Origin of the sequence: Methylococcus sp. S1M (assembly GCF_051295855.1) — a bacterium.
Taxonomy (GTDB): domain Bacteria; phylum Pseudomonadota; class Gammaproteobacteria; order Methylococcales; family Methylococcaceae; genus Methylococcus; species Methylococcus capsulatus.
On the sequence record NZ_JBPDXO010000007.1, the window covers coordinates 1 to 54,929 of the forward strand.

Here is a 54,929-nt window from a genome sequence, read left to right on the forward strand (position 1 = left end):
GGGCTACCTCAGCCCGATGCAGTTCGAGCAACGCTGGTACGAGGCACAGCGCAAAAATGCCGCGTGAACCGGGGGTTGAGAACTCCACGAAACAGGGGCAAGGTCGATCCTTGTGGCGGTGAACGGAGACCGTTCCCAGCTCTTCCCGGCTCAGTGCGCAAACTCCGCGGGCGAGGCGCGCACGGCGCGGTTGTAGGCCCAGCTCCGGATGTGGTCGACCTGTTCCTTCATGGTCTTGGACAGCGGCACGATCTTGCCGGCGGCCCGCAGCAGGTCTTCCACCGTCACTTCACGGTTGTCGAGGTGGGCGGTGGTCAGGGCCGAAACCACACACTGTTCCACCTCTGCGCCGACCCAACCCTTGGTGATCTTGATGAGGCGGGTGAGGTCGAACGGGGTGGTGTCGATGCCGCGGCGCTCCAGGTGGATGCGGAAGATTTCGACCCGCTCGTCGTCCAGCGGCAGGTCGACGAAGAAGATCTCGTCGAAACGGCCCTTTCGGGTCATTTCCGCTGGCAGCAGGTCGATGCGGTTGGCGGTGGCCGCGACGAACAGGCCGCTGGTCTTTTCCTGCATCCAGGTCAGGAAGAAGGCGAAGATGCGCCCTTGTTCGCCGGCGGACTCGGTGGAGTTGACGCCCATCTCGATTTCGTCGAACCACACCACGGCCGGTGCGATCTGTTCCAGCATGCGGCAGGCTGAGACGAAAGCGCCTTCCGCGCTGCCGTGACGGCCGGAGAAGATTTCGGTCATATCGATGCGGTAGAGCGGCAGGCCGAAGGCGGAGGCGATGGCCTTGACCGAAAGGCTCTTGCCGCAGCCGGAGACGCCCATGATGAGTACGCCCTTGGGCACGATCTCGGCGCTGATGCTGTCACGGAGCTGGAACAGTTCGCGCCGCTCCATCAGCCATTTCTTCATGATCTCCAGGCCGCCGACGCTGGCGATCTGGGTGCCATCGGCGACGTACTGGATCATGCCGGTGCGGTTCACCAGCAGGCGCTTTTCCTCGTACAGTGCGGGCAGGGAATCCGCTCCCAGGCCGCCGCCCGCGGCCAGGGCGCGGCGGATGGCATGGCGCGACTCGTCGAGCGTCAGGCCCTGCAGGGCCCTCGCGATCTGCGTCAAAGTCGCGTCGTCGGTGTCTGCACTGCCGCCCAGGGCCTTGACGGCATGGACTTCTTCGCGGAGGAAGCCGATCAGTTCGGCCAGATCCGGCAGCGTCAGCTCAATGTACATGATGCTGCGGCCGAGCTCCTCGGGGATATATCGGACCGGGGAGGAAATGACGACGAACTTGCCCTGGTCGAAGCAGGCGCCGTACAGGTCGCGCAGGCGGCGGCGGATGTCGGCCCGCTCGCGCAGGGGCTCGTGGAAGTCTTTGAGGTGGAACAGGGCTGGTCCTTGGTAAGCGGCGATGAAATCGAGCGCGGCGCGGGGGTCGGAAGCCGAGGCGTCGACCGCGCCGTCGTCGCAACGCAGGCCTTCGGTCAGGCTCCAGGTCCAGACCGGCACTTTCGTGCTGAAGAAGCGCTGCGCGGCGTCTTTGAGGAGACGCTCGACGCGCTGTTCCTCGGACGAGCGGATGTAGCTCAGCGGCCGCGCGGATTCGACGATCTCGCGCAATGCGGCGATGGAACGGCTTTCGGATGGGTTGTGTGGCGTGTTTGAGGAATTCATCGACGGTGTTCTGGCTTGAAGAGGCAAGGCACACGCGGAGTGCCCGGCAAAGAACGGCGGATCGCCGGGCCAGGCGGAGCCATGCGAGATGATACACCAGCGCGTGTGCCCGGCGGCATGCCGCCGGGCACGGGGGTTCAGCATCGGGGCGGGAATCTCATTTGACCGTGCCGAGTTCGAAGATCACCAGTTCGGCGTCGCTGCCTCCGATGTTTTCGACGGTCATGGCACTGCCGGTTTCCCAGAACACGTCGCCGGCACCGTAGTCATGTCTTTGACCCGCGTCTTCCACCCGCAGCCGGCCCTGGAGTACGTAGCGCGGGCCGGGGCCATCGTGGGTATGAATCGGCGTCTTGTAGCCCGGCGGAAACCGGACGCGGATGAGACGGGTGTCGACTGTGTTGGCGGGGAGGGTGACGGTCTTCTGCAGCAGAAGCTGCCGCGCGGCTGCCGGCGCCTCGGTGGCGAGTGCGGTACCGAGGCACGGCAGTCCCAGCACGGAGACAAGGCTCAGACAAAAACTCTTTCTTGACATGATTGGCCTCTGCGAAGAAAGGGAGGCGTCCTGCCTGGGGGCGAAAGCCGGGGCCGGGCGGCTCCGGCTTTCGAGGTCGCCACGGCCTAAGCGGCTCTGCCCGCGGCCGTGGCCTCTGGCACTTCGACCAGCCGGCCGGTGCGGACGTCGTAAATGTAACCGTAGATCGGGATGTCAGCGGGAACCAGGGGATGACGGCGGATGCGTGTCACGTCCTCCAGCACGCTTTGCTGCTGGTTCGCGATCGTCAGCCAATTGATGTACTTGCCCTCGGTGCAGCCGGGACCTTCACAGCAGTCGTGCCAGCCGTTCGCGTCGATCGTTGCGGTCTTCAGACTGCTGGCGAGGAGGTCGTTCATGATCTCGTTGGTGAAGGTTTCCATGCCGCAGTCGGTATGGTGGATCACGAACCATTCGCGGGTGCCCAGCAGTTTGTAGGAAATGACCAGCGAACGGATGGCATCGTCGCTGGCACGCCCGCCGGCATTGCGGATGACATGGGCATCGCCTTCGCTGAGACCTGCATACTTGGCCGGGTCCAGGCGCGCGTCCATGCAGGTCAATATAGCGAAACGCCTGCCGGGCGGCATGGGCAGACCGCCCTTGTCGAAAGTGGACGCATAGCCCTGGTTGGCTGCCAGTACTTCGCTGAGAATCTGTGACATCGTGTATATCTCCTCTGGGTTGTGTTTCAAGGGCTCAGGCCCGGCGGTAGATCAAGGCAAAGTCATTGGAAGGCATATCGATCTCGTCGTCCAGCCGCATGCCATGCCGGCCCGCGGCGCGGTCCAGTTCGGCGATGTCCTTCAACGACCACCCTTCTTCTCCGGTCGACCGCAGCAGGCGGTCGAATTCTTCATCGAAGTCGGAGGCGAACCGACCATAGTCCAGGAACGGACCATAAATGAACAGGAAGCCGCCGTCCGCCAGTATCCTGGAACTGCATGCCATGATCCCGCCGACGATCGATACCGGCGCGACCTGGCAGACATTGATGCAGTATATGGCGTGGAATTTTTCGCCAGCCGGCCAGGTCTCGGGCTGCGTCAGGTCTAGCCGCCGCGGCCGGGCGACGTTGCTCAGGCCGCTTCGTCGGGTCCGCTCTTCGATGTGAGGCAGCAGATCTTCATCACTGTCCGAAGGATGGAACGTGAGGTGGGCGAAATGTTGCGCAAAATAATGCGCATGCATGCCGCTGCCTGCCGCGAATTCCAGCACGTCGCCTTTTTCTCTGGGGAAGACGCCTTTCAGTACGTCGAGGATGGCATCGCGGTTCCGGTAGCCGGTCCAGGCCATATAAGGGCTGAGCGGGTGGGGATCGAGCGGTGGTCTCTCTGAGTACATAGGGTCGGGATTCTCCAGCGAAAACTGAACGAGCGACTGCGGACGGCGCTGGGTATGCCGGCTCGGGCTCCCGGGGCGTGCGCGTCAGCCGTTTTGCAGATGGTGTGCCAGATCCGTTCACGAATGAAATCATTTGCTTATGAAGCAAAAGACGGTCGTGGACAGAAAACGGATTTCAATGGTTGAAATCCGTTTTCACGCCGGCTCTCGTGACGTGCTAGTCTTATGCCTTTCCGCAGCGAGTCAGCAGGTGGGTTCGGAGGCTGCAATAGGGCTGACTCCCTACGCACACCTCTTTTTTTTCGGTTCATACATGCAGGGCACGAACTTTTCCCAACTGACTCCTGTCCGGTTTCTGCAGACTTTCGTTCTGGAATTGATGCACGTCTGCGAGGATGCCGGGCTGGCGCCTGCCGAGCGCCTGATCGATCGGATCGCGCGCAGCGCTGGCCGGTATTTCGAGGAGGCCTTCCGGGAGGAATATGCGGTCGAGGGCGCCTTGGACCCCGAACGTTACGCGGAGCTGATCGTGGGATTGAAAAACCACATCGGCGGCCAGTTTTCGCTGGTTTCGCGGGAAGCCGGGTGCATCCGCCTGACGAACCGGCGCTGCCCGTTCGGTGAGGGCGTCAAGAATTCTCCGGAGCTGTGCCGGATGACGTCCAGCGTATTCGGCGGGATCGCCGCCCGCAATTTTGGCTACGCCAAAGTGACGCTGGCCAGGCGCATCGCCCTAGGCGATGCCCGTTGTGAGGTGCACGTCCACCTCGACCCCCAGACCGCCAGGAACCTGGAAGGGAACGAGTACCTCGCGCCGCCAGCCGGCGACCGGCGTACCATCGACGAGCTGCAGGCGCGCATCGACGAGCAGATGCACCGGATCTGGTGCCAGATGAACAACCACCGGCCTTCCCGCGAGGCGGTCCGGCCTCCCACCATCGTCGCCCGGTCGCCGGCCATGCAGGCAGTGTTGCATGCGATCGAAACGGTTGCCCCCACGCCGGCCACGGTGCTGATCCATGGCGAGACCGGGGTCGGCAAGGAACTGGTGGCACGGGCCATCCACGCCATGAGCGAGCGCTGCCAGGAGTCCTTTATCGCGGTCAACTGCGGCGCGATTCCCGAAGGGATCGTGGAGAGTGCGCTGTTCGGCCATGAGAAGGGCGCCTTCACCGGGGCGGTCGAGGTTCACCACGGCTATTTCGAGCGGGCCGACGGCGGCACGCTGTTCCTGGACGAGGTGGACGCGTTGACGCCGGCCACCCAGACCCGCTTGCTGCGGGTCATCCAGGAAGGGGAACTGGAGCGCGTCGGCGGGCACAAAACGCTGGTGGTGGATACCCGCATCATCTCCGCTACCAATTGCGACCTCGAAAAAGCCGTGGCCGAAGGCCGTTTCCGGCAGGACCTCTACTATCGGCTCAACGTGGTCAGGATCGTGATTCCACCGCTGCGTCAGCGGCCGGAGGATCTGCCGCACCTGGTCGGGCTGATACTCGAGCGTCTGAGCCGACGCTACGGGAAACCGGTGAATTCGGTGAGTCCGGAAGTCATGAGCAGGCTGCTAGCCTATGCCTGGCCCGGCAACGTGCGTGAGCTGGAAAACGCGCTGGAAAAGGCGATGCTGTTCGCGCAGCCGCCGGAGATCACCGAGGTCCCCCTGCCGGACACCGATCCGGTGGTCGGAGAGCAGTCCTGGAAGGCGCTCCGCAGGCAGACGCTCGAGCGTCTCGAGCGGTCCTATCTGGAGCAGGCGCTGCGACGCGCCCGGGGCAGCGTGAATGCGGTTGCCGAATGGATGGAACTGACACCGCGGGCGGTGTACCTGAAACTGAGCGCCTATGGCGTAGACCCCGCCAAATTCCGCGGCTGACGGTCGTCATCGGCCGTGGGCGACCGGTTCCGGCGCGTCCGCCTCGGGGGCGAAGGTCGGTCTGGCATCGCTTGTGCTTGCGATCGTGGGGGGATTCCCCGGTCATGCAAAATCCCGCGGGAAACCCCTATAATCTCGACTCCTTTTGGTTCGAACAGCTTATGTCTCATCCCTCATTGAATCACGCAAAGATGGCGACGAGGATCCAGGACGAAACGCTCGAGCGCGAAGTGGCGGATCTGGTCATCTCCACCTTGAACCTGGATGTGAGCCCGGAGTCGGTCGATCCCGAAGCACCGCTGTACCGCGAGGGGCTGGGGCTGGATTCGATCGACATCCTGGAGATCGCATTGGTCGTTTCCAAGCGTTACGGGTTCCAGTTGAGAGCGGACAATGAAGACAACGTCCGCATTTTCGGTTCGCTACGCAGTCTTTGCCAGCATATCGCGGCCAACCGCGTCGAATGCTGATGTTCCGGACGCGGTTGCCCCTATCCTGGTTCTTCGCCGGTTTCGCCCTGGTGGCGTATGCCGCGGTCAATCATCACCTCACGGCCGTTCATCCGGGAAGTTCGCTGGTGGCGTGGCTCCCTCTTGCTCCGGTTGCGATGGCGGCGGCGGCTGTCGCCTGGCGGTCACGTTGGCGCTATTCGCTGGTCGGGGCCGGGATCGGCCTGCTGGTGCTGCTGTGGTTGTCTCGGGACCGGCTGGCACCGGGCGACAAGGTGCTCTATGCCTATCTTGCCGAGCATGTCGGCATCAATCTGATCCTGGGCTGGGGATTCGGCAGTACGCTCCTGGGGGGGCGCGAGGCGTTGTGCACGCGGTTCGCGCGCTCGGTCCACGGTGCCCTGCCTCCCGAGGTGGAGCGGTATTCACGCGCCGTGACGGTGGCCTGGACGGTTTTTTTTGGAGGCGTCGCGGCCGTTTCCGTGCTGCTGTTTTTCGCGGCTTCCGTCCACGCCTGGTCGATTTTCGTCAATTTCGTGAACCTGCCGCTGGTGGTGGCGATGTTCGTGGCGGAATACCGCCTCCGCCGGCGGGTGCTTCCAGATTTCCCTCATGCCCCGATTCTGAGCGGTTTCCGCTCGTTCACGGCAGCGTCCAGGCCCGGCGGGGCCGTCATGGAATCGGGACGGGGATGAACTCCGGCGTATGCGGGGCATGGCCGATTTCCCTTTCCTGACACATCCGTCCCTGGATGACACGGTGGCCTTCCGGAAGGGAGGTGCGATAACCGTCCGTGAATTTCTCGGCGAGGCTGCGGCCCTGGCGGGGCGGCTGCCGGAGCGGCCCTACCTACTGAACGACTGTGCGGACCGTTACCGCTTTGCCGTGGTATTCGCCGCGGCCTTGCTGCGCCGGCAGGTCACCCTGTTGCCGCCGACCTTGACGTCGGAAACCGTACGGCAACTGGCGGCTTCGTTCCCCGGCCTCTATTGCCTGACCGATGATCCGGGCCGCGCAATGGATGTGCCCGTCTGGCCGTATCCGGAGGACTTGATCCCGCTGGCCGTGGACCGAATACCGGTGCCGGCTGCCAGTCAGATCGCGGCGGTCGCCCTCACTTCGGGTTCCACGGGCACGCCGGTGCCGCATGCCAAGACCTGGGCGAATCTGGCACGGAGCGCCCGCGCCGAGGGCGAACGGCTTGGAATCACCCCAGGGCGTCACACCGTGCTTGGCACCGTGCCGGCCCAGCACATGTACGGATTCGAATCCACGGTGCTGTTGCCGCTCCAGAACGGCGCGGTGTTTTCCGCCGCCCGCCCGTTCTATCCGGCGGACGTGTGCGCGGAAATCGCGCAGTTGCCGGGCGCCGTGGTTCTGGTCACCACGCCTTTCCACCTGCGTGCGCTGCTGAACATCAATGGGAACCTGCCGTCCGTCGAACTGCTGGTTTCGGCCACCGCGCCCCTGGCGCCGCAACTCGCCCAGGCCGCCGAAGTCCGTTTCGGCGCGCCCCTGCTGGAAATCTACGGCTGCACCGAAGCCGGCCAGCTCGCGACCCGACGTCCGGTCGAAGAAGCGGAGTGGAAGACGTATCCGGGCGTATCCGTCATCCGGGCGAAGGACGGTTTCCGGGTGCGTGGTGGTCACGTCGCCGGCGAGGTGAGACTGGACGATGTGCTGGCACTGAAGTCCCCGCATCGCTTCGTCTGGCTCGGGCGTTCCGGCGACATGATCAACATTGCCGGCAAACGTACCTCCCTGGCGTATCTGAATCATCAGATAACCTCGATACCCGGTGTCGTCGACGCTGTTTTCGTGATGCCGGACGAGGATTCGCCGGCGGGGGTGACCCGCCTGATGGCCTATGCCGTCGCTCCGGAACTCACCCATGCGGGCCTGATGCAGGTTCTCCGGCAGCGGCTCGATCCCGCTTTCCTGCCGCGTCCCCTGTATCTGGTTTCCAGCCTTCCCCGCAATACCACGGGGAAACTGCCCCGAACGGCCCTGGACGCGTTCTCGGTCAGCCTGAAGGAGGCCTCGTGAGCGTTGTCGGGGGCACCGTCGGGTTCCGGATGGCGGACGACCACCCCGCCTGCGACGGCCATTTCCCAGGGTTTCCGGTGGTGCCAGGCGCTGTGTTGCTGGATGAAATCCTGAGCCGGCTCGAATCGGCGCTCGCCATCGATCTCTGCGATCGTCGTCTGGCGGTCGCCAAATTCCTGGCGCCGCTTGCGCCCGGTGCCGAGGTATCGCTGGATTACCGGCTGGACGAGCGGGGCGCCGTCCGGTTCAGTCTCACTCGGGATGGCCGCACCATCGCCAGCGGAACCCTGGATCTCCGATGAGCGATCCGTCCTCGCAGCGCGGGCCGGCCACGGCTCCGCACTGGGCGGACCGGCCCGAGCGCAGCAACCTGTTCTTTTTGCGGATCATGGCATGGATTTCGCTGCGGTTGGGACGGCGCGCCGGGCGCCTGATCCTCCACCTCATCGTGATCTATTTCCTGCTGTTCGCGCCCAGCGCCCATCGTGCGTCACGGAACTATCTGCGCCGCGCGTTGGAGCGGGCTCCCGGCCTCTCCGACTGCTACCGCCACTTCTTCCGCTTCGCGGCGACCATCCACGACCGTGTGTATCTGCTGAACGGTGAGTTCGGCCGGTTTGACATCCGTATCGTCGGTGAGGAAGTGATGGAGCAGGTTCTGGCGGACGGACGGGGCGCGTTTTTGCTCGGAGCACACTTCGGCAGTTTCGAGGTGCTGCGGGCAGTGGCCCGGCAGCGTCCCGGTCTGGAGTCCGCAATGGTGATGTACGAGGAGAATGCCCGCAAGATCAACGCCATGCTGGCAGCCATTGCGCCCGGCCGCGGCGGCGAGGTCATTCCGCTGGGAAGGCTGGATTCCATGTTGCGCCTGCGGGAGGCGCTGGACCGTGGCAAGATCGTCGGCATGCTGGGCGACCGGACGCTGGGCTCCGAACCCGCCCGGCCGTTGTCGTTCCTGGGCGAGACGGCCTATTTCCCGACCGGCCCCTTGCGGATGGCCGCTCTGCTGAAACGGCCGGTCCTGCTGATGGCCGGAATCCATCTGGGCGGAAACCGCTACGAGCTGCATTTCGAGAGGCTCGAGGACTTCTCCGACGGTTCCGGTGACCGGTCCGAGGCGCTGGCGGATGCCCTGCGGCGTTATGTGGAACGGCTGGAAGGACTGTGCCGGACGTATCCTTACAACTGGTTCAATTTTTTCGATTTCTGGGCCGCGGGTCAGGCTCGGACCGGGCGCGCAGGTTAGGGATCGTGGGATTTCGTTCGGGAGTCATCACCCTCGGCTTCATGTTGAGCTGCGCCGCCACGGCGGCGCATGCCGGGCCCTGGGGCATCGTCCAGCTCATGGAGGCGCTGGCCGCCAAGCATTCCGGCCGGGCCGAGTTCGTGGAAAAGAAGTACGTCTCGGTACTGACGGGACCGGTGGAGTCCTCCGGCGAACTGTCGTTCGCCGCGCCGGACCGACTGGAGAAGCGGACGGTCCAGCCCTTGGACGAGCGGCTGGTGCTGGAGGGTGACCGGCTCAGCCTGGAGCGGGGCGGCAAGCGCCACAGCGTGGGGCTGGATGAATATCCCGAAATCGCCGCCCTGGTGGGCAGCATCCGCTCCACGTTGATGGGCGACCGCGCCGCCCTGGAAAAAATCTATCGTCTGTCGCTCAACGGCGACGCCCACCGCTGGACGCTGCTGTTGGTGCCTTCGACACCGGCGGTGGCCGACCTGGTTGCCTACATCCGCATCGGCGGTTCGGAAGGCCTGGTCGACCGGGTCGAAATCCATCAGCCCGGTGGCGATTATTCCGTGATGTCGATCCGGGAGATGCCGCAGCGATGACCGTGATGCGGCGCTGGCCGCTCTTCGTCTGGCTCGTGTCGCTCGGCGTATTCGCCGTTGTGGTGGGCCGCATGCGGCTCGCAACCGATCTGTCGGCGTTTCTGCCGAGTCGCCCGGGCGCGAGCGAGCAGCTCCTGATCGACCAGTTGAAAGAAGGACCGGCCTCGCGGTTAGTTCTGATCGCCGTCGAGGGCGCGACCGATACCGCCCGCGCCCTTATTTCCATGCGCATGGCGGGCTGGCTCCGACAGGATTCGGCCTTTTCGGCGGTGAGCAACGGTGCGGCGGCCGAACGCGAGGCGGAGCGGCAACTGCTGTTTCGCTGGCGTTACCTGCTGAGTCCTTCCGTGACGCCGGAGCGCTTCACGGTGGAGGGCCTGCACCGGGCCGTGCGTGCTTCCGTCGACCGGCTCGCCTCTTCGGCGGGATTGATGACCAAGGCCTTGCTGCCCAGCGATCCAACGGGCGAACTGCTGGACATCCTGGAGCGGATGGAGGTCGAAGCGGGTCCGGAAACCGCCGGCGGGGTGTGGGTGTCGCGGGACCGCCGGCGTGCGCTGCTGCTCGCTCGGCTCGGAGCCCCGGGATCGGATACGGATGCCCAGGAGCGGGCGCTCGCGTCCATACGCGCCGCGTTCGCCGCAGCCGCCGGGGAGGCAGGGGTGACGGATGCCCGCTTGATCCTGTCGGGACCCGCGGTTTTCACCGTGGAGGCGCGGGACCGGATCAGGGGCGAGGCGGTCCGCCTGTCGGTGGCCGGCACGGCCGTGGTGGCCGTCTTGCTGCTCGCCGTGTACCGCTCGCTGGCGGCGCTGGTGCTTGGCCTGGTACCGGTGGCGACCGGGGCTTTGGCCGGCATAGCGGCCGTGAGTCTGGGTTTCGGCATGGTCTACGGCGTCACCCTCGGGTTCGGCGCGACGCTCATCGGCGAGGCGGTGGACTATGCCATTTATCTGTTCGTCCAGGCCGGCGAGCGGCGGCGGGAGGAGGCGGACAGAGACGACTGGTTCGACCTGTACTGGCCGACCATCCGCTTGGGGGTCCTGACCTCCGTGTGTGGCGCCCTGCCTTTGGCCTTGTCCGGCTTCCCCGGTTTCTCCCAGCTCGGCGTCTATTCGATCGCCGGGCTGCTGGCCGCGGCGGCCGTCACCCGCTGGGTATTGGCGGGATTGTTGCCTCGGGGTTTCCGGATTCGCGATCTCGGCCGGACGGGGGAGGCGCTGGTTCGCCTGATATCCCGGCTGCGCCGGTTGCGGTGGCTGGTGCCGGCGGCGGCAGCGCTGGCCTGCGGGAGCCTGTGGCTGCACCGCGACGGCGTTTGGAACGAGCAGCTCGGCGCGCTCAGTCCGGTCCCGCTCGAAGCGCAGCGGCAGGACGCCGAGCTCAGGGCCGATCTGGGTGCGCCGGACGTGGGTTGCCTGGTCGTGGCGGGTGGGCGGGACGCCGAATCCGCCTTGCAGGCCGCGGAGCGGGTATCGTCGCGTCTCGCGGTACTGGTCGGGGAAGGCGTCATTGCCGGCTTCCAGAGCCCGTCCAACTATCTGCCCAGCCTCCAGACCCAGCGTCTGCGGCGCGCGGCCTTGCCGGAAGACGGCGTGTTGCGCGAGCGCTTCGCTGCGGCGGTTCGGGGAGTGCCGGTACGTCCCGAAGGTTTCGGGACATTCTTCGCCGACGTGAAGGCCACCCGCGCGGCGCCGCTGCTGAGAGCCGAGGACCTGCGGGGTACGCGCTTCGCGGTCGCGGTGGATTCGTTGCTGGTGCGGGGCAGCCGGGGGTGGACCGCCTTGCTGCCGCTGCGCGCTTCCACGGAAGCGTCCGGGTCGGGTGTGGACGCAGCCAGAATCCGTGCCGCTTTGTCCGACGTTCCGGATGCCGTCTTCCTCGACCTGAAAACGGAGACCGACAGCCTCTATCAGCGCTATCTGAGCGAGGCGACCCGGCTGTCGGCCGGTGGTGCGGGGGCGGTCGTGCTGCTGTTGGCGTTCGCCCTGGGTTCGCCGCGGCGGGTACTGCGGGTCTGCTTGCCGCTCGCCGCCGCGCTGGTCATGGTGACTGCGGTGCTGGTGGTGGGTGGGCACCGGCTGACCATGTTGCATCTCATCGGAATGATGCTGGCGGTGGCGATCGGTTCCAATTACTGCCTGTTTTTCGATCGCCTCGCCCAGGCCGGAGCCATTGGGGGGAGCCGGGCGGGGAGGACGTTGGTGTCGCTCGTCCTGGCGAATCTCGCCACGGTGGTCGTGTTCGGTCTGCTGGCCGGTTCCTCGGTGCCGGTATTGAGCGCGATCGGTATGATGGTGGCGCCGGGTACTTTCCTGGCGCTGGTGATTTCGGCGACGTACTGGAAACCGGACGCGGAGTGCGCGGCATGAAGTCAGGGCAGGGCGGGCGCTGGACGCCCTCCGTCGGCATCAAGGCGTCCGTGGGTCTCCATGCGGCCGCGGCGGGGCTGGCTCTATGGCGACCCGAGGACTGGCCCTGGGCGCTGGGGGCGGTCGCCGTAAACCACATCCTGTTGACGGCGGCGGGGCTGTGGCCGCACAGCCGCGTGCTCGGCCCGATCATCACGCGCTTGCCGGAGGAGGCCGCGGCGCGCGGCCAGGTGGCAATCACCCTCGATGACGGGCCCGATCCGGAGGTGACGCCGCAGGTGCTGGCGATCCTGGAAGCCTACGGCGCGAAAGCCACGTTTTTCTGCATCGGCCGCAAGGTCAGGGAACACGCCGTGCTTTGCGCGGAGATCGCGGCCCGGGGCCATGCATTGGAGAACCACAGCTATAGTCACAGCCATACGTTTTCGTTGTGCGGGCAGCGCGGCTTCGAGCGCGAACTGCGTCTGGCACAGGAGGCGCTCACCGCGGCTTCCGGGACACCGCCCCGGTTTTTCCGGGCGCCCGCGGGATTGCGCAACCCCTTGCTCGATCCCGTCCTGGCCCGGCTGGACCTTTCCCTGGTCAGTTGGACCCGCCGCGGTTTCGACACCCGCCGCCGCCGGCCGCAAAGCGTGCTGGCTTCACTGACCCGGCAACTGCGGGCCGGAGACATCCTGCTGTTGCATGACGGCAACGCCGCGCGCACCGACGGCGGTTGCGCCGTCATTCTGGAAGTGCTGCCGCCGCTCCTGGACGCCATCCGGGAGCGCCGGCTCGAACCCGTGACCCTGCGCACCGCCTGCCCATGATTCACCCGTTCAAACGGCTGCTCGTCGAAACCGCGGCCGCGCCTTACCGCCGGACGGGGCGTTTCGCCTGGCATTTCGCCCGCGGCAAGCTCACGGCCGACCCGGTCTTCATGGCTTTGTTCGAACGCGATCTACTGCCGAAGCGGGGAAGGCTGCTGGACCTGGGTTGCGGCCAGGGGCTCGTGGTCTCACTTCTGTTGGCCGGGCATTCCCTCCAGGAGGCGGGTCTCTGGCCGCCGGACTGGGCGCCGCCGCCACGGCTCGACGGCGTGCGGGGCATCGAGCTGATGCCGGCCGATGTCGCCAGGGCCAGACAGGCGCTGGCGGAGCGGGCCGAAATCGTCGAAGGCGACATCCGCTTTGCCGACTTCGGCATGGTCGATGCCGTGGTGGTGCTGGACGTGCTGCATTACATGGCGTATCCGGATCAGGAAACCGTGCTGCGCCGGATTCGCGACGCTTTGACGCCTGGCGGCGTGCTGCTGCTGCGGGTAGGGGATGCCGAAGCCGGGCTGCCGTTCCTGGCGAGCTTCTGGGTCGACCGGCTGGTGACGTTCCTCCGCGGACATCGCCTCCCGGCGCTATACTGCCGCCCGTTGCGGGCTTGGCGCAGTCTGCTGGAAGACCTCGGCTTCAGCGTGGAGGCCATTCCGATGAGCGAAGGAACGCCCTTTGCCAATGTATTGCTGGCGGCAAGGAAGGAAGATGTTCACCGGGCATGACGATGTTGCTTTCTCCGTGTCCCTCCGCCAATTTGCGGCAACGGCTGTTCCCCGGATTTTCCAACACCGCCGGGAAGCTCCTTGCGCCGGCGATCACGCAGAGATTGGCGGCTGCGAGGTGCGCTACCTCGGCGTCGGGGCACGTCAAGGCGATGCGGGAACCCGAGCGCAGCCAGGCCGGATTTCCGGTCGCCGCGACCACGTCGGGACGCTCGGAAATTTCATACCCCAGGCTGCCGCAAAGGCGAGGTATCTCCATATCACATAGCAAGCGAGTATGATCCAATGTGGCAGGGTTTTCTGCAGACGCCTTCGGCTATTTTCAGCAGGATACAGCAAGAGTGCCAGCGGCAACGGAACGTAGATTTCCTTGGACGCGACGGACAATAGATAAAACAAGGCCGAAGCGGCACCGTATTTACCACCATGAGGTTCTTTAGAGGACAGGAAGCACTGTATTGACAATATACAGAAAATCAGACCGTATAAATAATGGCCCGACATTTCCTCATGGCTTACATATAGGGTTGGCGCGCCTGTCAGGAACAGCGCCGTGCCCAGCAGGGACCAGTCCGGAGTCAGCCATGACCGGAGCAGGAAGTAGGTGGCGACCGAGGTAAGCCAGAGAACGAGAACCAGGTGGAAATGATGCCAGCGGGAATCCAGCACGAACAGCAGAATGTCGACGTCGTAAACAAGGGCATGCCACGGGCTGATGCTGCCGCCCGAAATCGCTGCGGAAGTTGGCGGATCGAAAAAATAATCGGCGGGACTCAGTCTCGCCGCTTGGACCAGTCCTCCGCCGTCATCTCTGCCGAATCCCATCCACAGGGCGTCGCCATGTATTGCGAAAGTCAGGGCGAGCAGCATGAGGGCCACGGCCAACCGGACCCGGCTGGTGTCCTGGCGTGGTGATATTGGGCTTTTTTCAAATGTCGTAGCCATTCCAATTCTGCTTTGATATGCCGGATCGGTTCGATATGGATAAATATAGAAAATTATGGCATATAATATGCCGATGTTCATTCGAAGCGGTTATGAATTGGTATGATGGGTGTTTCATCCCGGTTTCGCCCCGTTAGTCCAGACACATCAATTTTGCAGTCATCCCCTAATTGTCGTGGTTCCAATTCTCATTTCGGCATTCACCGTCACCAGTTCCCTGGGATGCGGACAGGAGTCCACATTTCACGCTCTGACGAACGGTGAATGCGGGCTGATACCCTGCCGCTTCGAAACCGTCGCGCTGAATACCTTCGTCGGCGAAGTGGCGGGAGTCGACCGGGTCGTCATTCCTCCCGGTTTGTCCGCGTTCGATTGCCGCAATAACCGTCTGGCCCTGCTGGGTCTGACACAGGACGGCTTCGCGGACGCGGTGCGGGGGGCGGTTGGGCGGTTCGGGACGCGCCGCGTCGGCGTGTTCATCGGCACCAGCACCTCGGGCATGCTGGAGACCGAGCTGGCCTACCGCCGGCGCGATCCGGACAGCGGCGCATTGCCGGCGGATTTCGACTACGGCGGGACCCACAACTGTTTTTCGGCCGGCGCTTTCGTGCGCGCCTATTTCGGCATCGAGGGTCCGGCGGTGGTGGTGTCTTCCGCCTGCTCGTCCAGCGCCAAGGTCTTCGGCAATGCCGCCCGCATGATTCAGGCGGGGTTGATCGACGCTGCCGTGGTCGGCGGCGTCGACTCGCTGTGCCTGACCACGCTGTACGGGTTCAATTCGCTGGAACTGCTTTCGCCCCGACCCTGCCGGCCTTTCGACGCCCGCCGCGACGGCATCTCGATCGGGGAGGCGGCGGCTTTCGCCCTGCTGCAACGGACCCCGGACGATGCCGGACCCGACGCCCTGTTTCTGCTCGGCATCGGTGAGAGCAGCGATGCTCATCACATGTCGGCGCCGCATCCGGAAGGGCTGGGCGCAAAAGCGGCGATCGGCGCGGCATTGGCATCGGCCGGCCTGTCGCCGGCGCGGATCGGCTACGTCAATCTGCACGGCACCGGCACCCGCGCCAACGACGCGGCGGAGGCCTTGGCCGTGCAGGCGGTCTTCGGCAATGCGGTGGCGTGCAGTTCCACCAAGGGCTCGACCGGCCACACCCTGGGGGCGGCCGGGGCCGTCGAGGCTGTCATCAGCCTCCTGGCGATCCGGCACGGGTTCATGCCCGCGGGAGTGAATACGGGAATATTGGAGCGGGGGTTTGAGCTGGACTATGTCCGTTCCTGCCGCCATGCGCGTCTGGAGGCCGTGCTGTCGAATTCGTTCGGATTCGGCGGCTCCAACTGTGCGCTCGTGTTCGGACGGCCATGACCCTACTGCAGTGTCACATCGAAGGACTGGGCGCTATCGGGCCGGGCTTCGCCGATGCGGAGGAGTTCCGGCGCCTCGTCGAAGCGGGCCGCGTCGATCCTTCCGCGCCTACCCCTGTACCCCCGCCGGTCTGCCTGCCCGCGGCGGAGCGACGGCGGGCCGGGACCTCGATCAAGCTCGCCCTCGCGGCCGGGTTGCAGGCACTGGAGGGTTCCGGACGCGATCCCGCCACGCTGCCGACGGTATTCGCCTCCTCCGGCGGGGACGGGGACAATTGCCACATCATCTGCGAAGCGCTCGCCTCGAACGACCGGCAGATTTCACCCACACGGTTTCATAATTCCGTACACAATGCCCCTTCGGGCTATTGGGGCATTGCGCTCGGCGCCACGGCGCCCTCGACCAGTCTGTGCGCTTTCGACGCCAGCTTCGGTGCCGGCCTCCTCGAAGCCATGGTGCAGGTTGCCCAGAGCCGCGAGCCGTGCCTGCTCATCGCCTACGATGTGCCTTACCCCTTTCCGCTGGGCCGCGTGCGGGCGATCGGCGGTGCCATGGGGCTGGCGTTGGCACTGGCGCCCGATGCTACGGTACGGAGCCATGCGCGGCTCACCGTGGGTCTGGGTGAGGGGCCTTGCACGGAGCTGGGGGATCCCGGTCTGGAGGCGATGCGGCGTAGCATTCCCGCCGGCCGTGGGCTGCCCTTGCTGCGGGCGCTGGCGCTTTCGGAGCCGTGCCGTGTCACCGTCGATTATCTCGATCCGTTGCGTCTCGAACTGGAGGTCGCACCATGCCGCTAGACCGGGACTGGATCGCGCAGCGGATTCCCCATGCCGGCGCGATGTGCCTGCTGGATCGGGTATTGACCTGGGATGCCGGACGGCTGCGCTGTGTAGCCGTCAGCCACCTCAGTCCCGGCAATCCGCTGCGCGCCGGAGGACGGCTGTCGGTGGTCTGCGGGATCGAGTACGCGGCCCAGGCGACCGCCGTACACGGCGCCCTGCGGTCGGTCGGAGAAGGGGTTGCGCCGCGCAGCGGCTTTCTCGTCAGCGTGCGCGACGTCGAATTCCATGTGCGCCGGCTGGACACGTTGGACGGGGATCTGGTGGTCGAAGTGGAACGCCTCACCGGCGACGGGAACGATGCGCTCTATCGATTCCGTCTGCTGGCGACGGATGGCCGGGAACTGCTGACCGGACGCCTCGCGGTGCGGCTGGATGCGGAAGCGGGTGAAGGAGGGGTGAAACCATGAGGCAGGCACTGGTCAGCGGCGGCAGCGGGGGCATTGGCGCGGCGATCTGCCGGCGGTTGGCGCTCGATGGCTTGCACGTCTGGGTGCATTACCACGGCCATCGGCAGTCCGCGGAGCAGGTCGTGGATGCCATCCGCGTCGGTGGCGGCAGTGCGGAGGCGATCGGCTTCGACGTCTGCGACGCGGCCGCCGCCGCCGCGGCCATCGCGACGATGTGCGCCGAACGGCCCATCCAGGTGCTGGTGAACAACGCCGGCATCCACGACGACGCCGTATTTCCCGCCATGCGGTCCGACCAATGGCACCGGGTCATCGACGTCTCGCTGAACGGCTTCTTCAATCTCACCCAGCCGCTGGTCATGCCGATGATCCGCGAGCGCTGGGGCCGGATCGTCAACATCTCCTCGGTGGCGGCTCTGACCGGCAACCGGGGCCAGGTCAACTATTCCGCCGCCAAGGGCGCATTGCATTCGGCCACCAGATCGCTGGCGCTGGAACTGGCCAGCCGGGGCGTGACCGTCAACGCCGTGGCGCCGGGCATCATCGAAACCGGCATGGCGGAAAGCGCGTTCGACCGGGCTGCCATTGAACGGCTGGTGCCCATGAAGCGGGCCGGCCGGCCGGAAGAGGTGGCCGATCTGGTGGCCTTCCTGGCCTCCGACCGCGCCGCTTACATCACCGGTCAGGTCATTTCCATCAACGGCGGCATCATTTGAAGTGAAGGGCACGACATGAGCACGGCACCGGCGGCGGCCGTATCGGTCCACGCGGCCGAAACCCTGCTGTTTTTCACCCTGCTGCAGCTCGCCGTCATCGTGCTGATCGGGCGGATCGGCGGCGCCCTGGCCTGGCGCGCCGGCCAGTCGCCAGTGGTCGGCGAGATCATCGGCGGCATCGTTTTGGGGCCCTCCCTGTTCGGGCTGCTCTCGCCCGACATCTTCAGATTCGTGTTCCGTTCCGCGCCGCCCGAGCCGCTCACCATACTCTCGCAGCTCGGCCTGATCCTGCTGATGTTCCAGATCGGTCTGGAGTTCGATTTCTCGCATCTGAAGGAAAGGCGCAACCGCCGCGCGGTCCGCAACGTCGCCCTGGTCGGCCTGGTGTTGCCGTTCGTGCTCGGTCTGGGGTTCGGCTATCAGACCGCACCGCTGCTTTCCCCCGACGCCGACCGCCTCGCCTCGGCACTGTTCATCGCCACCGCTTTCTCGATCACCGCCCTGCCGATCCTGGGTCGGATCATGATCGAATTCGGCATGACCGATCACAAACTCGGCGTCATCGCCATCAGCGTCGCGGCGATCAACGACGTGGTCGGCTGGCTGCTGCTGGCGCTGGTGACCACCCTGACGGTCGCCGAATACTCCCATGCCGAATTCGCGCTCAAGGTGGGACTGGTCGCCGCGTTTGTCGTGCTGGGCTGGTTCGTGGTGCGGCCGGTGATGAAGTGGCTGGTGCGGCGCTTCCAGAGGTCCGCAGCCGGTCTGCCGGGCAACCTGCTCGGCGTGCTGCTGGCCGGGATATTCCTCGCCGGGATGTGCACCTACAAGCTGGGCATCTTCGCGATTTTCGGCGGCTTCATGATGGGCGTCGTGCTGCACGACGAACCGACGCTCCGGGCCGCCTGGAAGGAGAAGGTAGGACACTTCGTCACGGTGTTCTTTTTGCCCATCTTCTTTACCTTCACCGGCCTGCGCACCGAGATCGGCGGACTGGACACCCTGCAACTGTGGGGCTGGTGCGCGCTCATCATCCTGCTCGCCACCCTCGGCAAGCTCGGCGGCGCCTACTTCGCCGCCCGCCTCTCCGGCCTCAGCCGCAGCGAATCCGGGATCCTCGGGATTTTGATGAACACCCGCGGCCTCATGGAGCTGATCGTTCTCAACGTCGGCTACGACCTCGGCGTGATCTCCCGCAACGTCTTCACCATGCTGGTGCTGATGGCCATCGTCAGCACCGTTCTGACCACGCCTTGTTTGAGGGCTTGGTTGCCGAAGGCGGGGTTTGCATCGTCCGGCCGACGCTGAAAGGATCATCGAAACGCGCGGGAGGCAAGTTAAGGGCAGAGGCATCCTCATCATATGACCCGGGATCGTATCTGAGTCGACAGACGTCGGGACGGGAGTGTCCCTCCTCCGGAGGCTCTCGTATTCATCGGCTTCTTTCGGTCAGCTGGAGCGTCGCCATTTTTTGCGAAACCCGACGGGACATCCCCGTCCCCCTCGGGAGCAAAAAACTGGCGACGTCCTTGCCTTCGGCGGCCCGCGCCGTCCTGCGTCCGCCCCGGATCCGTCCGCCTCTCCGCGATGCACTCCGACAAGGCGCCCCCAATGACTCGTCGCCTTGTCGGATCCCTTATGTTTCGTCTCCACCCGCGATGAAGCCGCGGATTCCGGCAAAACATCCGGGCCTATGGCTTCGCGGGGACGTCGCACTCGCTCGCTTCGCTCGACTTCCTTGTGCTCCTTCAATGAACCAGGTATTGCACTTCGTCCTTGACACCGCCGGGGTTCTATCCCCGCGTGTGCGGGGGAGCCAGCAGGGTCTTGCCGCGGACGCCTTCCGCCCGGGGTCTATCCCCGCGTGTGCGGGGGAGCCTTGTGCGACGCGCTCGACGACAGCGGGGCGCCGGGTCTATCCCCGCGTGTGCGGGGGAGCCCTCCATCACGCGGGCGAACGGCGCCGCGCCGGAGGTCTATCCCCGCGTGTGCGGGGGAGCCCTTCAGCCCACCTCGGGCCGGAACCCCCACCAGGGTCTATCCCCGCGTGTGCGGGGGAGCCTGGCTCGCTGATGTAGATCCTCGAGGGCGTACCGGTCTATCCCCGCGTGTGCGGGGGAGCCGAACCGCAACGACCGCAGGTGATAAGGCGAGGAGGTCTATCCCCGCGTGTGCGGGGGAGCCACGTGTGTCTTGATAATGGGGGGGGTGGTGGAAGGTCTATCCCCGCGTGTGCGGGGGAGCCCCGTTCTTGACGGATACGGCCACGCCTCCCGAGGGTCTATCCCCGCGTGTGCGGGGGAGCCTTACGGCGGCCGTGGCGGCGCAAAAAGCTGGAAGGTCTATCCCCGCGTGTGCGGGGGAGCCCCGGAAGAACACCTCGCCGGTGCGTGTTCGTGCGGTCTATCCCCGCGTGTGCGGGGGAGCCAGCGTCAGACCGCGGCGTGGTCCTGCCTGAGACGGTCTATCCCCGCGTGTGCGGGGGAGCCCTCGTAGGTGCTGCCGCTGACGTGATTGGAGGGGGTCTATCCCCGCGTGTGCGGGGGAGCCGCGAACCCGTGCGTGGTGACTGCCGCCAATACGGGTCTATCCCCGCGTGTGCGGGGGAGCCTGGATCGGGCCGTGGATCGCATCCGGAGACCAGGGTCTATCCCCGCGTGTGCGGGGGAGCCAGGGACGTTCGGGAACAGCGCGCCGCCGACGAAGGTCTATCCCCGCGTGTGCGGGGGAGCCTCGTTTAAGGAGGCTCCCATGCTGGCCCTCAAGGGTCTATCCCCGCGTGTGCGGGGGAGCCAAGACAGCATCGAGGTAACGGAAATGGACAGTAGGTCTATCCCCGCGTGTGCGGGGGAGCCGGGGGAGCAGCGCTTTGCGCCGTAAGCCACGAAGGTCTATCCCCGCGTGTGCGGGGGAGCCTCAACGCCCTCCAGGCTTTTGAGCGCCTGGGCGGGTCTATCCCCGCGTGTGCGGGGGAGCCGTCGAGAAAGAGGCGTTCGAGTGGGCTCAATGGGGTCTATCCCCGCGTGTGCGGGGGAGCCAGGCACTGTCTTCATGCCGGACGACAATCCGAAGGTCTATCCCCGCGTGTGCGGGGGAGCCCTTGGCTATGGTCCGATGTCGATCGATGGCACGGGTCTATCCCCGCGTGTGCGGGGGAGCCCCCGTCCTCCCTCACCCTCGGACGGGTCGGGGCGGTCTATCCCCGCGTGTGCGGGGGAGCCATTTTGTTGCGCCATAATCGACGGCCACCTGGAGGTCTATCCCCGCGTGTGCGGGGGAGCCCCTTCCCCTTCGCTTTCGGGGCTGGTCTCCGAGGGTCTATCCCCGCGTGTGCGGGGGAGCCCTTCGATCTTTGGTCCGGGGGCTTCGTTGGACGGGTCTATCCCCGCGTGTGCGGGGGAGCCAGTTCAAATACCGGCTGCTGGAACGTTCACGGAGGTCTATCCCCGCGTGTGCGGGGGAGCCAATAGCGCGGATTGTTCGTGCATTTGCCAGGGAGGTCTATCCCCGCGTGTGCGGGGGAGCCATCGTCTTGGGGGCGTAGATGAGATCCGGGTGGGGTCTATCCCCGCGTGTGCGGGGGAGCCACCGGCAGCCTGGATGCGGCCGTCGCCTACCAGGGTCTATCCCCGCGTGTGCGGGGGAGCCTTATATATACCCTAACTAATCCTCACACCTTGAGGTCTATCCCCGCGTGTGCGGGGGAGCCACGCTCACCGTTCCTGCGGGCCAGGGGAGCCAAGGTCTATCCCCGCGTGTGCGGGGGAGCCCTAACGACGCCGTTGCACGTGCCGAAGGCGAAGGGTCTATCCCCGCGTGTGCGGGGGAGCCTCAGACCGACTAGCCATCCGCCAGCGCCCCCAGGGTCTATCCCCGCGTGTGCGGGGGAGCCTGGTGGGCTACCTGGGGCGCATGGCGGAGTCAGGGTCTATCCCCGCGTGTGCGGGGGAGCCTGCAACGCCGTGGCCCGCAAGGGCTCCGAGAAAGGTCTATCCCCGCGTGTGCGGGGGAGCCGGTACTGGGACGGGGCCGCCACACTCAGCCAGCGGTCTATCCCCGCGTGTGCGGGGGAGCCCGTAGCATGTCCTCAAGCGTAATCTGCTCAGCGGGTCTATCCCCGCGTGTGCGGGGGAGCCCTTGGCCCGTTTTAGATCGGCGGGCCTTTTTTAGGTCTATCCCCGCGTGTGCGGGGGAGCCCTCCTTGTTATATTGGGTATGGTGGGCGTGGAAGGTCTATCCCCGCGTGTGCGGGGGAGCCTAGGTCTTGCCGGCTTCGTCGAACCACGCTTCGGGTCTATCCCCGCGTGTGCGGGGGAGCCTGCTGCCGGTTGCGCCGGGCGAGACGCTTACTGGGTCTATCCCCGCGTGTGCGGGGGAGCCGCCGAGCTTTGCTGCCCTCAGCGGCCGGAGCAAGGTCTATCCCCGCGTGTGCGGGGGAGCCTCAACCCCGCGCAACGTGCCGCGCTCGACAAGAGGTCTATCCCCGCGTGTGCGGGGGAGCCTTTCGCACTGCCTTCACGCCTTTCAACGTGGGGGGTCTATCCCCGCGTGTGCGGGGGAGCCGAATTGCTGTATACTGACGCTGGCGTCAATGCGGGTCTATCCCCGCGTGTGCGGGGGAGCCTGCCACCTTGACGGCGATCAAGGACAAGCTCGAGGTCTATCCCCGCGTGTGCGGGGGAGCCTCGGTCCGGTCGACCAAAAATAGCGTAACCGGGGGTCTATCCCCGCGTGTGCGGGGGAGCCATCAAATCTCTTTCACTCTCAAGAAATGCGAGGGGTCTATCCCCGCGTGTGCGGGGGAGCCCCAGGCAAATATCTCGCCGGTGCGTATCCCTGCGGTCTATCCCCGCGTGTGCGGGGGAGCCCGTCGGGCTATAAGAGTCAAAGCGGGGCGTGCGGGTCTATCCCCGCGTGTGCGGGGGAGCCTCTATAGGCTAACGCTTTGAGGTAAAACAAAAAAGCGGACTGTTAAAGATCCACTAAACCCTAAGGTCGACGAGTCAGGACTATTCCGTCAAGTTCAACGAATTTAACCGGTGGCAGCCCGAGAGTCCGGACATTCTGTCCGCCAGGCATTGCGGGATCGACCCAAACCATTACGACCGAGGCATCCTGCTCGGCAGTGAACCAATCCTCAACCACCGCCCAGATACGCTCGCGGACTGCAGTCGAGAGGCGCGGTGCGCTATAGACACCGGGGGCCAATTCAAGCATCGAGGATGCCAGAAAGCCGCGCATGCGGAGAGAGACGTTACGCGTCACCATTACCGTCATCGACATGCAGCAACTCCTTGATGCGGTCGATCATCTTCGGAATGACTTTTTGCTTGTGAAACTGCCGGGCGGCTTCTTTGCGCAGTGCCCTCTCCAATGGCAAAGACGGATCGTCCATCACGCGCTTAGCGACGCTGAAAGCCAGTGGCAAGGTGACTTCGGCGCGGAACAGATCGGCGATGTCCAGGGTGAAGGCATTGCTGGATTCTTCGTGAATGAACCCTAGCGGCGGCAAACCGCCGACCGCGGCCACCGCGACATCTGCCGCCGCTTCGACGAAAGTGGCGGCGTGGTTGATGGCCTGGTTGGGAATGTCGGCGGCATTGGGGTCATTCCTGTCGTAACGGCGTCCCTTCCACTCCACGCCATGCTGATTGGCGAGCAGCTGGTAAGTCTCTTTCACGCGCGCACCTTCTATGCCTCGCAGCACCGCAATATCCTTGTGCGGCAGAATACGGCCGAAACGGAATGCATACATATGGCGGGCCACATCCAACCGCGCCTTTTCATCGGCCCACAGCCTGGCATGGGCGCGGGCCACGTCGGAGCGGCCTTGGCCCATGGGCGGTGCGGTGTAGAATTTGACCCCTCCATCTCCGACTGCGGCCAGCAACGTGCCATGACGAGCCAACAGGCGCAATGCATCGTGACTGACCGTCGTTCCGGGGGCCAACAGAATCATCGACAATCCCTGGTATGGGATCGCATAATCTCCGGCGTCCATCCATTCCGATGGAGCGGCCCGAAAATGCAGGGTGCCGTCTTCGACAGTCAGATTACCGAAGGTGAGCCAGAGCAGACCGTGACGGTCGGCATGGGGGATGCGCGACTCGGCAAGTCCGAGGCGACCGGAAAACAGGCCGCTCATGGGGCCGGCCTCAACAGCAGCATGCCGAAACCGAAGGCGCGATGGCGGCCAATGCCACGTGCCAACAGTGCGCCGAAGCCTACCCCATCACGCACGCTTAGCGTGCCTCGGAAAAGCGCCTGCGGGGCGAGAAAACCGGAACGTGTACCGCGGGCCTTCCGCAGCAGGCGCAGGTAACGGAATCCGTCCAAGCTGAAATCATCCAGCGTTGCCGCCGAACCGAATTGCCGCGTCAACCAGCGGCGGTAGACCATTTCCCTGGAGTCTGGCGATTGCGCCCTGGCATCACAATCCCGCAAGTGCCGGCGGTAAACGTCATCCTCGTTGCGTCCCAGCCGGCTGATGGGGCAGGCCATGACCTCAAAACCGAGCTTTCGCCCGTTCGGCCAGGATTCCGGCATGGGCTTAAAAGCAATTCCATCGGCAAGGGAGCAGACTTGCGCCGCCAGTGGTGAAGCGAAAGCGCGGGCGTGCTCTGTCAGTCTTGTGCCGTCATGGGCGGAAAAGCCCAGGAGCCGAGGCGGCCTGAGGTTGCGGCCATCCTGCAGCAGGCGAAACGGTTTCGGCGCCAGTTCGCCGCACAGGGCCTTGAGCCACGCGTGGGTTGCGTATCCGAGGTCTTCGTCTTGGTGGGTATTGAGCCCCTGATCTTGGGCGAAACGGATCAGGGCTGCCGGGTCCGGTCGCAGTTCAATCATGTAAAGCGGGGCGGTCATGGCGCGATCTCCAAGAGCCCTTCGATGCGGATGCGGCGGCCGGCGTGGATCTGGTTGCGCCAATCCCTGCGGTCGTAGATACCGGTCTGGCGGGATTGCTCCGTCTCGCCCAAATAGGCGGGCCAGCAGGCGTTTACTTTCCGGTCTTCCGTCGGGTTACGCTCTTCCCTTCGCTCTGGGCGGACCCGACCTACGACGCGGGGCGTCCGGCGCAATGCCTCCAGCACGTTTTCGGCTTCGACCCGACCCGCCAGCAGGGGGGCAGCAGGCAGGCAGGTCTTTCGGCCGAGGAACAAGGGGCGCGCCGGTTGCACGATCGCCGCCGCTAACTCATCGAGGTTGGGAGTGCCTGCATCTTTCAGCGTGACGGCCAAGGTCATCACGCCATTGGCCCAGTAATGACGGTAGCGCTGATGGGTTCCGAAGGCCGCCGCCGGTCCGCCGGCCCGGTGTTCGGGTTCACCGCGGGTGGTCCAGCCGGGTTCGCGCATCTTTTCCTGGCCGAGGTCCACGGTGTGGTAGTCCAACAGGGCTTCAGGCTCCACGTCCCAGCGTGCGGCGTATTCAATGCGGGCTTGCAAGGCTTCCAGCGCGTCCGCATCGCCATGCCGGTAACCCATGGCATTGCCGAGCAGCCCCGCCAGCATCGAGAGGCCCGGAAACCGTTCCGTCGGACCATGCTGATCCACCATCACGCCGCCGAAACTCATCAGCGGTGCATCGAAGCGCAATAGCAGAATGTCCATGGCGGCCGCCTCAAGCCTTGGCCGGTGGAAAAATGGCATCCAGTGCCGCGCCGATGGAAGCGTCCAGGGAGTTGGTCGGTGCCAGATCCGCGTCGAAAGCACGGGTGCTGGCCACAGATCGGCTATCGGAGGTTCTTCCATACATGGCATCCAGTGCCCGCAGGTACTTGGCCAAGGCGTCTATAGCGGCTTGCAGGGGATCGCCGCGCATCGGCAGGGCCTGTAGGTAGGCGTTGGAAAGAGCACGGGGCTGTTGCTTCCCGGTTTCCAGCAACACGAACTCGCTGAAGGCATAGGGCGCGGTGGCACCGAGCTTGGCCCCGGGGGAAACCGTGGCGATTGCGCGAATGAGGCCGGTCAGCACTTTGCGGACATCGGCGGGCTCCTGCTCTGCCCACCGTGTGGTATCGCAGCCGGTGAGGTTGGAAACCAGCAAGGGAATGTCCACCGCCACGTAGCCGTAGAACAGCCCGGCCCCCAGTTCCATGTCGCCGGCATGGGCCGCGCTAGTTTCCTCTTCGCGGTTCAAGTCATCCACCACGGTGAAATAGTCGACCTCGGTGTCCAGCCCATGTACGGTGAACGAATGGGCCACATGAACGGCCGCATCGGAACGGGACAAAATATCCGAGGTGACGAAGCGGCCGAACAGCGCGCCTTCCAATCCGGCGTACAAGTCACCGTGACCGGCGGCCTTGAGCATCGCCTTGAAATTGGCCTTATCACCCTTGAGCTTCGCTTGCAGCGCCTTTTCCGCGCCACTTCCTTCCTCGGCACATGCCTTCAGCAGGCTAATGAGATAGTTCACTTCCGGCCGGCCAAAAAGGATGGGTTGTTTGACTCGTAAATCGCCGGCAGAGGACTCTTCCGTCCCGGCGCCTTCCTCGAAATCGAATTCAGCCTGTTCTTCATGGCCATTTTTGCCTTTTTTCGCTTTCTCTGGCTTGGCAGTCTTGTCGGACTTCTGGAGCAGCAAGCCCATCAGGCTGAGAGTCAGTTGTTTTGCCAATGAATCTTCGACCCCTTCCTGCTTCAGACGGGGATAAATTTCCCGCTCGAACACGTGCCGGGTCCGCAGCCCCGTGGGTAGCGGGATGGTCTGTTTCAGGCTTTCCCGCCAATGCCGCTTGAGACATTGGGACGAGACCCGCAGGCGCACGGCATCGCCGAAAGGGATGCGCTTGGCGAGGCCGGCATCGTCACGGTTGAGCAGGGTGGCATGGTAGGAGGTAAGGCTATGGATTTGCAGAAACATGAGCGTGGTTCCTTGGAGTCGAGCGAACAGGTGGAGACTGGCGGCGGGTGGATAGAATCCACCATCCGAGTGGTCAATCGTGGTCCTTGAGGTTGCGGTAATAGTCACGGGCGATCTTCAATCGCGCCTTTTCCGGATTTCTGTCGAGGAGCAAATGGGCGAAATCAGTCCAGTTGCAGGACTCGTTCTTGGCGGCCAGGAACCGCGCGGCGCGTAGGAGCAAGGTGTGCAGCGTATCGCCTTCGGCGGCGAGTAGCCGTTCCAGCCGTTTTTCCGAATAACCGGTTTCGGCCAGTGTCAGACCGACGGAGCGATCCGGGCGGTGGGGCTTCGGGCACATGAGGGCAATGCCGGCGACCAGTGCAGTCCAGGCCGTTCTCCGGTTTTCCCAATTCTGCGGCAAGTGTCGAAAGGCAAAGCGATAGAAAGCCAGGTTCGGCGGGGCGTCCGGGTTCAGGCGGCGCAATGCCGCCCGATCACCCGTGGGGAAATGTTCGGCGGCGATGGTCGCGGCGAGATGGCCTATCAGCGAAGCCAGCGATGTCGATGGTGTTTCCGGCGGGTCAGCCGGGGCGGGGTGCGTCATGGGAGCCCTCCTTGAGTTGCGGGAACGTTTTGAACAATGAACCGTGGAACAATCCTTCCGCTTTCACACGGGCGCGGTAGCGTCGTCCCTCGCGGGACGGGTAACGGGCGATGGCCTCTTCCAGCACCTTATGGGCCTTGTCGCGCAGGGCGCGCAGCCATTCCAGGCGGGCCGCGTCCGCATCGTCCTGCTCGGCTTGCCGCCACAGCCAGGGGAAGTAGTCTTCGGACCAGGCAGCGCTGAATCGTTGGGTGGCCTCGTTGAGCCACAGATTGACTTCGCGCCGGTCGAAGTCGATTTTATCCGGTCCAGCCTCCAGCAAGGCGATGACCGAAGGTTTGAGAACGCGGTTTTGTATTTCCTTGGCATCGTTGAGAGCCGTCTTGCTGATGGACGCCAACCGATCACGCTCCGACCTGCGGCGGAACAATCGATGCGCCCTGGCAGGTACTGGAATGGCGACGTGATGGAAACCGTCGGTCGTTCCTTGGCCACGTACAAGAACCGTGGCGGAGAAGAGGCAGCTTTGGCCTTCGTTTTCTTCCAGCAGGCACTGCATTCTGGCTGCTCGAAATCCGTCTTCGAATAAAACGTTACGGATCAATTCTGGGCTGAGTCCGCTGGCTGAAACGGTCATGGCGGACTGCCCTTTTTTCTTGTCGGCCACATTCACAGGTGTCCATGGGTCACCCAGCACGCCACCTGCATCACCTGCCGCAAGCCGGGCCGCTTTCGTGGATGCGCCGAAGGCTTGCACGTTTTTCCCATCACCCATGAGGCGCACGGCCCGGGCAATTTCGATGTAGAAAGGATCGAGGACATTCAAACTGAGACTCGACTCAAGATCCCATGGCTGTTCCCATACCAACACGATCCCACGCTCTCGATATCCCCACGGACCGGCCAGCAATTCTTCCCTGATGCCCACCAAACGTGTGACATCGCAATGCCACCGCATCCCCATGCGTTCGGCGTGATAAACGGCAACAGCGGGGCGGCTGCCGAAACCGCCATTCATGCGGGCTATGCCGTAATTGCCTTGGCCGAAGAAACCACTCATCGTCTGAAGACTGACCAGCGCATAGACCCAACCGTCCGGGCTGGTGGCGCCGGATCTGCTCGCTTTCACATCGTGGTTTTTGGCGGTAGGCAGGATGTCCAGGGCATCTGCTGTCCTCGCCTTTAGCTTGAAGGCACCAAAATCCTTCTTATCCGGCACCGGGGCCTGCATGAACGCCGGCTGGGTGACATCGTCCACGATCAGGGTCCACGCCCAGTCATCATCCCTTCCGGTCAGCTTCCGGATGCCTTCGTGCCAGAAATCCTCGGGTTGCCGCGGTTCGGATCGCGCCTCGCGCGCCAACACCGCCCCGGCCAGGTAGCAAAGGAAGATGTGGAACGCATCTTCCTGATGCCGTTGCAGGCCCAGCAGGGATTCAACCCGGTCCTGGCCCAACGCTTCCAAGAGCTGCGGCAGACTCAGGCGCTCGATGCCATCGGGGGTCTCGACGCGAAACAACGGATCAGTCAATAGATTCATCGAAAGGCTCCAGGCCAAAGCGGGAATAGCGGTAATGGCGCTCGCCGTAACGCAGGATCATGCCATCGGCGCCCCGACGGATGAGTTCGGCGGTCTCGTCATCCCTTTCCTTCGGCGCCAAATGCCCGGGTATGGTGATTTCGGCGATTTCCGCGCCGAAGGGGCCGGGCGAGGGTTGGCGTAACGGGATGCGCAAGGTATCCAGCCCTAGGCGGGTTCTCGCCTTCTCGTTCAGTTCATTGAAACTGAGTTCGCCAAAGGGCCGGTCGTATTGAGCGGCGACGTGGAACGCGGCGATGTTGTGGGCGAGCGTCAGACCTTCCACGTTCTGGCCGTGCTTTCCCCAAGCGGGGCCAGATAGCGTGGCCAGTCGTTCCGGATGGGTCGCGCCTTCCACCAGGCGGCGGTTGTCGCGCGGGATCTCAACTTCGGTTTGTTCCAGCAACATGAGCCGCGTGAGTTCGAGGGTCCGCAGGTCGGCGTAAACGCTGCCGAATCCGGCTCTCTTCGCCTCCCTCGATGCCTCGCCCCTGGCGTCGAGCCATTCTGCCAGGCTGGCGCAGTCCGGCATCAACACCGTGCAACGCGGCGCTTCGAAACCGGGCGGACGGGTACAGTCGTGCCGGTGCAATCGCCCGACCCGTTGCAGGAGCACGTCAGCCGGGCACAGGTCGGTGATGAGCCAGTCGGCATCGATGTCGAGACTTTGCTCCAGGGTTTGCGTGCCGATCAGTACCAGGGGACCGGGTGGCGTGCCCTTTCCCCAGCGGCGGCTGACCGCCAGATCCAGCAGCTCGCGATCGCTGGGCGCGAAGCGGCCATGATGAGGGCAGATCGAGTCTTGGCAACGGAACAACCAAACCTTCTGGATGGCTGGATGTTGCTCCAATGCCCGTTGCAGGGCGTTGGCCCGGCCGACCGTGTTAAGCACGATCAATACCCGCGCGCCGGCTTCCAAGGCACTTACCAGTTCGGATATCAGCCTTTCCGGCTGCTTCAGCCAGGAGCGCGGATCGATGCGGACCCGCTTGACCGACCCGCCCCGCGCAAACCCCACGGAGCGTCGAATACCCGATAAGAGGGTGAGAGCCGGATACGGGGCGGCGCAGGCCCCGGCGTAATTTTCTGCCGCAAGAGTCGTGCAGCCACAGGCCTGCAGGAATTCGGCGCAAGCCCAAGCGCCCAGCGTTGCGGAAAGCAGCATCGCATGGCCGCCGAGTCCAACGTGATGGGATAACAATCCCCTCAATAATCGCCGCATGTAGACATCAGAGGCGTGGACTTCGTCGACCACCAGTAGACTCCTGTCCAGACACACGGAACGCAGATGAGCATGTCTGGTTTGCACCGCCGAAAGCAAGGCTTGGTCAACCGTTCCCACCGCCACCGTAGCGGCCAGGAAACGTTTGGGGTGCTCGGCCGCCCATTGCCGTTCCTGCCGGAGCCGGTCGGGATCGTCATGGCAAAGAATCCTGTCGTCCGGAAGCAATCGATCCAATTTGTCGATGGGGACGTTGTCAATCCGAGCGTAACGTGGCACGGCCAACACCGCGGCCGGACGGCATTCCGGCTTTGGAAATATCTGTTCCAGATAATTCACGACGCGGAGGTAAAGCTCTCTTGCTGCCACCCGGGTGGGAAGCGCGAAATACAAGCCATCGACCTCACCGGCCGCGAACAGACGGAAAAAGCGCGCTAGGGCTGCCTCGGTCTTGCCGGAGCCGGTTTCGGCTTCGGCAATCAGCAACCGCGATTCGGCATCGTCGGGAGCTTGTTGATCAACGGCCGACTGCAGGGGGCGAGGCTCAAAGCCAAACCAGTGCTTGAAGGTGGTTGGGCGCTGCGCGAGGTCGGATTGGAGGCTGGCTGTATCCAGGCCGACTGTCAGCAAGGCGCGGCGAGCAGCATTACGGGCAAAGCCGATATCGAGCAGGCGCCCCAGAGGGAAAAAGGCTTGATGGGAGCCGAGCCAGTCCGCCAGCATGACCAGTCCGGCGAATCTGTGCTGCAGCCGAGCCCGGCCGGGAATGCGGGCCACTCCGCGCTTGAAGGCATCCGGAAAAGCCTGTTTCGCTATCCGCATCAGTTCCGCAACGGCCTGCATCGGATCTCTGGTAGCGTCCGCTCGCCACCAGCGGGTCCTGGCCAGATAGTAATTGCCCGTTTGATCGCCGGTTTGGAATCTTACCGGTGCGCCGTGGTGGGACCAAGCGGCCAGCAGGAATTGCTCGATGCTATCTGGCGGGTCGAACCAGTCTGCGATCTCGTCCAGGTCGAGCGCTGTAGCGAAGGCTTCGCACAACTCGGGGGCGTCGAACAGGGGCGCCAGTTCCCGCACATGCCCCGCGCGCGGTGCCTTGGCGTCGAAGACCTTGTCCTGGAAACCCAGGTTCGCCTTGCCGACGTCATGCAGCAAGGCGATGACCGCAAGCCTTTGAAGCTGAATCCCGTCCAGCTCAATACCTGAGCTGACTTTCAGTTTGTGATGGAATGCGGGGAGCTCGGCCAGCGCCGCGAATACGGAAGCAACATCCAGTGAATGTTGGGAGAGCGATAGCCATTGATCCGTTTGCCCGTTTTGACCAAGACGGATTTTTCCCCAAAATCCGACATGTTCATGGCTCAGCATTGTTTATTTCCCCGTTTACATCATGTTTTTCTCGTTATCTAGGCGATTTTTCCAGATTTTTCCATTCATAAAAATATCTCCGGCCATTTCCTCGCGCCGTGATACACAGCCAGTATTTCGATGCGGTCGTCGCGCGCACGGTACGGCAGAAGGTAAGGACTGTCGCCCATCACCAGTTCACGGGTACCGTCGATCCGGCCGGGCCGAACGAGATTCGGGTTGTCGCTCAGGAAGGAGACACGTTGCCGGATTTGTTGGTGCAGGGCGCGAGCGGGCCGTGCGCGTGGTGAAGGAGCAGCGGGGCGACTACCCCCTCGCTGTGGGCGGCGGTGGAGTCGATCGGCCCCAAGATTGGCTGCGTGCCGCAGACCCTGCTCGAACGGGTCAAGCGCCAGCAGGTCGATGCCGGCGGCCGCGAGCGCCTCAGGCAGTTCGAGCGAGAGAACAAGGAACTGCGCCGAGTCAACGACATCCTCAAGGCGGCCAGCGCGTTTTTCGCCCGGGCGGAGCTCGATCGCCGACACGGCGTCGAGTCATTGTGGGAGCCTTGGCGGAGAGCATTGCCAGAGACGGAAGGAGCCGAGGCGGACGCAGGACGGCGCGGGCCGCCGAAGGCAAGGACGTCGCCAGTTTTTTGCTCCCGAGGGGGACGGGGATGTCCCGTCGGGTTTCGCAAAAAAATGGCGACATTCCAGAAAAAGCCGTGCTGAGTCAAGACCGTCGGATTCGGTTCGGGCTGTTCCGTCAAAAGGAGCGCTGTACATGCCTGTGCTCACGTGAGTACCATCGCTGCGATGCTGATCACAAATACTGCTGCTCACCGAATGGAGGAAGATCATGCGCACACTAGCTTTCGCCGTCCTTGCCGCGCTGGTGACGGCTGGACCGGTTCTGGCGGAACCCGCCGATCACCATGCCTTGGATGAGGTCGGCAAGCAGTTGCTGAGGGATGCTGCTACCAAAGCGGCGCCCCGTGAAGCGGTCGAAGGCGCCAAGACGGTGGAGGATGCGGCCGGACAGGCAAACGAACTGAAGGAATCGGCGAAATCCGCCCCGGCTGCCGTCAAGGGTCAGCTGCAAAAGGCGGCCACGGAGTCCGCCAGGCGACAGGTCGAGGAAGTGGTACCGGAACAAGCCAAGGAAGGGATGAGAGTCGTGGAAAGCACGGCCAAATCCGCCAAGTCCATCAAAAAACGGGTCGAAGCGGCGCCGAAATCCGCGGGAGAGGCGTCTCAGGCAGCCAAGGACAAGGTTCGGGAAGAAGCGACGAAGAAGGCATTGGACATGTTGCCCTGATCGTGGTTCCAAATTGAGGGACGGACATGGGCGGGCTCCTCCGATACCTCGCCATCGTCGCCATCGTAATATTCGTCCTGCTGAGCCGGGACAAGCTTGCGGAGTGGTTTTCCGGACCGGATTCCCGCTTCACCTCCCATACCGATGGCATGCACATGGTCCGTCCTCCCGGGTGAACGACCGGATGCCGGGGGTCGTCCCGGCCATCGTAATCAGGGGCATTGCGGAAGTGATGTCCCTCTCAGAGTGGCGAATGCCGCCGCGTCGACCGTTGGTTCCGGACTTTTCGGGTATTCATGCGCAGTCGCATCGGGGAGGGGCGCATCGATGTCCATTCCCTGCGGCGGAAACAAGCATATCTTTCATACGGCTGTGGTAACGTCAAAAGTCTCAGGATGGGTGCTGTATCCTGAGCAAGCGGAGGGCGGCCCGGCACGCTGCCGGGCCGCTTCGACGCATTGTCTGGAGTCCAACAATCGACCCTACGGAGAGAATGAACGTGAGAAGGTTCTTAGATTTGGGATGCGGCGTCGTGCTGGCGCTCGCGGCGGGCGCGGCTCATGCCGGCGACGTCGCGGCTGGGAAAACGAAATATGAGCGTTGTGTCGAGTGTCACGGCCGGGGAGAAGGGGATGCGGCGCCCAATGTACCCAGCCTGGCCGGAAAAGATTCGAACTACATCAGGAGGGTGCTGAACACCTACAAGCGGTGCCGGCCGGACGACTGGCTCCCACCTTGCGGCGGTTCGGAAGAACGCATCCAGCCTTTCGGCTGGGAGCACCGGTCGAAGGATGGTGATTCGATGCGGGAAATCGCTTCGGAACTGAGCGATACCGATATCGACGACCTCGCGGCCTATATCGCGACATTCCGTAAACCTTGACGAAAGCCCCCGCTGCATCGGCGATAAGGCGTCTTCAGTCGCCGGGTCCATCACCGGGGCTTTTGTGCCCGGTCGGGTGGGCGGGACGTTTCAGCCGTCGCCGGTGCGTTCATGGCACAGGATGATCCGGTCATGATGGGGAGCCGGGCGCAGCAATACCCCGTAAGTCGTCGGGCCGTCCTGTCGCAGTTCGCATGGGGGGGAGACCCGCAGCTTGCGGGCTGTCTCGACGGCGATCACGCCCCGCCGCCGGGTCGCGCGGAATTCGATGCGGTCTGGGTTCACGGCGGTGATTTCCGCGGTGGCGTACTCGATCTTCACTTCACCGAAACGCATGGCCAGCGGCAGCATCACACCGTCGCGGGCGCGAAGCTCGATTTCGTGTCCGTCGAACAGCGGTCGACCGTCCTCGTAAAGATGGAAACGCTTGTCGAAGCCGTCCAGGTTCAGCAGGTGGATGAAGCGCTCTCCCGCGGCGTTGGCGGTCGACGTCATGAAGATGCCGTGGTTTTCGCAGTCGTGGCGCAAGGCGGCCACTGCGCCCAGCCGTTCCAAGGCGGTGCGGAACAGGGCGATGTCGCAAGGGTAGGCGGTGCCGATGACGACGGCGCGGCCTTTCCCGACCGCCGTTTCGAAGCCGCAGATCTCGCCGGTGTCGCAAACCCGCAGCAGCGCTTCGGCCAAAGGAGCAGCGAAAGTCTGGGCGAAATGGCTACGTACTTCCGGTCGCGGCCTGGCCCAGCCGTCCGCGGCCAGCGCGAGGAAATAGCGCTCACTGGCCTGGCGAAACCCTGAAATTTCGGCACCCAACGCTTCGGCCAGCAGCGTGCAGGGCTCGCCCTCCATCCCGTACAGGGGGACTTCCCCGTACAACAGCAGGCCCCCGCCCGCACTCAGCCAATCGGCCAGCTTGCGCTGGACGGCGGTGTCCATGTACCGGGCCGAGCCCAGCGCCAGCACCGGTGTGGTCTTCACGTCGAGCGGCCGGTTCTGCAGGTCCACCGCGCCGAAGCGGTAGCCGCCGAGCAGCATCGCTCGGGCCATGGTCTCCCAGGCGCTTGGCCCGCGGTTGGCTTCCAGATTGCGGACGATGGTGGCCATCGCGGCACTGGCGGGATGGCGGTATTCCGTCATGAAATAGTCGGGAATGAAGCCGAAGGCCACCCGGTCGTGCTCCTCCCACATGGCGGCCAGCTTGTCGGCAACGGCGGCCACGGTGCGGGTCAGGTTCGCCAGGCGCGGATAGCTGTAATTCAACCGTCCGTCCGGATCGACCGGCGCGGCGAAACCGTGGCGTTCGCCGGTGAAGGCGATGCGGCCGTCGCCGTCCGGCGGCGGCGGGTCGAGCCGGTAGTTGTGGCCGCCCGTGAAGAGGTAGTAGTTGAGGAGCCGTGCGCCCTGGGCCAGGCACATGCGCGCCTTGAAGTCGGCGGCGGAGGGATCCAGCCGGTTGCCATAGGTGTTGCCGTAGTTGCCGTCGCCGCATTCGAACTCCATCGAAGCCAGAGGCTGTTCGGGGCGGTGCACGGCCTCCATGAAGGCGTTGCAGAGATACAAGTCCTGGAAGTTGTCGAACGTCAGATTACCGAGATAGAAGTCGGAGCCCGACAGGTAGCCGAAATCCTGGGTGTAGGACGGGTAGAGCTGGCTGATGCCGATCGGGAAGCTTAGGGCACGGCCGCCGCCGGTGCCATGGATATTGACCACGAAGGGGATGCCGCGGATGCCGGCGGTTTCCGCCCAGGACCGCAGGGTTGCGACGTAGCGGGCGAAACGGTCGCGCATGTAGTGGCCGAGGTCGCGCAGGAGGGCCAGGGCGTAGCTCTCGGCGGGCGAGCGGATGCCGGCGCGGCGCGCCTCTGGCTCATCCGGGTCGAAGGGGTAGCGTTTCCGCAAGCTCTCAGGGCGGTGACGGACTTTCAGCCAGGCCGCGAAATCCGCCAGCACGTTTTCGGTGAGGTCCGGGCAGTTACTGAGCCAGGACAGCATGCCGATCTCGTTGTCGAGCTGCAGCGCGATCACGTTGCCGCCGCCCGGCTGCAGGCGTGGTGTGATCACCGCCATCACCGCGTCGTACCAGCGGCGGGCTGCATCCAGGAAGCCGGGTGCCAGGTAATCGACCGTGTGGGTGGTCGCCGGCTTGCCGTCCCAGCCTACGGGCACGATTTCGGGATGCTTTTCGTAAAGCCAGTAAGGCAGGCCTTCGTTCTTCAGCTCGGCCATCACGAAGGGGCCGGGACGGGCGATGAACCAAAGGCCGTTGGCCCGGCACAGATCAATGAAGGCGCCGAGATCCAGTTCCGGGCGGGAGCGCCCGTCGAGGTCGATCCGGCCCTCGACGGTTTCATGGCAGAGCCAGGGAATATAGGAGGCGACGGTGTTGCAGCCGGCGGCTTTGAGCTTGTCCAGCCGGTCCTGCCAGTCTTCGCGCCGGAGGCGGAAATAATGCACCTCGCCGCTCAGCACCAGACGGGGCCGGCCGTCGATCAGGATGGTCTTGTCGCGGAGTTCGATCATGGCGGCTCCCTCAAGATATTTTCAGTATGAGACCTTCATTGGAGAGCAAACGGAGCCGCCGCAGATCGACCCGGCCGGTGCGCCGCATGCCGGTGCTCAGCAGAATCTCCGCGCCATCGGCGAGTTCGCCCGAGTCCAGGAGATGTTCACTGCCGGCGAAATCGAGCACGATGAGGAGGCGTTCGGCGCCGGCCGTCCGCTTGTAGGCGAAGACGCCGTCGGCCTTCGTGTCCACGCTTTCGTAACTGCCATGGCTCAAGGCCGGGTGGCATTGGCGCAGTCTGGTCAGAGCCCTGAAGAGCGCCAGCATGGAGCGGGGGTCCGCCGCCTGCCGGGCAACGTTTCTCATGGGCCAGTCCTCCCCCAACGGCAGCCAGGGGTCGACGCCTTCGGGCGCGAAGCCGGCATTGGGCGAGGTGTCCCAAGGCAGCGGGGTCCGTGCCTCATCGCGATTGAACACGCCCGAAATCCCGGGCTGATTCAATGCCTGCGGATCACGGATGCGGTCCCTTGGGATCACCCCGTTCTCCATCCCCAACTCGTCGCCGTAATAGCAGGTCGGTGTGCCACGCAGGGTCAGCAGCAGCATGGTGGCGACACGGGCCGCGTCGGGACCGAAGCGGCTGGCGATGCGGGGCTGGTCATGGTTGCCGAGCACCCAGGCGGGCGAGGCCCTTTGGGGGAGGATCGCTTCGTAAGTTTCGACCATCTGCCGGATTTTCCGCGCGTCCCAGGGGGCATGGATCAGCCGGAAGTTGAAGGGTAGGTGGAATTCGTCCCGTGCCGCGCCATAGTACTTGACGAGTTCTTCCTCCGGCACGTTTGTCTCCCCGATCAAGACCCGCTCGCCGGGATAGCCGTCGACGACCGCGCGCATGGCCCGGATGATGCGGTGCAGTTCGGGCTGATGCGCCGTATGGATGTGGAGCAGCCGGCCGTGCGGATCGATGCCGTCCCAGGCCGGATTTTCCGGTTCGTCTCGGAACCCGGCGTCTTTGATCAGCAGCCAGGGCACGTCGACCCGGAAGCCGTCCACGCCTCGATCCAGCCAGAACCGCATCACCTCCAGCATCGCCTCCAGCACGGCCGGGTGGCGCAGGTTCAGCTCCGGCTGCTCCGGCGTGAACTGGTGCAGATAGTATTGTCCGGTGGTCTCGTCGTAGGTCCAGGCCGGGCCACCGAAAAAGCTCAGCCAGTTGTTGGGTGGCCCGCCGCCCGGTGCCGGATCGCGCCAGAGGTACCAGTCGCGTCTAGGGTTGTCGCGCGAACTTCGGCTTTCCAGGAACCAGGGGTGCCGGTCGGAGGTGTGGTTCGGCACCAGGTCCAGGATCAGCTTGATGCCACGGCCGTGCAAGCCGGCCAGCAGCCGGTCGAAATCGCTCAGGGTTCCGAACCAGGGATGGATGGACGTGTAGTCAGCCACGTCATAGCCGAAGTCCCGCATCGGCGAGGCGAAGACGGGCGACAGCCAGACGGCGGCGATGTTCAGGTCGGCCAGGTAGTCGAGCCGGTGGAGGATGCCGGGAAGATCACCCCTGCCGTCGCCGTCGCTGTCCTGGAAGGAAAGGGGATAGATCTGGTAGATGATGCCGGTCTGCCACCAGGCCAGCGTGCCGTTCCCGTCCGTCATGGTTGTGCCGCCAGCCGCAGCAGGTCGAAGAGGTCGAACAGGCGGGCAAGGTAATGGTCGTGCACGCGGTAACCCTCGTCCTCCCGACCGGCCAGGACGGGCTCCAGGGACTCGACGAAGCGCTCCAGCCGCTTCCGGTGAAAGCCGGTCAAGGCCAGCAGCGGATCGACCACGACTGCCGACAGCGCTCCGAGAATGCCCAGAGCCGCCATCACTGCCCCTGTGCTCGCTGCGATCAGGGTGAAAGAGACGTCGGCCGGGAACATCGTGTAATACCATGCGCCCAAGGTGGGGCCGAGCCAGAAGTTGGCGATCGCGATCTGCTGGGCGATGGCTGCCGCCGCAGCGCTGCCGGCGGAAGCTGCCCCCGGCGTCATCCGTCCGAACGCCGCATAGCCGCCGGCCAGGGTGGCGATGCTGGCCGCCAGTTCGGTCGCCGTTTGGCGGATTTTCCCGTACTCTTGCAGTCTGGCCGCCAGCGATGCGCGGAATTCCCCGGAACCGGCGCGGGACCGTATGGCTCCGAGGTATTCCGCGAGCCGGGCCGACAGTTCGGGATCGCTCAGGATGGTCTCCAGCAGGGCATCCTTGGTGGATCGGCGCGAGCCGTCGGAATAGGGCAGTTCCAACAGTTCGACGTGGATCAGCCAGTTCAGCTCGCTCTGCAGCGCCGTGGGCAGGCCGGAAGGGACTTTGCGCAGGCGGCAGGCGAGATCTTTCGCCCCGAGCTTTTGAGCGATCGCGGCAGTGGAATGGGAGAGAAACGCCGGGAGGCTCCACAGCAGATTGACGGGGATGCGGTAATAGTCCCGGCCCAGCGTCTTCTTGTGCATTTCCCAGGCTCCGCGGAAGGAAAAATGTTGCGCCACGAAGCCTGGGATTTTCGCTTTCCGGCTCTCGATATAATCGGCGACGCCGCGGGCGGCCGCTTTCTCCAGCAGCCGGCGGAGCGTCTCCGCCGAGTCCGGTTCCAGTCTGTCCTTTCTGTCCTCGTTCATGCCGGATTTGCACCTCGTTTCGCCAAAACCGAGTATATAGTCATACACGCGCTCCCTGGAGACACGGGGCGTGCCCGTAATCCCGCATCTAGCAAACAATCGAGGAGGTTCCGTCATGCAGTGCGCCCGCCAACATCCGTTCGGTGGTTTTGCCAGTGCTCCGGACCGGATAGCGGTCAGTGGACTGCTGCCGTTCTTTGCCCTGTTGTCCGGTTGCCTGAGCGATGCCGAACTGCTGGCCGAGAATTCCAGGATCGCGTTGCAGACCGCCGAGATGCGCGGGGCGGGGGAGCTGGATTGTCCGCGGGTCAAGGCCGCGATCGTGACGGAAAAGGAGGTGCCGGGCCAGCCGCTGGGTGAGCTTTACAGCGAATATGGCGTCCGGGTGGACGGCTGCGGCCGGACGGTCTTCTACGACATCGAGTGCCGCGACGAGAAGATCTGTGCGGTGCGGGAAAAGCCACTGCCGAAATGAAGGCGGCGTTGGGGGTATGTCGGGGGCATTGAGGAGGGTTGCGCTCGGGAGCCGCAACGCCGAGGTCTGGAAGATGATGAGTGTGATGAGGAAAATGCAGGCAGGATGTTCGCTGGGAGCGATCGCCTTGGCTTTGTCAGGCGGTGCGCACGCGGATATGACGACCGACGACTGGGGCAGTTGGGGGCAGGTCGTGGCGGAAGGCAGTCTGGGTTTTATCGACCCCGGTCTCGAGAAAGGACGGCTATGGCTGGAAGGGCAGATGCGCTGGGACGGTGACTGGCGGCATTGGTATCAGGGCGTGGCCCGCGCCGCGCTGGGATATTCGCTGAGCGATCGTGCCACGGTCTGGATCGGCTATTCCTTCGTGCCCACCCAAAACGCGGGCAAACCTTATCTGGCCCAGCAGGACGTCTGGCCGGGCTTTCGCTATGTGCTTCCCACCGAGTTCGGGACCTTCACCTTCAGGACGATGTTGGAGTCCAACTTCATCCGTGGCGATCAGGTCCGCTACCAGCCCCGCCAGATGTTCCGCTACCTGCGTCCCTTCGATTTCGAACCGCGCCTGAGCTTGATTGCCTGGGACGAGGTTTTCGTTCGCCTGAACAGCACCCCCTGGGGCGGCCCGGCCGGCTTTGGTCAGAACCGGGCGTTTCTGGGGGGCGGCTGGAGCTTCGATCCGGCCTTGAGGGTGGAGCTGGGCTACATGAACCAGTACATCGACAGCAGACCGAATCAGGTCATGCATAACCTCATCATGGGATCCTTGTTCATCAACTTTTGATGGCCTTTCCGGGGAAAATCCCGGCGGGATTCGCTGCCGTCGGCGGCACGGCGCATCACCGCTCCGAAGCCGTATTTCTCTCTGCTTACATCGCTTTGTAACGTTACTGTCATATTTGCTCATTATCGTTGCGCTGCCGAACTGCCAATGCCTGTCGCTTCAGGCATGGAAAAACGACATCACGAAATGAGTAACGACATGAAATCCAATTTATTGCGCGTGAGCGGGGTGGCTCTGTTGGGCGGGGCGCTGGCGGTGCCGGCCGAAGCCGCACTCGAGCTGTACATGGACAAGAAGACCAAGCAGATCTACGCCGAGCCCGGCCCTGGCCGGGTCCGCCTGGGAACCTTCGAGCAGGTGGAGGAGAAAAGCGCGTCTTCTCTCGAGCAGAAACTGGACGAGAAAAAGGTCGAGCTTGAAGCGCTGGAGAAGCGCCTGGACAAGAAGGCGGCCGCTATCAAGGAATCCGAGAAGAAGGTGGCGAGTGCGCCGGCACCCTCCGGCGAGAAGAAGTGGTTCGACAAGATCAGCATCAAAGGCTATAACCAGGTCCGCTACAGCCAGTTGCTGAACGGCGACGAGAATACACGCGACAATCTGGCGATGCCGAACGACAACTCCATCGGCCAGAACAAGGACTTCCTGCTGCGGCGCACCCGCCTGGCCCTGACGGCGGACGTGTCCGACCACCTGCTGTTCTATCTGCAGACGGATTTTGCGGCGAACACGCCGGCGGTGGATCAGAACAACTCGACCAGTCAGTACCAGTTTGCGCAGATTCGCGACGCTTACTCCGATGTGTTCATCGATTCGGAACGCGAATACCGCTTCCGTGTCGGCCAGTCGAAAATCCCGTTCGGCTGGGAAAACCTGCAGTCGTCCCAGAACCGCATCGCTTTCGAACGCAACCTGGCGACCGACGCCAACGCCATTCGCGACGAACGCGATCTCGGCGTCTTCGCGATGTGGTCGCCCGACGTCGCCCAGGAACGCTTCAAGTACCTGCAGAAAAGCGGCTTGCGTGGTTCCGGCGACTACGGCGTGGTGGCTTTCGGCGTCTATAACGGCCAGGGCGCCAACCGCTTCGAGCTGAACGACAACCTCCACATCGACGGCCGCGTAACCTATCCGTTCGAACTGCCGGGCGAGCAGATCCTCGAAGTCGGCGCTTCCGGCTATAACGGCAAATATGTCGTGAATATGCAGAACTTCAATGGGCCAGCGGATCCGGTCACGGGAAAAGTGACCCAATACATCATCGGAAAGAACTTTTTCAACACCGCCGCCGGCGGCCGCAACATGACCCAGAAAGGGACGATCACCGGGACCAGCGTCAACGGCATCAACGACGGCCAGGGCCAGCAGGATTTGCGCGGCGCCATTCACGCCGTGCTCTATCCGAAGCCGTTCGGTTTGCAGACGGAATGGACCTGGGGTATCGCGCCGACGCTGCAGATCGATCCCAGCAAACAGCTCGCCTGGATCGAATCCAAGAACGTGTGGGGCGGCTACGTCCAGGCCCATTACAAGATCGACCACTTCTACGGCGGCTGGATGCCCTACGCCCGCTTCGAAACCTATAATGGCGGCAGCAAATTCGACAACAACTCGCCGAATATCTCCGAACGCCTGTGGGAGTTCGGTGTGGAATACCAGCCCTGGCCGGAGGTCGAAGTCACCGCCGCGTACGATTTGATCAATACGACCAACTTCCGTACGACGACGGCGGGAAGCACGGCGGGCTGGAACTCCAAGGAACTGGCCTCGGGTTATGGCCAGGCCGACGGCAATGTGCTGCGCCTGCAGCTTCAGGCCAATTATTGAGCCGGTCGGGCCGATGCGCATCGTCGACCTCATTCAAGGAACACGGATATGAAAATCAAACTGTCGATACTGGTTGCGCTGCCCCTGCTGATGGCGGGTTGCGCGTTGCACACCCCGATCGATGCGAACACGCCCGAATTGGCGAACGCTCGTTTCGACTATCAGAACGGACGCAACACCTACGCCACCTATTGTTCGGCCTGCCACGACAACGGCACCAATGGAGCGCTGACCCCTTCGGCCACCGTCATCTGGGGCGAGCCCTCCGCGTTGTGGCGGAAGATTCTGAACAAGCACGTCGATCTCAAATATCTCGAAAACCCCAAGACCATCGTTGGGCAGGGATATTCCGAGAAGAACGTCGCCGATGCGATTTACTACATGGTGACGCAGCCCGGTAACCGGGGCGGCGCTTGGTAACCAACGGCGGCACCGGCCCGCGGGCGTCCCTGCGATCCGCGCCGTGCTCACTCTGACCGATGCAAAAATCCCTTGACAGCGGAGAAGTTCACGTGAAAAAGATCTTCAGCATAGGCTTGGCCGTGTCGGCCACCGTATTCGGCGCCGGCGCATCGGCTGCCGGTGGGCGAGACACCATCAGCATCGTGGGTTCTTCCACGGTGTATCCCTTTGCCACCGTGGTGGCGGAACACTTCGGCAAAGGCGGGAAGTTCAAGACGCCGAAAGTGGAGTCCACCGGCACCGGCGGCGGCATCAAGCTGTTCTGCGCCGGCGAAGGCGTCGATCATCCGGATATCGCCAACGCTTCGCGTCGCATGAAGGACACCGAGTTCCAGCAATGCAAGAAGAACGGTGTCAAAGACATCGTCGAGGTCAAGATCGGCTTCGACGGTATCGTGCTGGCCCGGTCCAAGAAATCCAAGCCGATGGAACTGAGCCGCAAGGATATCTACCTGGCACTGGCCAAGCAGATTCCCGATCCCGACTGCGGTGGCTGTGACAATTTGATCGATAATCCCTACAAGACCTGGAACGAGGTCAATCCCGCGCTGCCCGCCACCAAGATCGAGGTGTTGGGTCCTCCGCCGACTTCTGGAACCCGCGATGCCTTTGCCGAACTCGCCCTGGAGGGCGGCTGCAAGGAGTTCAAGTGGATCGCCGCCTTGAAGAAGGACAACGAGCCGGAGTACAAGAAGGTCTGCCACACCGTTCGTGAAGATGGCGCCTATGTGGAAGCCGGCGAAAACGACAACCTGATCGTGCAGAAACTGGTTGCCAATCCGAATGCGGTCGGCATCTTCGGGTACAGTTTCCTGGAAGAAAACGCCGACAAGGTCGCGGCGGCGAAGATCGAAGGGGTGGACCCTTCGTTCGAATCGATCGCCGACGGCAGTTACTCGATTTCCCGCCCGCTGTACTTCTACGTCAAGAAATCCCATGTCGGGATGATTCCGGGTATCGTGGAGTACATCGCGGAATTCACCTCCGAGAAGGCTTGGGGCGAGGACGGTTACCTGTCCGAACGCGGACTCGTCCCGCTGCCGGCCGACGAGCGGAAGGAAATGGCCGAAGATGCAAAGAAGCTGAAGCCGCTTTCCCTGTAAGGGCTGTCACAGCCGCCGTCATCCCGCGACGGCCCGGGGGTCTTCGATCCTCGGGCCGTTTTTTTCCTTGGGGAGAGTTCCGAAGCCGCCTTCCGCAGCGACTGGCGAACCGTTTAGAATGGCACGAGGATATGGATTCATCCTGCCGTTTTCCCCAACTACCGCAGCTTCCAGACTTTTCGGATGCCCGAATCCTCGCGTTCGTTTCTTGCCCAGATGGAAATTCGCGCGGCGGTCACCGGACCGCTGGTGGACCTTTCCTTCGGCGTCAAGGATTTGATCGACATCGCCGGCCATGTGACCGGCTGTGCCAATCCCGACTGGGCCAGGAGCCATCCGCCCGCGGTTGCTCATGCCGTGTGTGTGGAGCAGTGTCTGCAAGCCGGTGCCGTCTGCCTGGGCAAGACCTGTGCGGACGAGCTGGCTTTCGGTCTCACCGGGGAGAATGCGTTCTACGGCACCCCGCTGAACCCAGCCGCACCCGACCGGGTGCCGGGGGGCTCTTCCAGCGGATCGGCGGTTGCTGTGGCCGCGGGCGAGGTGGATTTCGCCCTGGGTACGGACACGGCGGGTTCCATTCGCCTCCCGGCCAGCAATTGCGGCATCTGGGGGATGCGGCCCAGCCATGGCGGGGTTTCCGTGGCCGGTGTCAATCCGCTGGCACCCGGTTTCGATACGGTTGGCGCCTTCGCCCGCAATGGCGAGACGCTGCAGCGGGTCATGAGCCTGTTGCTGAACGTCGATCCGCTCCCCACCGTTTCCGGCAGGCTGTGGCTGTTGCAGGAGGGCTTCGACGCGGCCGAGCCTGCCGTCCGCAAGGCGTTCGGGCCGGTCCTGAAGCGGCTGGCCGGCAGTTTCCCGAGCCGCGAGATTTCCTTGCGAAGCATCGATGGAGAAGCCGGGGTTTCCGGCATGGACAACTGGCGTCAGGTCTTTCAGCCCATTCAGTGGGCTGAAATCTGGAGTACCCTGGGTACATGGATCGAGTCGGCCCGGCCGGCTCTGGGCGAGCGCACCCGCCGCAACTTCGAGCTGGCCAAGGGGCTGGACCGCCGCCTGTTGCCGGCCGCGCTGGCACGCCGGGAGCGCTACCGGGCGGCACTTGCAAGAGTCCTCGGGCCGGAAGACGTGATCTGCTTCCCCACCGTGCACGCACCGGCGCCTTTGAAGGGCAGCCTCGGGCTGGACCGCACCCAGGGCGATTATTTTCCGCGGGTGCTAGCCCGAATGGCGATCGCGGGAATCTGTCGGCTGCCGCAAATTTCGCTCCCGGCGGTCGAAGTGGAAGGGGCGCCTGTCGGTCTTTCCCTGCTGGCCGCAGAAGGGAACGACGCGTTCTTGATGGCCGTCGCCCAGGAAGTGGCGGTCGTCCTCGATGACTAGTCGCCGGCTGGCAGTTTCGGCAAACCTGCCGGCTCCGGCATAGCCGGGGTGGCGATGCGATCCGTCGGGCGCCCGTTGAAGCGAGTCGGCCAGGCTCGGGAGGTCGCCTTCGCCTGGCTGCTCGTGTTGCCGGCCGCCGCACCGGTGCAGGGTGTCGAGCCGGGTGCACCGTTCTCCCCATCCGGGTCTTCGCCGGAACGTTCCGCTGGGTATGCCACAATTTACCGCGAACACGTTCACAGCACGGAACCGGACCGGCCGCGGAGGCCGGGTTCCACGCCCGCGCCCGAGGGGATGGCTCCGGCGCCTCGGGCGGTGACGGTGAGGGAGCCCGGCCCTGATCTCGCCAATTTTCCCAATTCGTCCTACACCCTGCCCGAAGGCGGTATCTATCTGGAAATGAGCCCTTTCACGCTGCAGGGGGCGAGTTCGGATTCGGTGAAACAGTACAACTGGGAGTTCCTGTTCCGCTATGGCTTGACCGACGACGTGGAACTGCGCCTGTTCACCCAGGGGCTGACGGTGCAAGGGCCACCGCAGTCGGCGACGGGATTTGCGCCGCTGACGTTCGATACCAAGATCCATTTGTACAAGGACGATTTCGAGTATTTCAACTACTCGGTGGGGCTGGAAGCCTACGTGCAGAGCACCTGGGGGAGCCCCTTCTTCGACAACGGCACCCAGGGTTCGTTGACGATCAACGCGGATCATGTCCTGCCGGGGGGCATAGCTTTCAACTGGAACTTTGGTTTCGCCAGCCTACAGGACTTCAGGGGCGCCGAGGTCATCCTGCCTTCGTTCCAATGGGCTTTTCAGCGCGACGTCGTCGAGGACTTCGCGCTGTTCATCCAGGGGTACGTGAACGCCGCAGCCCTGCCGCGCACGCTGCACGCCGGGGCGGTCGGACCGGTCAAGACGTTGCAGGAGCATGCGGTCGGCGCCGGTTTTCAGTGGACCCTGAATGACCGCATCGCGGTGTTCGGGAGCTACAGCGGCGCGTTGGGAGCCTATGTGCCGAGCTATCTGGGCACGATGGGTCTGGCCGTCGCTTTTTGATTCAGCCGAACAGCTCCTTTATCCAGGCGCTGCGGCGTTCGCGCTCCAGCAGTTCGGTGCGTGCGCGGACCAGCACCAGGGTGAAGTAGTAGCACTGGAAGGCCAATGCCATCAACAGCAGCGGGGGCAACATGCTGGGGTGGATCGAAGGCTTGTCCAGCTTGGTGACCGTGGGGCCCTGGTGCAGGGTGTTCCACCATTCCACCGAGTAATGGATGATGGGGATGTTGACCACGCCGACCAGGATCAACAGCCCACCGGCGCGGGCGGCGGTGCGCTTGTCATCGATCGCCGAGACCAGGGCGATGTAGCCCAGATAGAGGAACAGCAGAATCAGTTCGGAAGTCAGCCGCGCGTCCCACACCCACCATGTCCCCCACATCGGCTTGCCCCAGAGCGAACCGGTCACCAGTGCGAGGAAGGTGAACGAGGCGCCCATCGCCGCCGAACTGGAGGCCATCACATCGGCCAGCTTGATGTTCCAGATCAGGTGGATGGCGTACAGCACCGCCATGAAGGTGTAGATGAACATGGACATCCAGGCCGCCGGCACGTGGACGAACATGATCCGATAGCTCTCGCCCTGCTGATAGTCCGGCGGCGCCTTGAACAGACCGAAGTAGAGACCTGTGACGAACAGCAGAACGGTGATCGTGCCCAGCCAGGGGATCAGCTTGCCGCTGATGCGGTAGAAATGCTTGGGCGATGCGAGCTTATGGAAGAAGGTCCACATGGCGTCAACTCATGCTTATGCGCAACGCGGCCGCGATGGCGACAGGCGCGAGCGTCAGCGCCAGCGCCAGCAAAGCGGCCAGGAAGTACAACTGACCTTCCACCGGCATGCCGGCACCGGCGGCGGCGACGGCATTGGTGGCGAAGATCAGCACCGGGATGTAGAGGGGCAGTATCAGCAGGGTCAGCAAGATGCCGCCGCGCTTGAGGCCCACGGTCAGCGCCACCCCGATGGCGCCGATCAGGCTCAGCAGCGGCGTGCCGATGGCGAGCGTCGTTTCCAGCGTCCAGGCGGCCCTGGAGGGCATGTCCAGCAACAGGGCCAGGAGCGGCGCCAGGAGCAGCATGGGCAGGCCGCTGACCAACCAGTGTGCCAGCACCTTGGCGATCACCAGCAACGCCAGCGATCGGGGGCTGAGCAGCATCTGTTCCAGCGAGCCGTCGTCGAAATCGCTCCGGAACAGGTTTTCCAGCGAGAACAGCGCGGCCAGGAGGGCCGCTATCCAGATCACTCCAGGGGCGATCCTTCTCAGCAGTTCCGGGTCAGGGCTGACACCCAAGGGGTAGAGCGTGACGATGATCAGGAAGAACAGCAGCGGGTTGGCGAGTTCGCCGCGATGGCGGAACGCCAGCACCAGATCGCGCCGCAGGATGGCGAGAAAGGCGGAGGCGAGGCCGTTCATCGTAAATCCGGTATTTGGATGAATCTGAAAGGCCGCAAGCCCTCATCCCCGTCCCTTCTCCCTTTGGGAGAAGGGCGTAAAGGTCCTCTCCCTTTGGGAGAGGGCTTGGGTGAGGGGAAACTACGGTTGGCATTCCTTTGAGGCCATTTGTAGAGATTCGACCGCCTTTTCTCATTCATGACAGGTTCAGGCTCCGGCAGTCGCCCCGGACATCCAGGGCATGGTGTGAAGTCATCAGTGCCATCCCACCGTTCGCCAGATGGAATTCCAGCAGCTCGCGCACCAGGGCGATCCCCCGCACGTCCAGGGCGGTGAAAGGTTCGTCGAGAATCCACAGGGGGACCGGATCGAGCAGCAGGCGGCACAGCGCCGTGCGCTGCTTCTGGCCGGCGGAAAGTCCACGCGCCGGCACGTCCTCGAAGCCGCGCAGACCAACCCGGGCCAGGGCGTCGTCGATGCGCGTCTCATCGGCCACTCGACCGCGGAGGGCCACCGAAACCCGGAGATTTTCCAGCGGCGACAATTCGGCCTTCAAACCAGGCGCGTGCCCCATGTAGACCATCTCGGTGAAGTAGCTCGCCCGGTGGTGCTGGATGTCAAGGCCGCGCCAGCGCACCTCGCCCTCGGCGGGGCGGCTCAAACCCGCCAGCACACGGAGCAGACTGGTCTTGCCGGCGCCGTTGGCGCCTTCGACCTGCAGCAGTTGGCCAGGCGACAGGGTCAGGTTCAGGCCGGAAAACAACAGCCGGTCGCCCCGGATGCATTCGAGGCCCTCGGCGCAAAGAGGGGCGTCTGACAAAGGCGTGGATGTTCAAGGATTAGAGAAACGCGCGGCTCGCCGCGCGGGTCACATCTTACCTTCGCCGAAGTTCAGTGCATAGATGGTGATATGGGAACCCCAGCCGGACTGATAGACCGTTTGAGCCTGCGGCAGCGGTCTGGCCAGAGAGGTGGTGAAGGGCAGCAGCCGTGCAAGCAGGGTATCGCGGCCTTGCGGCGTGGTGATGCGCCAGGCCTGCACGCCGGCTCCGGGCGTCTGCTGGACCAGATAGCTGGCCTGATCGACGTCCTGCCGGGCCCACTGCTGCACCGCCGCGATCTGGCCGTGCAGGTCTCCACCGGGAAAGCGGGCGGCCTCGAACGGGAGACGGACGCCGGCCAGCGCCTCGATTTCGCCGAGGCGGGCCAGATCGTCCAGACAGACGAGCAGGTAGACCGGACGCTCTGCCGGTAGCTCGGCTTTCATCGCCTCCAGGGCCGCGTCCGCCTCCATGGTCAGCCAGCGCGCCAGGCGCCGCGACGCATCCGGCACCGGCGCAAATCCGCCCGCGACCTTGCCCCATACGCTCCGCTCCTCATCGTCCGGGAAGGCGGCAGCGGCCGGCCGGTCGAGCCACGTCTCCCGGCCACTGAGGAAATGGATACGCTGGGCATCGTCCCACCAGGCGAGGAACAGGGCGTTCCCATCCGTATGGCGGATGATGGCCTCGCCCACGGCCTTCCATGTGTCGTGCCGCAGCCGATCCGCAGGAAACAGGGTCACCCGGTGGCTTTGGTTACGGGCGTCGCGGTAATCGGCCACGGTCAGTGTGACCGAGGCATTGCCGCGGCGCAGGGCGTAACGCGTCAGCGCCGTGATGGGGAAAGCCCCGCCGGGTTCCAGAGCGGTTCGTTCCGCTTCGGTCGCCGGCAGCTCTTCAAGAGTGACAGCCGGGCGGAACCGGTCGTACAGCAGCAGCGCGCCGCCCGACAGCAGCAGGACCAGGCCCGCCAGGCTGGCCAGCCGAGACCGCTTCGGCTGGCCGGTCTCGCCCGACATCAGTGCTTGCGCCGGTAGAGCAGTACGGCGATGCCTGCCAGCAGAGCCAGCCCGCCCAGGATGTTGCGGACGTTCGAGTCATCCTTTCCGGCGGGCGGGTTGGCCGCGGCGGCGCCAGGGGCATTGCCGGCCTTCTCGCGCAAACGGGTGTTCTCGTCCATGATGACCGCGTAATCCCGCATCAGCTCGGACCAGCCTTCGGTATAGGTGAATCCTCCAGGGTTGCCGTGGACCAGCCCCTTGTAGAGCTTGATCAGGTCATGTTCCCACATGTCGGCATGGACCCGTTCCACGTGGCTGGGATTGTTGCCCTTGGCCCAGAACAATTGGAAGAATCCGCCGGGAGCGTCTTTCTCCGGTGCCGGGGGCGCAGGGCGGTTGGTCTTCTGGCCCGGCAGCAGACCGTCCCTGAATAGTCCTTCGACGACCTGCTTGGCTTCCTGCTCCACCTTGAGTCCGGCGAGTGTGCCCTTGTCGGCGGCTTCCAGATAGCTCCGGGCGAAGCTCGGACTGTGGCAGTGGGCGCAGGTGGTATTCCAGTTTTCCTTGCGGCCTTCGAACCAGGGATGCTTCAGGTTGTCGGCGATGGCCGGGGTGGGGTTGAAGCCCCAGCGGACCTTGCGCACCAGGTTGTGCGAGAACTCGCCGTTGAACTCGAAATGGCAGTATTGACAGGTGGGTGCGGTATAGCCGCCCTTGGTCAGGGCGTCCTTGAGCGGGACATCGAAGTTCCAGGTCGATTTGTGGGTCTGGTAGACCGTGCCGTGCTTGGACAGCGTGTAGTTCTCCCACTCGTTGTGATCGACCCCGTTGTGGCAGGTCGCGCAGGCCTCGGGCTGACGGGCCTCGGCGGCCGAGAAGCTGTGGCGGGTGTGGCAGCCGTCACACTTGTTTTGCTGGTAATGGCACATGTCGCAGCCTTGGGCGATTTCGCGCTCGGCCATGCCGGCCCAGATGGCGGTTTCGACGTTGGCTTCCCAGTCCACCGCGTGGGAGGGATGGCCCTTGCCCCACTGCCCCTGCGGCCACTGCTGGTCCTTCTCGGATTCGGCCTCGGCGAACTCCTGCAAGTGACAGCTGCCGCACTGAGTGCGGTCCGGCATGACCAGGTCCTTGTCGTGGCGGATGGACTGGGCGCCGACCTTGCCGTGGCAGTCGATGCAGCCGACTTCCTTGAGCGGTTCGCCTTCTTTCAGGACGCCTTGTTTGACCAGATTCCTTTCGATCTCGGCCAGCTTCTCCTTCTTGTAGAAACGTGCGTCCTGGCCGTTGCTGAGATTCCTGATCGCATCGAGCTTCGCATGGGTGCTGTTTTCCCACGCATGGAAAGCGCCCGGCGTCAGGCTCTGGTGACAGGCCACGCACTGGTCACGGCTCACTTCGCCCGAGACCGCCGTGGGCGGTTGATAGAAATTCCGGGGATTCCAGTATTTCTGGATCGGGATCGGCTCCCAGTACTGCGAGAACTTGCCCTTGCCGGGATGGTCCTTCTCGTACTTGTCCTTGAGCCCGGAAAAATCCGTCTCGCCCGCGGTGGCGGATGCCGTCAGCTGAACGAACATCAGCAAAGCGGCCAGCAGCCATGTCGTAGTCATTTTGATCATTGGGGTGTGCTCCTTCGGCAATCCATCCTGGTCGTTATCGGTACAAAGTATCGGAACAAAACCAAATGACGTCAACAATCAAGAGGCGTCGTTCGAGGCGCCCCGGTCTGGCGGAACGCCGGCTCGTCCGGTGTCACTCCGAGGTGCTCGGACTCCAGAACGCCTGGCTGACGACCGGGTGTTCCTTGAGCTGCTGGAGGATGCGCTCCAGGTGGCTGCCGTCGACCGAGGCGGCAGCGAGCGTGGCCTCGATTTCGATCTCCTCGTCGCCGAAGGCATGCACCGCCAGATCGCCGAGCGGGTAGCCCGCCTGCTGCAACACCTGCTCCACCAGAGCCAGCGCATCCTTCCGCCATTGGCGCGGGGCGATGACGTAGACGGTATGGGTGACTTCCACCGCCGGTGTATCGATGGGCTGGCGGTTGATGCGGTCCACCACGGGACGCAGGAGAGTATTGGCGGCCAGCACGAAAACGGTGGCGAGCAGTGCTTCGAGAATCAGGTCTGCGCCGGCGCAGGCACCCACCGCCGCCGATCCCCACAGGGTGGCGGCGGTGTTCAGGCCGCGGACGTTGCCTTGTTCACGCATGATGACGCCGGCCCCCAGGAAGCCGACGCCGGACACGACGTAGGCGACGACGTGCACGGCGCCGTCGTGGCCATGCAGGCGGTTTGCCATGTCGACGAAGATGGCGGCGCCCAGCGCGACGAGGACGTTGGTGCGCAGTCCGGCGGTACGCTGGCGGAATTGCCGTTCGAGTCCGATCACAGCGCCGAGCGCGAAGGCCGCCGTGAGGCTGATCAGGGTGTCCGACAACGAGGTGATGTTGATGTTCTGGATTGCTTCCATGTCAGGATGCCGGCATGGCGGCGGCCAGCCCTTCGGCGATGGCGGTCAGGGTCGGGGTGGCGATGCCGGCAGCTTTGGCGTGGTCCAGCGCCCGCCGCAGGCGTGCGGGCGCGGTGCGCCCCGTGCAGATGTGATTGGGGTCGCCGGCGAAGCCTTCGAGCATGCCGGCCATCAGCCGGCCGCGGGGCAGGCGGGTCTGGGTGAGCCATTCCTGGATGTCGAGGATTTCATCTGCCGTTTTCTCCGCCAGTTCGCGGTGCCGGTCCCACAGCTCGCTCACCGTACCGCCGGTGCGGAGGCCGGCGATGTTGATGGTGAGGATGTAGAGGTTTTTCCGGACCAGTTCGTACAGCAGTTCCTCGTCGGGAATGGTATGACACGGCACCTCGATCGCTTCCAGGGACTGGACGACCAGACCGGCACGGGGTCCGGCGACCGGGGTGGGCAGGACCGGGACGAAGGGTCGGCCTTTTTTCTTGTCGAACCAGACCACGATCACGGTGGGATCGGTGATGCCGTGGCGCTGCCAGTCGCACGGCAGCAGTTCGTTCTGCAACAGGCCCAGCCGCGTGCGCCATGCCGATGGCATCGACTCCAGCACCGGATGCAGCTCCGTTTCTCCGACCGCGACCAGCACCAGATCGGGTTCGGGAATCGCCTGCGCCACGCTTTCCGGTCGGCTTCCCCGCAGGATGGGGTGGACGGGGTGGCCGCATTTCAAGAAACCCCGCGCGAACAAATCGCCCATTTCTCCCATCCCGATGATGACGACAGGTTTTTTCATGAGGCATCTTCCCACAGGCTTTTCAGCCGCCGCACAAAAGACCCGGCAATTGTGCCATCGACCCGAACACGATGGCACCCGCCTCGGCGAGGGTATCCGGTTCCTCGTCGCCGGCATAGCCGTACACCGTCATGCCGGCCGCCCGCGCCGCCAGCACGCCGCTGCGCGAATCTTCGACGACCGCGCAGCGCTCGGGCCGGGCGCCCATTTGCTGGGCCGCATACAGGAAGAGGTCGGGCGCCGGCTTGGGATGCGCGACCTGGGCAGCGGAATAGGCGTGTTCGCCGAAATAGCCGCCAAGCCCGGTCACCGTGAGTGACAGTGCCAGCCGGGCCGGCGGCGACTGGGAAGCCACGCACAGCCTGCCGCCGCGCGCCGTCAGCAGATCCAGCACCGGACGTACGCCCTCCACCGGCTGCAAGTCGCGCTGGAAGCCCTGCGCGGTGGCGATGCCGAGTTCATAGAACCAGTCGGCGTTCAAGGGCGGCAGGGCTTCGTTTTCCGCCCAGCGGGCCACGTCCGCCATGGTCTTGCCCTTGAACATGGCGCGCAGGGCATCGGCCTCGACCGGCAGCCCGCGTTCGCTGAAGAACGCGGCGGTGATGCGGTTCACCAGCCGCTCGCTGTCCACCAGCACGCCATCGCAGTCGAAGATGACGAGTTCGTATTTCATGGGGCCGGGCCGATGAGTTCCACGGCGTTGCCGTCCGGGTCGCGGCAGAACACGGCGCGCCGTCCGGAGCGGCTGGCGGTGTGAGGTATGCCGGCCCGAGCCAGCCGGGCGAGCAGCTTCTCCCAGTCCGCCACCGCCAGCGCCACGTGGCGGTCGCGCCCGCCGTGCCTGGGCCGTTCCGTGCCCTGGTCGGGATTGGGGAGCACCATGAGATGGATTTGTTGGGCGCCGAGATCGTACCAGATCCCGTCGAAATCGAAATTCGGCCGGGCATCGCTGGGCGACAGTTCCAGCACGCCTTCGTAGAAGCGGCGGCTGGCCTCCAGATCGGATACCAGGAGGGAGACATGGTGCAAATGGCTGATGAGGGGCGTGTGGGGCATCGTAATCCGGTCGGGCTGCTGGCCACGGGGCTGGGATTGTGCCAGAAGCGGGGGGCGGCAAGTAACGGTCTGCATGATAAGTTACCGTCTTTCAGACTCGATTCCTTTCCCCCTCACCATGAACGACGACATGACGGCTGAATTCTCGACCGACGCCCAGCAGCTTCTCGATTTCATCGACCAGAGTCCCAGTCCCTGGCATGCCGGGCGTTCGATAGCGGCCCGGCTGCTGGCAGCCGGTTTCCGGCGCCTGGAGGAGGGCGAGGTGTGGCGGCTGGAGCCCGGCGATCGCGCTTTCGTGGTGCGCGGGGATTCGTCCGTGGTCGCTTTCATCGTGGGCGGGGGGACTCTGGCCGAAACCGGCTTCCGTATCGTCGGGGCGCACACCGACTCGCCCGGCTTGCGGGTCAAGCCGCGAGGGGCGCATGCGGAAGGCTCCATGCTGCGGCTGGGGGTGGAGGTCTATGGCGGGCCGATCCTCGCGACCTTCGCCGACCGGGATCTGAGCCTGGCGGGGCGGGTGGGCGTGCGGACGGAGGCTGGCGTCGACATCCGCCTGGTCGATTTTCCGGATGCGCTGGTGCGCCTGCCGAACCTGGCCATTCACATGAACCGCGAAGTCAACAAGGACGGGCTGAAGTTCAACAAGCAGACCGAACTGCCGCTGCTGCTGGCGGTGGCGGACGAAGTACCGGCGGAGGACCGGCTGCGCGCCTTGCTGTCGGAGCGGGCCGGCTGCGATCCCAAGGATGTCTTGAGCTGGGAACTGAGCGTGTTCGACACTCAGCCGGGGGCTTTCTGGGGCCCGCAGCGGGAATTCATCGCCGACGGCCAGCTGGACAATCTCGCCTCCTGCCATGCCGGCCTGAGCGCCCTGCTGCAGGTCTCCCACGCCGAGGCGGTGGCGGTGGCGGCGTTCTTCGATCACGAGGAAATCGGCAGCGAAAGCCACAAGGGCGCGGATGGCGCGTTGTTGCCGGACGTGCTGGAACGCATCGCACTGGCGTTGGGACTGGACCGTACCGGCTACAAGCGGGCGCTGGCGCGCAGTTTCCTCGTCAGCGCCGACATGGCACATGCCTATCAGCCCAATTTTCCGCAGTCTTACGAACCGCAGCACAAGGTCTTCGTGAACGCGGGTCCGGTCGTGAAGACCAATGCCTGCGGCCGTTACGCGACCGATGCGGAGGCGGCGGCGCGGATCATCCGCCTGTGCGAGCGGGCGGAGGTGCCGTACCAGCAGTACGTGCACCGCACCGATCTGGGCTGCGGCAGCACCATCGGCCCCATGACCGCTGCCCGCTTGGGCATCCCCGCGGCCGATATCGGCAACCCGATGTGGGCGATGCACAGTGTCCGCGAAAGCGCCGGGGTACGGGATCATACCCACATGATTCGTCTATTGCGGTGCTTTTTCTCAACGGGAGCGTGAGC

General features: G+C 64.2%; 53 protein-coding genes, 1 pseudogene and 1 CRISPR repeat array (1 of these 55 running past the window's edge). Of the genes and pseudogenes, 27 read left to right on the top strand and 27 right to left on the bottom strand.

The genetic code is table 11. The annotated features are described in order from the left end of the window. Positions 1-150 precede the first annotated feature (150 nt). The 4 genes from ACSHWJ_RS12355 to ACSHWJ_RS12370 all read right to left on the bottom strand — a co-directional run bounded on the left by ACSHWJ_RS12355 (position 151) and on the right by ACSHWJ_RS12370 (position 3,559). Positions 151-1,680 (bottom strand): AAA family ATPase, encoded by a 1,530-nt coding sequence (locus tag ACSHWJ_RS12355; RefSeq protein ID WP_010960218.1) that lies wholly within the window; start codon positions 1,678-1,680, stop codon positions 151-153. A 157-nt stretch (positions 1,681-1,837) separates the two neighbouring features. Further along, the gene (locus ACSHWJ_RS12360; protein ID WP_432539868.1) at positions 1,838-2,215 is read right to left on the bottom strand and encodes a cupin domain-containing protein; all 378 of its coding nucleotides are present in this window, start codon (positions 2,213-2,215) and stop codon (positions 1,838-1,840) included. Positions 2,216-2,301: 86 nt separating this feature from the next. Next, on the bottom strand, positions 2,302-2,880 hold the full coding sequence (locus ACSHWJ_RS12365) for a beta-class carbonic anhydrase (protein ID WP_010960220.1): 579 nt from the start codon (positions 2,878-2,880) through the stop codon (positions 2,302-2,304). 34 nt (positions 2,881-2,914) lie between these two features. Next, positions 2,915-3,559, bottom strand: a complete 645-nt coding sequence (locus ACSHWJ_RS12370) for a DUF938 domain-containing protein (protein ID WP_218797479.1) — start codon at positions 3,557-3,559, stop codon at positions 2,915-2,917. Between the two features lie 313 nt (positions 3,560-3,872). Here ACSHWJ_RS12370 and ACSHWJ_RS12375 point away from each other — a divergent pair, with 313 nt between their 5' ends. The 10 genes from ACSHWJ_RS12375 to ACSHWJ_RS12420 all read left to right on the top strand — a co-directional run bounded on the left by ACSHWJ_RS12375 (position 3,873) and on the right by ACSHWJ_RS12420 (position 13,663). Continuing rightward, the gene (locus tag ACSHWJ_RS12375; RefSeq protein ID WP_432539869.1) at positions 3,873-5,432 is read left to right on the top strand and encodes a sigma 54-interacting transcriptional regulator; all 1,560 of its coding nucleotides are present in this window, start codon (positions 3,873-3,875) and stop codon (positions 5,430-5,432) included. Between the two features lie 191 nt (positions 5,433-5,623). Continuing rightward, positions 5,624-5,902: a phosphopantetheine-binding protein gene (locus ACSHWJ_RS12380; RefSeq protein WP_017364334.1), complete on the top strand. Its 279-nt coding sequence runs from the start codon at positions 5,624-5,626 to the stop codon at positions 5,900-5,902. Further along, positions 5,902-6,576, top strand: a complete 675-nt coding sequence (locus tag ACSHWJ_RS12385) for a hypothetical protein (protein WP_282213490.1) — start codon at positions 5,902-5,904, stop codon at positions 6,574-6,576. The genes ACSHWJ_RS12380 and ACSHWJ_RS12385 overlap by 1 nt, the downstream gene beginning before the upstream one ends. A gap of 19 nt (positions 6,577-6,595) precedes the next feature. Further along, positions 6,596-7,927 (top strand): AMP-binding protein, encoded by a 1,332-nt coding sequence (locus tag ACSHWJ_RS12390; RefSeq protein WP_282213489.1) that lies wholly within the window; start codon positions 6,596-6,598, stop codon positions 7,925-7,927. Further along, positions 7,924-8,229 carry a hypothetical protein gene (locus ACSHWJ_RS12395; protein WP_050738170.1) on the top strand — a complete coding sequence of 102 codons (306 nt, stop codon included), beginning with the start codon at positions 7,924-7,926 and terminating at the stop codon, positions 8,227-8,229. The genes ACSHWJ_RS12390 and ACSHWJ_RS12395 overlap by 4 nt, the downstream gene beginning before the upstream one ends. Continuing rightward, positions 8,226-9,173, top strand: a complete 948-nt coding sequence (locus tag ACSHWJ_RS12400) for an LpxL/LpxP family acyltransferase (RefSeq protein ID WP_010960225.1) — start codon at positions 8,226-8,228, stop codon at positions 9,171-9,173. The genes ACSHWJ_RS12395 and ACSHWJ_RS12400 overlap by 4 nt, the downstream gene beginning before the upstream one ends. Before the next feature lie 5 nt (positions 9,174-9,178). Further along, positions 9,179-9,760, top strand: coding sequence for a LolA-related protein (locus tag ACSHWJ_RS12405; RefSeq protein ID WP_282213488.1), 582 nt, complete (start codon positions 9,179-9,181; stop codon positions 9,758-9,760). Further along, on the top strand, positions 9,757-12,132 hold the full coding sequence (locus tag ACSHWJ_RS12410; RefSeq protein WP_282213487.1) for an MMPL family transporter: 2,376 nt from the start codon (positions 9,757-9,759) through the stop codon (positions 12,130-12,132). The genes ACSHWJ_RS12405 and ACSHWJ_RS12410 overlap by 4 nt, the downstream gene beginning before the upstream one ends. Next, complete coding sequence (locus tag ACSHWJ_RS12415) at positions 12,129-12,941, top strand: polysaccharide deacetylase family protein (protein WP_010960228.1); 813 nt, start codon at positions 12,129-12,131, stop codon at positions 12,939-12,941. The genes ACSHWJ_RS12410 and ACSHWJ_RS12415 overlap by 4 nt, the downstream gene beginning before the upstream one ends. Further along, a complete protein-coding gene (locus tag ACSHWJ_RS12420; protein ID WP_010960229.1) occupies positions 12,938-13,663 on the top strand; it encodes a class I SAM-dependent methyltransferase in 726 nt (241 codons plus the stop codon). The genes ACSHWJ_RS12415 and ACSHWJ_RS12420 overlap by 4 nt, the downstream gene beginning before the upstream one ends. Positions 13,664-13,807: 144 nt before the next feature. Here the strand turns inward: ACSHWJ_RS12420 and ACSHWJ_RS12425 are convergent, their stop codons facing one another. Beyond that, the gene (locus ACSHWJ_RS12425) at positions 13,808-14,608 is read right to left on the bottom strand and encodes a hypothetical protein (RefSeq protein WP_282213486.1); all 801 of its coding nucleotides are present in this window, start codon (positions 14,606-14,608) and stop codon (positions 13,808-13,810) included. 175 nt (positions 14,609-14,783) lie between these two features. Between ACSHWJ_RS12425 and ACSHWJ_RS12430 the strand changes: the two genes are divergently transcribed. The 5 genes from ACSHWJ_RS12430 to ACSHWJ_RS12450 are packed head-to-tail and all read left to right on the top strand — an operon-like array spanning position 14,784 to position 19,247. Next, positions 14,784-15,974, top strand: coding sequence for a beta-ketoacyl-[acyl-carrier-protein] synthase family protein (locus ACSHWJ_RS12430; RefSeq protein ID WP_282213485.1), 1,191 nt, complete (start codon positions 14,784-14,786; stop codon positions 15,972-15,974). Continuing rightward, on the top strand, positions 15,971-16,771 hold the full coding sequence (locus ACSHWJ_RS12435) for a beta-ketoacyl synthase chain length factor (RefSeq protein WP_010960233.1): 801 nt from the start codon (positions 15,971-15,973) through the stop codon (positions 16,769-16,771). The genes ACSHWJ_RS12430 and ACSHWJ_RS12435 overlap by 4 nt, the downstream gene beginning before the upstream one ends. Beyond that, on the top strand, positions 16,762-17,223 hold the full coding sequence (locus tag ACSHWJ_RS12440; RefSeq protein WP_218801126.1) for a hotdog family protein: 462 nt from the start codon (positions 16,762-16,764) through the stop codon (positions 17,221-17,223). Before ACSHWJ_RS12435 ends, ACSHWJ_RS12440 begins: the two co-directional genes overlap by 10 nt. Continuing rightward, the gene (fabG, locus tag ACSHWJ_RS12445) at positions 17,220-17,939 is read left to right on the top strand and encodes a 3-oxoacyl-ACP reductase FabG (protein WP_010960235.1); all 720 of its coding nucleotides are present in this window, start codon (positions 17,220-17,222) and stop codon (positions 17,937-17,939) included. Before ACSHWJ_RS12440 ends, fabG begins: the two co-directional genes overlap by 4 nt. Before the next feature lie 15 nt (positions 17,940-17,954). Continuing rightward, the gene (locus tag ACSHWJ_RS12450; protein ID WP_432539870.1) at positions 17,955-19,247 is read left to right on the top strand and encodes a cation:proton antiporter; all 1,293 of its coding nucleotides are present in this window, start codon (positions 17,955-17,957) and stop codon (positions 19,245-19,247) included. 482 nt (positions 19,248-19,729) lie between these two features. After that, positions 19,730-22,868: direct repeats of the CRISPR family, unit length 28 nt; unit sequence GGTCTATCCCCGCGTGTGCGGGGGAGCC. Between the two features lie 60 nt (positions 22,869-22,928). Here the strand turns inward: ACSHWJ_RS12450 and cas2e are convergent. The 9 genes from cas2e to ACSHWJ_RS12495 all read right to left on the bottom strand — a co-directional run bounded on the left by cas2e (position 22,929) and on the right by ACSHWJ_RS12495 (position 31,819). Beyond that, a complete protein-coding gene (gene cas2e / locus ACSHWJ_RS12455; RefSeq protein ID WP_010960238.1) occupies positions 22,929-23,222 on the bottom strand; it encodes a type I-E CRISPR-associated endoribonuclease Cas2e in 294 nt (97 codons plus the stop codon). Further along, positions 23,194-24,084: a type I-E CRISPR-associated endonuclease Cas1e gene (gene cas1e / locus ACSHWJ_RS12460; RefSeq protein WP_282213483.1), complete on the bottom strand. Its 891-nt coding sequence runs from the start codon at positions 24,082-24,084 to the stop codon at positions 23,194-23,196. The genes cas2e and cas1e overlap by 29 nt, the downstream gene beginning before the upstream one ends. Then, the gene (locus ACSHWJ_RS12465; RefSeq protein ID WP_218797486.1) at positions 24,081-24,800 is read right to left on the bottom strand and encodes a type I-E CRISPR-associated protein Cas6/Cse3/CasE; all 720 of its coding nucleotides are present in this window, start codon (positions 24,798-24,800) and stop codon (positions 24,081-24,083) included. The genes cas1e and ACSHWJ_RS12465 overlap by 4 nt, the downstream gene beginning before the upstream one ends. Continuing rightward, a complete protein-coding gene (cas5e, locus tag ACSHWJ_RS12470; protein ID WP_432539871.1) occupies positions 24,797-25,546 on the bottom strand; it encodes a type I-E CRISPR-associated protein Cas5/CasD in 750 nt (249 codons plus the stop codon). Before cas5e ends, ACSHWJ_RS12465 begins: the two co-directional genes overlap by 4 nt. A gap of 10 nt (positions 25,547-25,556) precedes the next feature. Next, a complete protein-coding gene (locus ACSHWJ_RS12475) occupies positions 25,557-26,801 on the bottom strand; it encodes a type I-E CRISPR-associated protein Cas7/Cse4/CasC (protein WP_218797488.1) in 1,245 nt (414 codons plus the stop codon). A gap of 73 nt (positions 26,802-26,874) precedes the next feature. Further along, positions 26,875-27,387 (bottom strand): type I-E CRISPR-associated protein Cse2/CasB, encoded by a 513-nt coding sequence (casB, locus tag ACSHWJ_RS12480; protein WP_010960243.1) that lies wholly within the window; start codon positions 27,385-27,387, stop codon positions 26,875-26,877. Further along, positions 27,365-28,927, bottom strand: coding sequence for a type I-E CRISPR-associated protein Cse1/CasA (gene casA, locus ACSHWJ_RS12485; protein ID WP_432539872.1), 1,563 nt, complete (start codon positions 28,925-28,927; stop codon positions 27,365-27,367). The genes casB and casA overlap by 23 nt, the downstream gene beginning before the upstream one ends. Beyond that, positions 28,911-31,556 carry a CRISPR-associated helicase Cas3' gene (gene cas3 / locus ACSHWJ_RS12490; protein ID WP_218797490.1) on the bottom strand — a complete coding sequence of 882 codons (2,646 nt, stop codon included), beginning with the start codon at positions 31,554-31,556 and terminating at the stop codon, positions 28,911-28,913. Before cas3 ends, casA begins: the two co-directional genes overlap by 17 nt. 65 nt (positions 31,557-31,621) lie before the next feature. After that, positions 31,622-31,819, bottom strand: a complete 198-nt coding sequence (locus ACSHWJ_RS12495) for a type II toxin-antitoxin system RelE/ParE family toxin (RefSeq protein ID WP_081423444.1) — start codon at positions 31,817-31,819, stop codon at positions 31,622-31,624. Positions 31,820-31,833: 14 nt separating this feature from the next. On the opposite strand from ACSHWJ_RS12495, the pseudogene ACSHWJ_RS12500 reads away from it, so the two are divergent. The 4 genes and pseudogenes from ACSHWJ_RS12500 to ACSHWJ_RS12515 form a co-directional block, all read left to right on the top strand. Further along, positions 31,834-32,076 (top strand): annotated as a pseudogene (locus ACSHWJ_RS12500) (IS3 family transposase); the annotation flags it as partial. Between the two features lie 317 nt (positions 32,077-32,393). Then, positions 32,394-32,852, top strand: coding sequence for a hypothetical protein (locus ACSHWJ_RS12505; protein WP_218797491.1), 459 nt, complete (start codon positions 32,394-32,396; stop codon positions 32,850-32,852). 26 nt (positions 32,853-32,878) lie between these two features. Continuing rightward, on the top strand, positions 32,879-33,028 hold the full coding sequence (locus tag ACSHWJ_RS12510; RefSeq protein ID WP_187148256.1) for a hypothetical protein: 150 nt from the start codon (positions 32,879-32,881) through the stop codon (positions 33,026-33,028). Positions 33,029-33,345: 317 nt separating this feature from the next. Next, on the top strand, positions 33,346-33,735 hold the full coding sequence (locus tag ACSHWJ_RS12515) for a c-type cytochrome (RefSeq protein WP_026045787.1): 390 nt from the start codon (positions 33,346-33,348) through the stop codon (positions 33,733-33,735). A 90-nt stretch (positions 33,736-33,825) separates the two neighbouring features. Here ACSHWJ_RS12515 and ACSHWJ_RS12520 read toward each other — a convergent pair whose 3' ends face one another. From ACSHWJ_RS12520 to ACSHWJ_RS12530, 3 genes are read right to left on the bottom strand one after another with little or no spacing between them, the layout of a single operon-like run. Continuing rightward, entirely contained in the window at positions 33,826-36,252 is a 2,427-nt protein-coding gene (locus tag ACSHWJ_RS12520) for a beta-galactosidase (RefSeq protein ID WP_218797492.1), read from the bottom strand. A gap of 10 nt (positions 36,253-36,262) precedes the next feature. Then, complete coding sequence (locus tag ACSHWJ_RS12525; protein WP_010960249.1) at positions 36,263-37,882, bottom strand: alpha-amylase family glycosyl hydrolase; 1,620 nt, start codon at positions 37,880-37,882, stop codon at positions 36,263-36,265. After that, a complete protein-coding gene (locus ACSHWJ_RS12530) occupies positions 37,879-38,880 on the bottom strand; it encodes a DUF6635 family protein (RefSeq protein WP_432539873.1) in 1,002 nt (333 codons plus the stop codon). The genes ACSHWJ_RS12525 and ACSHWJ_RS12530 overlap by 4 nt, the downstream gene beginning before the upstream one ends. A 115-nt stretch (positions 38,881-38,995) precedes the next feature. Between ACSHWJ_RS12530 and ACSHWJ_RS12535 the strand changes: the two genes are divergently transcribed. From ACSHWJ_RS12535 to ACSHWJ_RS12565, 7 genes are all read left to right on the top strand, one after another. Further along, positions 38,996-39,355: a hypothetical protein gene (locus tag ACSHWJ_RS12535; protein ID WP_432539874.1), complete on the top strand. Its 360-nt coding sequence runs from the start codon at positions 38,996-38,998 to the stop codon at positions 39,353-39,355. A 157-nt stretch (positions 39,356-39,512) separates the two neighbouring features. Further along, positions 39,513-40,139: a DUF2490 domain-containing protein gene (locus tag ACSHWJ_RS12540; RefSeq protein ID WP_238536777.1), complete on the top strand. Its 627-nt coding sequence runs from the start codon at positions 39,513-39,515 to the stop codon at positions 40,137-40,139. Positions 40,140-40,337: 198 nt separating this feature from the next. After that, a complete protein-coding gene (locus tag ACSHWJ_RS12545; protein ID WP_017364182.1) occupies positions 40,338-41,963 on the top strand; it encodes a porin in 1,626 nt (541 codons plus the stop codon). Positions 41,964-42,011: 48 nt separating this feature from the next. Further along, positions 42,012-42,383 carry a c-type cytochrome gene (locus tag ACSHWJ_RS12550; RefSeq protein ID WP_010960254.1) on the top strand — a complete coding sequence of 124 codons (372 nt, stop codon included), beginning with the start codon at positions 42,012-42,014 and terminating at the stop codon, positions 42,381-42,383. Positions 42,384-42,475: 92 nt separating this feature from the next. After that, on the top strand, positions 42,476-43,528 hold the full coding sequence (locus ACSHWJ_RS12555; RefSeq protein ID WP_218797494.1) for a PstS family phosphate ABC transporter substrate-binding protein: 1,053 nt from the start codon (positions 42,476-42,478) through the stop codon (positions 43,526-43,528). A gap of 183 nt (positions 43,529-43,711) precedes the next feature. Next, positions 43,712-44,911, top strand: coding sequence for an amidase (locus ACSHWJ_RS12560; protein ID WP_432539875.1), 1,200 nt, complete (start codon positions 43,712-43,714; stop codon positions 44,909-44,911). A gap of 294 nt (positions 44,912-45,205) precedes the next feature. Beyond that, positions 45,206-45,967 (top strand): transporter, encoded by a 762-nt coding sequence (locus ACSHWJ_RS12565; protein ID WP_256996419.1) that lies wholly within the window; start codon positions 45,206-45,208, stop codon positions 45,965-45,967. Position 45,968: 1 nt separating this feature from the next. On the opposite strand, the gene ACSHWJ_RS12570 is transcribed toward ACSHWJ_RS12565, so the two are convergent. From ACSHWJ_RS12570 to ACSHWJ_RS12610, 9 genes are all read right to left on the bottom strand, one after another. Further along, entirely contained in the window at positions 45,969-46,700 is a 732-nt protein-coding gene (locus ACSHWJ_RS12570) for a heme ABC transporter permease (protein ID WP_432539876.1), read from the bottom strand. Between the two features lie 4 nt (positions 46,701-46,704). Next, positions 46,705-47,382: a heme exporter protein CcmB gene (gene ccmB / locus ACSHWJ_RS12575; RefSeq protein ID WP_010960259.1), complete on the bottom strand. Its 678-nt coding sequence runs from the start codon at positions 47,380-47,382 to the stop codon at positions 46,705-46,707. 175 nt (positions 47,383-47,557) lie between these two features. Beyond that, on the bottom strand, positions 47,558-48,181 hold the full coding sequence (gene ccmA / locus ACSHWJ_RS12580) for a cytochrome c biogenesis heme-transporting ATPase CcmA (RefSeq protein ID WP_218797498.1): 624 nt from the start codon (positions 48,179-48,181) through the stop codon (positions 47,558-47,560). 48 nt (positions 48,182-48,229) lie between these two features. Continuing rightward, on the bottom strand, positions 48,230-49,201 hold the full coding sequence (gene haoB / locus ACSHWJ_RS12585; RefSeq protein ID WP_432539877.1) for a hydroxylamine oxidation protein HaoB: 972 nt from the start codon (positions 49,199-49,201) through the stop codon (positions 48,230-48,232). Beyond that, positions 49,201-50,805, bottom strand: a complete 1,605-nt coding sequence (locus ACSHWJ_RS12590; RefSeq protein ID WP_432539878.1) for a multiheme c-type cytochrome — start codon at positions 50,803-50,805, stop codon at positions 49,201-49,203. Before ACSHWJ_RS12590 ends, haoB begins: the two co-directional genes overlap by 1 nt. Positions 50,806-50,938: 133 nt before the next feature. Next, a complete protein-coding gene (locus ACSHWJ_RS12595; protein ID WP_010960263.1) occupies positions 50,939-51,655 on the bottom strand; it encodes an MgtC/SapB family protein in 717 nt (238 codons plus the stop codon). A 1-nt stretch (position 51,656) separates the two neighbouring features. After that, a complete protein-coding gene (locus ACSHWJ_RS12600; RefSeq protein ID WP_282213481.1) occupies positions 51,657-52,439 on the bottom strand; it encodes a ketopantoate reductase family protein in 783 nt (260 codons plus the stop codon). 22 nt (positions 52,440-52,461) lie between these two features. Then, positions 52,462-53,112 carry an HAD family hydrolase gene (locus ACSHWJ_RS12605; RefSeq protein ID WP_010960265.1) on the bottom strand — a complete coding sequence of 217 codons (651 nt, stop codon included), beginning with the start codon at positions 53,110-53,112 and terminating at the stop codon, positions 52,462-52,464. After that, positions 53,109-53,570, bottom strand: a complete 462-nt coding sequence (locus tag ACSHWJ_RS12610) for a VOC family protein (RefSeq protein ID WP_432539879.1) — start codon at positions 53,568-53,570, stop codon at positions 53,109-53,111. Before ACSHWJ_RS12610 ends, ACSHWJ_RS12605 begins: the two co-directional genes overlap by 4 nt. Between ACSHWJ_RS12610 and ACSHWJ_RS12615 the strand changes: the two genes are divergently transcribed. Further along, entirely contained in the window at positions 53,569-54,927 is a 1,359-nt protein-coding gene (locus tag ACSHWJ_RS12615; RefSeq protein ID WP_017364749.1) for a M18 family aminopeptidase, read from the top strand. The genes ACSHWJ_RS12610 and ACSHWJ_RS12615 overlap by 2 nt on opposite strands. Here the strand turns inward: ACSHWJ_RS12615 and ACSHWJ_RS12620 are convergent. After that, positions 54,913-54,929, bottom strand: partial view of a hypothetical protein gene (locus tag ACSHWJ_RS12620; protein WP_432539880.1) — the final stretch only. The gene runs 1,504 nt beyond the window's last position; only the last 17 of its 1,521 coding nucleotides appear in the window; its start codon lies off the right edge, out of view; its stop codon occupies positions 54,913-54,915. The two genes, ACSHWJ_RS12615 and ACSHWJ_RS12620, sit on opposite strands and share 15 nt — an antisense overlap.

What these genes read in the sequence shown, in the direction of transcription:
- ACSHWJ_RS12355 (WP_010960218.1), bottom strand. Translation starts at nt 1,680, where the DNA reads ATGAATTCCTCAAACACGCCACACAACCCATCCGAAAGCCGTTCCATC.
- ACSHWJ_RS12360 (WP_432539868.1), bottom strand. Translation starts at nt 2,215, where the DNA reads ATGTCAAGAAAGAGTTTTTGTCTGAGCCTTGTCTCCGTGCTGGGACTG.
- ACSHWJ_RS12365 (WP_010960220.1), bottom strand. Translation starts at nt 2,880, where the DNA reads ATGTCACAGATTCTCAGCGAAGTACTGGCAGCCAACCAGGGCTATGCG.
- ACSHWJ_RS12370 (WP_218797479.1), bottom strand. Translation starts at nt 3,559, where the DNA reads ATGTACTCAGAGAGACCACCGCTCGATCCCCACCCGCTCAGCCCTTAT.
- ACSHWJ_RS12375 (WP_432539869.1), top strand. Translation starts at nt 3,873, where the DNA reads ATGCAGGGCACGAACTTTTCCCAACTGACTCCTGTCCGGTTTCTGCAG.
- ACSHWJ_RS12380 (WP_017364334.1), top strand. Translation starts at nt 5,624, where the DNA reads ATGGCGACGAGGATCCAGGACGAAACGCTCGAGCGCGAAGTGGCGGAT.
- ACSHWJ_RS12385 (WP_282213490.1), top strand. Translation starts at nt 5,902, where the DNA reads ATGTTCCGGACGCGGTTGCCCCTATCCTGGTTCTTCGCCGGTTTCGCC.
- ACSHWJ_RS12390 (WP_282213489.1), top strand. Translation starts at nt 6,596, where the DNA reads ATGGCCGATTTCCCTTTCCTGACACATCCGTCCCTGGATGACACGGTG.
- ACSHWJ_RS12400 (WP_010960225.1), top strand. Translation starts at nt 8,226, where the DNA reads ATGAGCGATCCGTCCTCGCAGCGCGGGCCGGCCACGGCTCCGCACTGG.
- ACSHWJ_RS12410 (WP_282213487.1), top strand. Translation starts at nt 9,757, where the DNA reads ATGACCGTGATGCGGCGCTGGCCGCTCTTCGTCTGGCTCGTGTCGCTC.
- ACSHWJ_RS12415 (WP_010960228.1), top strand. Translation starts at nt 12,129, where the DNA reads ATGAAGTCAGGGCAGGGCGGGCGCTGGACGCCCTCCGTCGGCATCAAG.
- ACSHWJ_RS12420 (WP_010960229.1), top strand. Translation starts at nt 12,938, where the DNA reads ATGATTCACCCGTTCAAACGGCTGCTCGTCGAAACCGCGGCCGCGCCT.
- ACSHWJ_RS12425 (WP_282213486.1), bottom strand. Translation starts at nt 14,608, where the DNA reads ATGGCTACGACATTTGAAAAAAGCCCAATATCACCACGCCAGGACACC.
- ACSHWJ_RS12435 (WP_010960233.1), top strand. Translation starts at nt 15,971, where the DNA reads ATGACCCTACTGCAGTGTCACATCGAAGGACTGGGCGCTATCGGGCCG.
- ACSHWJ_RS12440 (WP_218801126.1), top strand. Translation starts at nt 16,762, where the DNA reads ATGCCGCTAGACCGGGACTGGATCGCGCAGCGGATTCCCCATGCCGGC.
- fabG (WP_010960235.1), top strand. Translation starts at nt 17,220, where the DNA reads ATGAGGCAGGCACTGGTCAGCGGCGGCAGCGGGGGCATTGGCGCGGCG.
- ACSHWJ_RS12450 (WP_432539870.1), top strand. Translation starts at nt 17,955, where the DNA reads ATGAGCACGGCACCGGCGGCGGCCGTATCGGTCCACGCGGCCGAAACC.
- cas2e (WP_010960238.1), bottom strand. Translation starts at nt 23,222, where the DNA reads ATGTCGATGACGGTAATGGTGACGCGTAACGTCTCTCTCCGCATGCGC.
- cas1e (WP_282213483.1), bottom strand. Translation starts at nt 24,084, where the DNA reads ATGAGCGGCCTGTTTTCCGGTCGCCTCGGACTTGCCGAGTCGCGCATC.
- ACSHWJ_RS12465 (WP_218797486.1), bottom strand. Translation starts at nt 24,800, where the DNA reads ATGACCGCCCCGCTTTACATGATTGAACTGCGACCGGACCCGGCAGCC.
- cas5e (WP_432539871.1), bottom strand. Translation starts at nt 25,546, where the DNA reads ATGGACATTCTGCTATTGCGCTTCGATGCACCGCTGATGAGTTTCGGC.
- ACSHWJ_RS12475 (WP_218797488.1), bottom strand. Translation starts at nt 26,801, where the DNA reads ATGTTTCTGCAAATCCATAGCCTTACCTCCTACCATGCCACCCTGCTC.
- casB (WP_010960243.1), bottom strand. Translation starts at nt 27,387, where the DNA reads ATGACGCACCCCGCCCCGGCTGACCCGCCGGAAACACCATCGACATCG.
- casA (WP_432539872.1), bottom strand. Translation starts at nt 28,927, where the DNA reads ATGAATCTATTGACTGATCCGTTGTTTCGCGTCGAGACCCCCGATGGC.
- cas3 (WP_218797490.1), bottom strand. Translation starts at nt 31,556, where the DNA reads ATGCTGAGCCATGAACATGTCGGATTTTGGGGAAAAATCCGTCTTGGT.
- ACSHWJ_RS12505 (WP_218797491.1), top strand. Translation starts at nt 32,394, where the DNA reads ATGCGCACACTAGCTTTCGCCGTCCTTGCCGCGCTGGTGACGGCTGGA.
- ACSHWJ_RS12510 (WP_187148256.1), top strand. Translation starts at nt 32,879, where the DNA reads ATGGGCGGGCTCCTCCGATACCTCGCCATCGTCGCCATCGTAATATTC.
- ACSHWJ_RS12515 (WP_026045787.1), top strand. Translation starts at nt 33,346, where the DNA reads ATGAACGTGAGAAGGTTCTTAGATTTGGGATGCGGCGTCGTGCTGGCG.
- ACSHWJ_RS12520 (WP_218797492.1), bottom strand. Translation starts at nt 36,252, where the DNA reads ATGATCGAACTCCGCGACAAGACCATCCTGATCGACGGCCGGCCCCGT.
- ACSHWJ_RS12525 (WP_010960249.1), bottom strand. Translation starts at nt 37,882, where the DNA reads ATGACGGACGGGAACGGCACGCTGGCCTGGTGGCAGACCGGCATCATC.
- ACSHWJ_RS12530 (WP_432539873.1), bottom strand. Translation starts at nt 38,880, where the DNA reads ATGAACGAGGACAGAAAGGACAGACTGGAACCGGACTCGGCGGAGACG.
- ACSHWJ_RS12535 (WP_432539874.1), top strand. Translation starts at nt 38,996, where the DNA reads ATGCAGTGCGCCCGCCAACATCCGTTCGGTGGTTTTGCCAGTGCTCCG.
- ACSHWJ_RS12540 (WP_238536777.1), top strand. Translation starts at nt 39,513, where the DNA reads ATGACGACCGACGACTGGGGCAGTTGGGGGCAGGTCGTGGCGGAAGGC.
- ACSHWJ_RS12545 (WP_017364182.1), top strand. Translation starts at nt 40,338, where the DNA reads ATGAAATCCAATTTATTGCGCGTGAGCGGGGTGGCTCTGTTGGGCGGG.
- ACSHWJ_RS12550 (WP_010960254.1), top strand. Translation starts at nt 42,012, where the DNA reads ATGAAAATCAAACTGTCGATACTGGTTGCGCTGCCCCTGCTGATGGCG.
- ACSHWJ_RS12560 (WP_432539875.1), top strand. Translation starts at nt 43,712, where the DNA reads ATGCCCGAATCCTCGCGTTCGTTTCTTGCCCAGATGGAAATTCGCGCG.
- ACSHWJ_RS12565 (WP_256996419.1), top strand. Translation starts at nt 45,206, where the DNA reads ATGGCTCCGGCGCCTCGGGCGGTGACGGTGAGGGAGCCCGGCCCTGAT.
- ACSHWJ_RS12570 (WP_432539876.1), bottom strand. Translation starts at nt 46,700, where the DNA reads ATGTGGACCTTCTTCCATAAGCTCGCATCGCCCAAGCATTTCTACCGC.
- ccmB (WP_010960259.1), bottom strand. Translation starts at nt 47,382, where the DNA reads ATGAACGGCCTCGCCTCCGCCTTTCTCGCCATCCTGCGGCGCGATCTG.
- haoB (WP_432539877.1), bottom strand. Translation starts at nt 49,201, where the DNA reads ATGTCGGGCGAGACCGGCCAGCCGAAGCGGTCTCGGCTGGCCAGCCTG.
- ACSHWJ_RS12590 (WP_432539878.1), bottom strand. Translation starts at nt 50,805, where the DNA reads ATGATCAAAATGACTACGACATGGCTGCTGGCCGCTTTGCTGATGTTC.
- ACSHWJ_RS12595 (WP_010960263.1), bottom strand. Translation starts at nt 51,655, where the DNA reads ATGGAAGCAATCCAGAACATCAACATCACCTCGTTGTCGGACACCCTG.
- ACSHWJ_RS12600 (WP_282213481.1), bottom strand. Translation starts at nt 52,439, where the DNA reads ATGAAAAAACCTGTCGTCATCATCGGGATGGGAGAAATGGGCGATTTG.
- ACSHWJ_RS12605 (WP_010960265.1), bottom strand. Translation starts at nt 53,112, where the DNA reads ATGAAATACGAACTCGTCATCTTCGACTGCGATGGCGTGCTGGTGGAC.
- ACSHWJ_RS12615 (WP_017364749.1), top strand. Translation starts at nt 53,569, where the DNA reads ATGATAAGTTACCGTCTTTCAGACTCGATTCCTTTCCCCCTCACCATG.
- ACSHWJ_RS12610 (WP_432539879.1), bottom strand. Translation starts at nt 53,570, where the DNA reads ATGCAGACCGTTACTTGCCGCCCCCCGCTTCTGGCACAATCCCAGCCC.